The organism is Psychrobacter communis, from assembly GCF_014836505.1.
GTDB classification, from domain to species: Bacteria; Pseudomonadota; Gammaproteobacteria; order Pseudomonadales; family Moraxellaceae; genus Psychrobacter; species Psychrobacter faecalis.
The window spans coordinates 173,014-230,684 of record NZ_JACSQR010000002.1; the positions used below are offsets into that span (position 1 = coordinate 173,014).

Consider the following 57,671-nt stretch of genomic DNA (forward strand, 5'->3'; position numbering starts at 1 on the left):
CAGCGGCAATCGCCTCTACGATATCTGATGGTTCTGGTAAGAAATCGCATCAGTTAAATAAGTTATCAGAATTGGTAGTCGATATCTTACGAACACAGTTCGTTGCCATCATGGGTAATGTTATGGTGGCCATACCCGTTGCCCTAACTATCTCTTTCGTTTGGCTGCATAATACGGGCGAAGCAATGGTGAACACTGATAAAGCCGCACATTTGCTGCATAATCTTGACCCCTTTCACTCCTTGGCGCTTCCCCATGCAGCTATCGCTGGTGTGTATTTATTTTTGTCTGGTCTTATCGCGGGTTACTATGATAATTTGGCGGTTTACAACCAAATCGGCGCCCGTATTCAGCGTCATAAGCTTTTGCAATACTTATTACCCAAAGCTTGGCTTCAGCGTTTGGGCGGCTTTATCGAAGCCAATCTCGGCGCCATTATGGGCAACTTTATATTTGGCGTATTTCTAGGCAGTACCGCTACCATAGGTTTTATATTTGGCCTACCTATCGATATCCGCCACATTGCTTTTGCCTCTGCGGATTTAGCTCATGGCTTATTTAATCTATCGTCGAGCCAACTAGATTGGACCATTGTACTTACCTCTATTTTAGGCGTTGCCCTTATCGGTATGACGAACCTTGTAGTCAGCTTCTCGCTAGCATTGTTTGTCGCACTGCGCTCCAAAGAAGTCAAATTTATGGAGTGGAGCCGTTTAACCAAGCAACTTTCTAGTCACCTGCTCACCCATCCTTCTGACTTTATCTGGCCGCGTGATAAGCCTATGAAGTACGCTCGAATTGACAGTCAAGGACATATGATTTTTGATGATACCAGCCCCCATAAAGGCGGACAGACCATACCGCATAACTATGTGGTACGCCGTTTATCTGACGTCAAAATCCTGCCCAAATCTAAGCAAAAAAGCATGCAAAATGAGCAAGCTATTACTGATATATATTATAATAATAATATATCGGATAGCTATGCCGACGCGGCGCTGAAAAGTCGAGAAACGCACAGTACTACTAAGCCAGTAAGCGCCAAAAAAACGATCGACCTCGATGATGGGCTAATAGATGAGGAGCTAAATAGCGTCCCTTATAGTAATGACATTCAATACGATAAGTCGTATAAAGACGACGACAGCAATCCTGATAGTAAAGCTGCTGGCGATGCCAAAACGCCCTTGCCTAAACCGAAAAAACCACCAAACCTACCCAGTTAAGGGAACGGCGTTGGTGGCTTAAATAGCAGCTTGACTAACGGTTTTTTTAACTTACGAATTAGATGATAAATTATTTTTTTACAGATTTTATCTCAGAAAATATAGTCAAAATAACCTAAAAAACGCTACGGTATCGCTGATATCAATTTTTTGTACCCTCTGTCTGAGCAGGCACAGCAAGCAAGAAAAGTTGATATCAGCAGTGCGTGATGTATCGATATTACTTTTCACTCACTATAGCATATAATGTGGTATGACTATTGTTCTGTTGGCTCTTCTGTTGGTGGTAGGCAGTGAGAACTTGAGGTGATGGCTTTGCCGTCGCCCAAGCGATAAGCAAATAAATAGTTACCCCAAACACAGCCACCATCAAGCGCACGCGCATGCGGCAAATCAACATCAGCGTTAAGCGCCGCCCAATGACCAAATAAAATCTTGCGTGCACGTGGTACTTGCCATTCAAACCAAGGCAAAAAATCCTTTGGCATGGGCTCATCTAATCCTGCTGAAAAATCAAATTCAAGCGAGCCGTCTTGTTTGCACAAACGCATTCGAGTGAAGTAATTGGCTATCGCGCGCATCTTTGTGTAGCCATGAATGTCTGCATGCCACTCATCGGCAGTTTTGCTATATAGATTCGGCAATAAGCGATCAAGCTGTTCTAAGCTGCCTTTTAGTTGGACCTCTAACTGCTGTGCATATTTCGCCGCCGCCTTAATCGTCCAATGCGGTGGGATACCCGCGTGTACCAATACCGTCTGCTCATCAGGATAAGCCAGTAGTGGCTGATGGCGTAGCCATTCTAACAATTCATCGCAATCATCGGCAGCAAAGATAGGTGCGGTCTTATCTTTTTTCTTGAGCGCTGTTGCCCCGCGCCAAACCGCAATTAAATTGATATCGTGATTACCCAATACCGTTGCCGCAGCTCCTTGTTCACATAGTGCTTTGACATGACGTAAGGTACTTAACGAATCTTCACCGCGTGCCACCAAGTCGCCGGCAAACCATAACTTATCTTGCGCTGGGTCAAAATCTAAAGTTTCAAGTAATTGCAGGTAGGCCGCATAGCAACCCTGCAAATCACCGATGACATATTGATGGCGAAAACTCATAAACCCTCTATCATTTTTGTTTGATAAATTAAGCGTCTAATAAATTAAGAGGCTAAGTGACGCGCTTGATTGCTTAAATTGACAAAATCTTTCACACTTAACACTTCCGGACGCGCTTGTGGATCGATGTCGCAAGCGGCGAAATCGGCTTCGCTCAGCGTCGGCAATAACGTAGAATTTTTAAAAATAGCGCGTAGTGTCTTACGGCGATGGTTAAAGGTCTCACGTACCACAAGTGCGAAATATTCCTCATCTTCTGCTACAATTGGCTTATTGATATGCGGTGTCAAGCGAAAAACCGCACTGGTGACTTTTGGCGGCGGATTAAAGGCGCCGCGCGGTACGGTCAATAAATAATCGGTATCGCAATGGTATTGCATGATGACCGATAGACGACCATAGGTTTTGCTGCCAACGTCAGCGGTGATACGCTCAACCACTTCTTTTTGCAGCATAAAATGCATGTCTTGAATGACATCGGCATAACTGAGCAAATGAAAGAGTATCGGCGTAGAAATATTATACGGTAGATTGCCCACCACGCGCAGCTTACCGCGCTCAGGACTATATAGCTGACGATAATCAACATGCATGGCATTGTCTTTGATAATCGTAAAGTTTGGATGGCTATTAGCCCCAATACGAATGCGCAAACTATCTGCCAAATCACGATCCAGCTCGACCACGGTCATCGCATCGACTTCTGCTAATAGCGGCTCTGTTAGCGCGCCCATACCGGGTCCAATCTCGACCAAATTATCGTCACGCTCTAAACGAATGCTCTCAACAATCTCACGTATAACACTACGGTCATGTAAGAAGTTTTGACCAAAGCGTTTACGCGGTTGGTGTTTGGCAGCGCGTAGGCTGTTAGAAATAGATTGAGCATCAAACGTAGTTTTGGACATAAAAAGGTCTTAATCGATAAAAGATAAATGGACTATAGCGCTATGGCAGCAATGTGCTGGATTTATATGCGCTTTTATTTGCTGGCTTTGTGATACGAAATTATAGCACAGCTCATAATTACACTGTATTTTTGAGACATTATTATTAATAAACTACCCATACCTTAGCACAACCGACACAGTGCCTTATTTTTGTTCTAAAATCCTTTATTATAACGACGATCATGAGAATAAGCATGGTACCCTAGTGAGGACTTGAATATTAAGCTGTCGGCTAATGGTATCAACGTTTTAACTCGCTAAAACAGTCACAGTGTACTTCGTGGTGTACTTACCATACATATTCTATCTGTGATCGATGCGCTATACAGGCATCAATGTGGTAGGTATATGAGACACCTCGGAATTTTAATACTCTCTAAGATTGTTGGATATCAAACAATCCCAGCGTGGTTCAGCATATGTATCAAAAAAACATTTTTTATTAGGAAAGGCCATGCTGCTTAGTTTTATTGCGCGCCATAGCACATTAATTATGCCAGTTTGTGCAATTATGGGCTTTGTTTTTCCAAACTTATCCAATGCAGTATTGGTATATTTACCCCAAATATTGTTCTTCTTGATGTTTTTTACTTTACTAGGCATTGACCAATATGCACTTTTAAAGCGTATAGCGACAAGCTATGTATGGGTTTTTGCCTTGTTACAAAGCGGGGGCATGAGTCTAGCTTTAATAGTAATTGCTTATGCACTCGGTGTACGTGGCGATTGGCTATTGGCGATTGCAGGTCTTGGTGCCACTGCCCCATTATTCGGTAGTGGTGCGTTGGTCAATGCGGTGGGATTTGATGCACAACTGGCGACGGCAAAAACTATCGCTGCTACGCTCGTTATGCCCTGTACATTATTAGGCGTATTATGGCTATTAGGCAATGAAAGTTCGAATTTAGACGTTGGTCTTTATGTCAAACGCTTGTTAGTTTATATTTTCATGCCAATGGTGCTAGCTGTGGGAGTGCGTCGGTTTGTTCCACCTGCTATTTTGTCACGTTATTATCCCAAAATTGGGCAGTTTAATATTTTACTGCTGATGTTGTTTCCACTGGGACTGATGGCAGGATTTCGTACTACGTTTGACCATAATCCCTGGCAAGCGTTGTTATTACTAGTGCTAAGTTCGGTATTGGCATTGGTGTTTTATTTTACCGCTTATATAATATATCGGCGTTTTGGCTATGAGAATGCTATTGTCGCGGCGCTGGTATGTGGCGGACGCAATGTATTACTTTCTTACACCATAACTGTACCCTTTATGGGTGCGGTGTTTCTACCGTTACTGGGTGCTTTTCAATTACCAATGTTTTGCTTACCCTTACTGGGCAAATATATGGCAAAACGCCATACAACTAGGCCTATGGATTTAAAATCAAGTTTTTGAACAGCCAGACTGTTAATAGATGATTTATCGTTTAAAGGATTTATTTTTTGAGTATACCCCAAGGGAACCACTTATTTCACCCTTCAAACCTATTAACAGACCACTTATAACAGACTGGTATAATAGAACCACTTATATTAGACCGTGTTTGATGATTCATAAATAGCCGTTATTCACAACAAAGTTACCCAGTACTGCGTGACAAATGCCACTAGGGCACTAACTTATGCAAGAGGTCCATTAACAAGCGATTTATCTGCCATCTCATTGGCCATCAGGAGTGCTTGGTATAAGCTGGTCGCACTTGCGCCGCCGCGCCCTGCTAAATCAAGCGCCGTACCGTGATCAACTGAGGTACGAATATACGGCAACCCCAAGGTAAGATTGACTGTATCGCCAAAGCCGTGCGATTTGAGCACTGGTAAACCTTGATCATGATACATCGCAATGACCGCGTCGCAGTTCGCCAAATGTCTTGGGGTAAATAAGGTATCCGCTGGCATTGCTTCTGATATATCGACGCCTACGTCGATAAACTCACGCAATACGGGATTGATAATCTCAATCTCTTCAACGCCCAAATGCCCGCCCTCGCCCGCATGCGGATTAAGACCGCAAACCAAAATACGTGGCTGCGTTAAGCCAAACTTCTCGCGCATATCGTCAATGACAATTTGCACCGTTTGGCGTACATTATCAGCGGTGATAGCAGCAGGTATGTCTTTTAATGCTAAATGCGTGGTAACAAGCGCCACTTTCATGGCTTGATTGGCGAGCATCATCACGACTTTCTCACAGCCACTTTGCTGCATAAAAAACTCGGTATGACCGCTAAACATGGTGCCATCGAGCAGTTTAATATCAGCATCTATTAAGGCAGATTTTTGCAATGGCCCTGTGACGATGGCAGCGACTGTTTTGTTGGTCGCTAACTGATGGGCGATATCCAACTGCTTGGCAACCATGGCCGAATTGCGAGTATTAATTTTTCCGCAGACAACGGGTTCAGCACAAGACGTATTTAACAAAATAAACGCATTATCATCATTGTCATCAATAATTTGCTGTGACATTTGATTTAAAAATTCATCGGCCTCTATTTCCAAATCGACAATTTGCCAAAATGGACAGCTCTCGAGCACGCCTGCTGTTACCAGCATATCAGAGCGCTTTTGCATTGCGGTGCTATCGGCAGTAACCCAGATTGGACGCTTAAAATCGTGCAATTTACCCTCAGCTGCTAATAGCAGCACGATATCCATACCAATGCCAGCAGGCTCACCGGTTGTGATTAATAATGGTAGTCTTTTTTGCATAGTAAAATATCCTATTTCGACATTAAGAATATGATTTTATTGTATTTATTATTACGAAAACGAGCGTTTAAGAGGGTCTAAGCCGGCGTAAATTTTATATCATAGCAGATGGCATTTTTATAGATAATTACTGATAGCAGCCGAAAAAACGCTAGAATGTGTTAAACTTTCGCCTTTCATTGTAGCATTTACCAGCAAGCGCTGAGACCACCTTTTGGTACTTCTCTCGTAGAGCTATGCCGCGCTTGCGTGACGGTATCACTCCTAAAATAAATACTGATAGCACATAGCTATTTATACTCTTATATAATTAATTTTATACCGACTTTTGAAACTGACTTTTAAGACACTGGGCACCCATGGCAGACAACGAAAAAACCGACGACTTACTCAATCAGACACCGCCGCACAATATTGATATTGAAAAGGCCTTACTGGCGTCTTTGATGAGTATCGAAGAGGCATACGATAAGATTGCAGATATCGTCACCAAAGACGATTTTTATGCGGGGCGTCACCAGTATATTTTTGATGCAATTGCGCATTTGGCAGCGGTCAACGAGCCTTACGATACGGTAATGGTGCATGATTGGTTGGAAGCACAAAAATTGCTTAAAGGTGCCGGCGGTGACAGCTATTTGGCCGATATTTTGAGCCAAAGTCCTGCCACTTTGTTTAACCTCACTGCTTATGCACAGCGCGTGCGTGAGCTGTCGACCTTACGTCAGCTCATTACCACGGGCAATGACATGCTGACCCTTGCCTATAATCCTAAAGACCAAACGGTAAGCGATATCTTGGACAATGTTGAGGCAAAAATATTTAGTATCAATGAGCAGCATAATAAACGCGCAGAGCAACGCGGTCCCGTTGGTATTACCTCAGTATTGACCAATGTCATTGATAAGATTCAAGAGCTAAAGTCTAATCCTGACGGCATGATAGGTTTACAAACGCCATTCGTCGAGCTAAATAACAAAACCCAAGGCTTACAAGCCGGCGATTTAATCATTGTAGCGGCGCGTCCGTCTATGGGTAAAACCACCTTTGCTATGAACTTAGCAGAAGGCGTTTTGTTTAATGAAGATTTGCCCGTGGTGGTATTTTCGATGGAAATGCCAGCGGAGTCCATCGTCATGCGTTTGCTGTCGTCTTGGGGTGCGATTAATCAGACGCACTTGCGCTCTGGGCAAATGAATGAAGATGAATGGGCAAAAATGATGAATGCCATTCAGCATTTGCAATCTAAGCATTTATATATCGATGACAGTACCGCCCTGCCGCCCTCTGAGCTGCGTTCGCGCTGTCGCCGTATTGCCAAAAATCATGATGGTAAACTTGGCGCTATCGTCGTCGATTACCTACAGCTAATGAAAGTACCTAGTCTTGACGGTAACCGTGTGGGCGAAATCTCGGAAATTTCTCGTAGTTTAAAAGCCTTGGCTCGTGAGCTTGAATGTCCGGTTATTGCGCTGTCCCAGCTTAACCGCAGTCTAGAAAACCGTCCAAATAAGCGCCCTATCATGTCGGATTTGCGTGAATCGGGGGCGATTGAGCAGGATGCCGATTTGATTATGTTTATTTATCGCGATGAGGTTTATAATGAAAACTCAGACCACAAAGGTGTGGCTGAAATCATCATCGGTAAACAGCGTAACGGCCCTATCGGCACCGTCCGCTTAGGCTTTGAAGGGCAATTTACCCGCTTTATTAACCTGACACCAGAATACTATCAAAACGTCAGCTTTGAGAATGATGAATAATCGGCTGACTAAACAATACATATAATAAGCTTTAACTTTAAAACGACTATGAATAAAACTAGCCAGTGCGTCATCAGCCAAATTGATGACGCACTGGCTTTATTGCTTTACCCCATTATTAATAACATCATTTGTTTAATGAAATCGTTTTACTAATAAAAATAACTTTGTCAATAAAGAAGGCAATTATGCGCACTATCACAATCAAACCAGCCGCCATTACTCATAATGTGGCACAAGTTAAAAAACTGGCACCGACGGCTAAAGTTCTTGCTATGGTCAAGGCCAATGCTTATGGTCATGGCGTCGCTGCTGTCTTACCAGCATTGCAACAAGGCGAGCAACAGGCTGATGGTATCGGCGTTGCAACCTTGATAGAAGCCTTGGAAGCGCGACAACTTGGCTGGGATAAAACCATTGGTCTCATCGAAGGCGCATTTACCGCCAAGGAATGGCAGCTAGCGATAGAGCATGATATCAGCTGCGTGATTCATCATGAGCCGCAATTAATGTGGGCATTAGAAAAAACCCCACCGACTACCAGCGCCACTCGAGTGGTTTGGCTAAAATATAATACTGGCATGAACCGCTTAGGCTTTAATGACCAAACGCTGATTCCAGCAGCCAAACGTTTGCATAAAGCCGGTTATCAGCTGATTTTAACCACTCACTTTGCCAATGCCGACGACCGCGCTCATCCTCTAAATGCCATTCAAATCCAGCGCTTTAACGACATGCTACAGACGTTACGAGAAACGGTGAGCAGCGATGTAAAAGGCTCATTGTGCAACTCAGCAGGTATCGTCAATTTCCCCGAGCATCATCACGATTGGGTACGTCCGGGCATCATGCTTTACGGTAGTACGCCTGTCACTGATAAAAGTGCGCGTGATTTGGACTTACAGCCAGCAATGGAATTTAGCGCCCAAATCATCGCGCTACAAACAGTCAACGCAGGTGACGGCATTGGTTATGGCAGCCGCTGGACTGCGATGCAAGATACCAAAACAGCGTTAGTCAGCATCGGTTATGGTGACGGCTATCCACGCGTGGTGAGTGCTGATGCCTATGTTTCTGTTATTGACGATACCAACAACCAAAGCTACCCATGTGCGGTCATCGGACGCGTAGCCATGGATATGATTGTCATTGACGTCAGCGCTGTGCCAAACAGCGTGGCGTTAAATAGTAAAGTATTACTGTGGGGTGACGCGCCGCACGTCGATGAAGTCGCCGCCCATGCTGAAACCATTAGCTATGAGCTGCTATGCCGCCTAAGCGCGCGCCCAACTCGAAACATAACAGAATCCTAATCGTTAGATATGAACATCATGACAGTTTGCCAGATAAAAGAGACAGCGCCAAATCATGGCAAATTGAACATTTACATTAAGCCCAATTGCGCTATACTAAAAGTTTGTTGTCACCACAGTATATGCACTGACGCGATATGATTACTGACTGACAACGTAACATTTTTATCGATTTTTCATCGATTGTGATCGACTGCTAGGATTACTATGAGTTTGCGCCATTTTTTGACCCTATCTGATTTAACCAAACAAGAACTAGAAAACCTCATCAAACGCGCTTGTGAATTACGCAAAATGCAACATGCCGGCGAGATATATCAGCCCTTCGTTGGGCGGACGCTTGGCATGATATTTGAGAAATCATCCACTCGCACACGTATCTCATTTGAGACGGGTATGGGACAGTTTGGCGGCAGCGCTATCTTTTTGTCGCCAAACGACACGCAGCTTGGGCGCGGTGAGCCGCTAGAAGATTCGGCGCGCGTTATCTCAAGCATGGTCGATATCATTATGATTCGTACCTTTGGCCACGAAAAAGTTGAAACCTTTGCCGAATACTCAAGTGTGCCGATTATTAATGCCCTGACTGACGAATTTCATCCGTGCCAGCTGCTTGCTGATATGCAAACGTATTATGAGCATCGCGGCAGTATCGAAAACAAAATCGTCACTTGGGTTGGCGATGGCAACAATATGTGCGCCTCTTACATGCAAGCGGCCAATCAGTTTGGCTTTGAGCTGCGTGTTGCTGCCCCTTATGGATTTGAGCCTGACCCTGAGCTGATGGAGCGCTTCTCACATTGCGTGAGCTTGGTCGAAGATGTGCAAGATGCGGCAAAAGATTCAAACTTAATCGTCACCGATGTCTGGGCAAGCATGGGGCAAGAGTCTGAACAAAACACTCGCGCACGCCGTTTTGCGCCCTATCAAGTCACGCCATCACTGCTTGATAAAGCTGACCCCGAAGTGGTATTTATGCACTGCTTACCTGCGCATCGCGGCGAAGAAATCTCTCACGATATGCTCGATGATCCACGCTCAGTGGTTTGGGACGAAGCGGAAAACCGCTTGCATGCGCAAAAAGCCTTGATGGAGTTTTTATTAAAAGACAAAATTAAGCTACCTGCCTAAAAATAGGTTGTTAAAAACATATCGTGATATTTTGCTAAACCAGCAAGCTGCAGATGAACAGATACGAAAAAGGCAGCGCATATTTTAATGCGCTGCCTTTTTATTGTTTATGACTTTATTTAGCGATAAGTTAATGCATTAACGCGTCAAAGTGGTCACCCCATCACTGCCCGCTCTAAGCAGCACATCAGCTTGATTGGCAGCAAAGATACCATTACAGACCACGCCAACGATATTATTTAACTCTTGTTCAAACGCCAATGGATTACTGACATCCAAATCATAGGTGTCTAAAATCACATTACCATAATCGGTGACAAAATCTTCACGATAAACCGGCTCACCGCCCAAACGGACTAATTGCCTTGCTACATACGAGCGCGCTTGTGGCAGTACTTCTATCGGTACGGGAAATTCGCGCCCCAAGCATTGCACACTTTTGCTTTCATCAACCATACAGACAAACTTGTTGGAAGCCGCAGCGACGATTTTTTCACGTGTGAGCGCACCGCCACCCCCTTTAATCAATTGCAAATGTTCATTTACCTCGTCAGCGCCATCGATATAGACATCAAGCTGACCGGCAAAGTTTAAATCGACGATGTCGATACCCAAGGCGCGTAGTTTATCTTCGGTGACCTGTGAGCTTGCGACCGCGCCAGCAAGCCTTAACGTCGGCAATAACTCAATCAAACAATTTACCGTACTGCCTGTCCCTACGCCAAGTATCATGTCATCTTCGATATAGCGGAGGGCAGCTTTGGCTGCGGCTTGCTTTTGTGCTTGCTGATCACTCATCATAAATCCTTGGAAAAATAAACGTCTTACTCTAAAAGAGCTAAAATGATAAAAGAGGTAAAATGATAAAAGAAATAAAAGGCGCGCTTATTATAACCGATGGCTTTAAGCGATGTTAGCGTAAAACCTATTCTAAATACTCATTGAACCCTCTCATTACGCATACTTACTTTAATGTATTCATAAATGAGCATCTAAACTTTAATAAACTCTCGACGAAATTTGCAATTGTGTCTTGCAAGATAGTGAAAATCAGCATAGGCTAATCTATTTCGTTTTTGTGCTTATCTTTACTGGTTTATTGCTGTTTATTATTAAATACCAATTTATAACCATTTGCACTTCTTTTATTCATCTTCACTTTGTTTAGGAAACATTATGCTGTCACATTGGGTACGAGCCATCTTGCAAGCCACCGTCTATGACGTCGCCATTCAAACACCACTTGAAGCTGCACCGAAGCTGACCCAACGTTTTGCTAATGATATTCGATTTAAGCGCGAAGATTTGCAACCGGTTAAATCCTTTAAGTTGCGCGGTGCTTATAACCGTATTAGCCAATTGAGCGATGCGCAAAAAGCACGCGGCGTTATTTGTGCTTCGGCAGGTAATCATGCGCAAGGTGTTGCCTACTCTGCCCGTAAGCTTGACTTGAATAACATCATTGTGATGCCAACCACCACACCGGATATCAAAGTCGATGCGGTACGCGCGCTTGGCGGTAATGTCGATTTGCATGGCGACAGCTTTGATGAAGCCAACCGTTATGCGATTAATCGTGCTGAGACCGAGGGTTTAACCTTTATTCCGCCATATGATGATGAATTGGTGATTGCAGGGCAAGGCACTATTGGTCTGGAATTGACCCAGCAATGGCGCAACATGGATTATGTCTTCGTTGCCGTAGGCGGTGGCGGTTTGATTTCTGGTGTGGCAGCATTTTTAGGTGAAGTGGCGCCGCATGTCAAAGTTATTGCGGTCGAAGCGGAACAATCAGCTTCACTAAAAGCGGCGCTTGAAGCGAATGAACGCGTTAAACTCAAACAAGTTGGACTGTTTGTTGATGGTGTCGCCGTTGCTCAAATTGGCGAGCTGCCTTTTGATATCGTGCGTATGCAAAAGGGCGATGCATCAGGTCCTTTAGTCGAGACTGACGTGGTCACTTGTACCAATGATGAAGTCTGCGCGGCGGTGAAAGATATCTTTGAAGAAAACCGTAGTATCGTTGAGCCTGCTGGTGCTTTGTCCGTTGCAGGCATGAAAAAATATATTGAAGCCAACAATTTACAGGGCAAAAACTGCGTTGGTATCATCTGCGGTGCCAACATGAACTTCGACCGCCTACGTTATATCGCCGAGCGTACGGAGATTGGTGAGAAAAAAGAAGCCATCTTTGGCGTAACGATTCCTGAGCAAACCGGCGCGTTTTTAAACTTTTGCCGCAGCCTACATGGCCGTAATATCACCGAGTTTAACTATCGTGCCGATAGCAAAAAATCACCCGACTCTATGGAACCTGCGTCTATTTTTGTCGGTATCGCCTTAAAAGAAGGTGAGAAAGAGCGTCAAACGATTAGCAACCAATTGGCAGCCGATGGCTATGAAGCGCATGATTTAACCGATGATGACATCGCCAAATCTCATATTCGTCATTTGATTGGCGGTCATGCCCATGTCGAAAATGAGCAATTATTAAGCGTAGTATTCCCAGAACGTCCGGGCGCTTTATTGACCTTTTTAGAAAAATTGGGCGATGACTTTAATATTACCTTATTCCATTATCGCAACCACGGTGCCGCTGAAGGTCGCGTATTGGTTGGCTTACAAGCTTCTGAGGGCAACTCTCGCCAGCTACAAGATGCGCTTCTTGATATTGGTTATGACTGCACCATGCTCAATGACAATATTGGCTATCAATTGTTTTTAAAGTAATCACCATATAGTACAGCATAGGTAATCTTTCATTTATCAGGTCGGTCTTTTAGCGATTAAAAAGCTGGCTCTGATAAATGAATAATGATCACTTACTGACAGTATTTACTCATTTGCAGCGACTATTATTAGGTGATAAGCCGTGACTCAAAAGATACTGATGTTTATATTATTGCTAGTTTTAGGTCTCGTGGGTTATAAGATGCTGCAACCTAAAACCACAACTAGCAATCATGTTACGGCTGATACTTCAGTTGCTGCTTTTACCGCGGCTGATTTGGATGATATCCCGCCAACGTATGTGGATTTAGAGGCAAGTTCAACCTCAAGCTCAGTAGCAAATCCAGCTGTAACGTCACAGCTAGTACTAACAGCGCAATCAGCGGTAGCGCCAAGCTTTGCGTGTGATGGCAGGCGACATTGTTCTCAGATGACCTCATGCGCAGAAGCGACTTACTTTATACAGCACTGTCCTAATACAAAAATGGATGGTAATAATGACGGCATTCCTTGTGAAAAACAGTGGTGTCATTGATTTTTAAGTTCTAGACTTCCTATTCATGCAATACAAGACCGTCATAACAATGGTTAATTTATTTTACTTATTCACCATAAAAACCCATTTTTAAAAACTTTAATCACTCACCACTCTTTTAATTCCCAAAAAAACCACCATTATTATCTTAGTTTATTGATATCTATGAGGTTTTGATGAGTAAACATAACAAAAACCACAATCAGCCAAGCCATAGCCAACCAGATACGGTACGTATGCGTCTTGATAAATGGTTATGGGCTGCGCGTTTTTATCGCACCCGCACTCTTGCCAAAGAAGCCATCGAAAGCGGTCGCGTCCATTATGCAGGGAGCCGTGTCAAAACCAGTAAAGAGATTGCAATCGGAGATGAGCTCAGTATTCGCCAAGGCTCAGCCACCGCCATGACTGAAAAAACCGTGATTGTCGAAGCGCTAAGTGCCCAACGTGGTAATGCAACTGCCGCCCAAGCGCTGTATTCTGAGACTGAAGAAAGCGAAGAGCGCCGCGCCTACTATGCCGAACAGCGCAAACTGGCCAATCTTGCCCGCCCTGATAATAAACCCAATAAAAAAGAGCGTCGTGATTTACAACGCTTTAAAAACAAGCAAGAATAAAGGCTGCCAGTAACAGCAGTATTCTATTATTTATTGCCTAGCGTGACCCTATTGTTTACCTCTGCTCTTGCCATTCAAGGTATTAACCGTTACGCTAACCACCAATTCATTTATTCGATAACATGCTAAGCAACCGCATAATCATGCTGGTCTTGATGGCATGTTTTTTTGTTGTGATAAAAGGTCATTATATGCCAATCAAAGCGTCTACTCCTTCCTCTGTTCTAGTGGTTTGTTTGGGGAATATTTGCCGTTCACCGACCGCCGAAGAGATTTTTCGTCAGCAAGCAGCGATTGCAGGGCTGGCGATGAAAGTGGATTCAGCAGGTACGGGAGACTGGCATATTGGTCATGCGCCAGATGAGCGGGCACAGCGCCACGCCAAAGCCCATGGTTACAACATCAATAAGCTGGTCGCGCGTCAAGTGAGCGCTGATGATTTTCGTAAGTTTGATTTGATTTTGGCGATGGATGCGCAAAACTTAGCTGACCTACAAGCCATAAAAGACAGTATCAGCGATACAGATGGCAAGCTTGCCAAACTGGCATTATTTAGTGAAGAAGACCCAACTTACGGCGGCGACGATGTACCAGACCCTTATCAAGGGGACGCCGATGCTTTCGAAGAAGTGATTGAACGTATTGAATCCAGTTCACAAGCTTGGATTGAAAGTTGGAAAACTGCTTAGTTTAATAGTTCTTAGCGCTAAATGTTTAACCACACTCAATAATAGTTAGCGATAAAGTGCTATATTTCTGCTACTTTTATGCCGCTCATCCTTTATAATAAACACCGCATGATTTTTTGTTTATTTGCCCTATAGGCTATGTTATGACCTCAGCTTTACGCCATGATTTCAGCGCTCAACCTGCGACACCAACCAATCTTGCAGTGAATATATCGCAGGATAATTTAGTCGATTTGTCGCATAGCAATACCATGGCATTAGCATCTATGGCGGATGTGGTCGTCACACTAACCGATGAGGCACAGCTTGATGACTTTATGGCAGATTACGGAAAAGAGGGAGCATCTACTAAGCCATTGTTCGTGCTCTCGGGCGGCAGTAACGTTTTATTGCCTGCAAACCTAAATGCGATTGTCTTACAGCCACAGATGGGCGGTATTAGCGTGACAGCGCGGACAGACGGTTATGTCGATATCGAAGTAATGGCTGGTGAAAACTGGCACGACTTGGTCATGCATACGGTTGCTCAAGGTTGGTATGGCCTTGAAAATCTGGCACTGATACCAGGTTTGACTGGCGCGGCGCCGGTACAAAATATCGGCGCTTACGGTGTGCAATTAGAAGACAGCCTAGAATACGTGCGTGCTTATCATCTGCCAACCCAAACTTGGCATCAGCTAACAGCAGCAGACTGTGAGTTTGGCTATCGTGATAGTGTTTTTAAGCGTGCGCCCAATACTTGGCTGATTACGCGCGTTGGTTTTCGTCTGCATACCGATCCCAGAAAAATCCTTGCCAGCTACGGTGATGTGCAGACGGTTTCGCAGCGCTATGCCGAGCAGCGAGGACGCAGCCAGCCCAATCCTGCTGATGTCATGCAAGCGATTATAGATATTCGCCAGCAGAAGCTACCCGACCCCAAACAGCTACCCAATTGCGGCAGCTTTTTTCAAAATCCTATTATTCCTCAAGCGCAATTTATAGCGCTACAAGCCATCCATCCTACCATCGTTGGCTATCCAATGCCCGATGCCATGGTTAAGGTGGCAGCTGGCTGGTTAATTGAACAGGCTGGTCTAAAGGGGCATGGGTTAGCGCCAATACTCACCCATCAGCAGCAAGCGTTAGTGTTGACTAATCATAACCCTTATCAAGCAACGCAAGCGGATGTGGCAAAAGCGCAGCAGCATATCGCTGACATTGTCTATGAGAAGTTTGCGATTGAATTGGCGCGCGAGCCGGTTTGGGTAAATGCTGACGGCTCTATTGGATTTGATGAGCATGTGGTCTAAGCGATCATGGTCCAAGCGCTTATGGCGCTCTTATTTACGTTCAGCTGAGCGTATGATAAAGCTGTTTCGTATTATTAATGCCACTTTTTTGCTTGGCTCAACGGCCGTTATTCTCGTTCTTATCAGTTTGTTTACCCCGCTATTTTCGCAAGCGGTGGTTTATCTCTTAGCACATTTACCCTTACCAAAGATGCCACCTGCCGCCATGAGTTCTCCGCCGACCGCTTATGTGGTGTTGGGAGGCGGCTTGACTAATGACAATAACAATCAAACTATTCTCAATAGTTATAGCCTTAATCGCGCCCGTACAGCAGCTACCGCCTATCATGACTTGCCGCTACCTATTGTCCTGAGCGGCGCCGAAGCGCCTTGGCTTGGTCAGTGGCTTATTGACCATGGAATTGACGGGCTTATCAGCGAAAACGCCAGTATGAATACCTGTGAAAATGCGCGTTTTACTGCCAAGCGCATTCCTCTGTATCATGTGTACCTTATCACCGATAGCTATCACATGGCGCGCGCGCGCAGACAGTTTGCTTTAAATGGCATTAATAGTACGCCAATTAATGCGCCCTTACCGGTACGGCGTGATTGGATGGAACCAGCGCAAAACTTAAGCCATTCGCGGCGGGCAGTTTATGAAGTTGCCGCTTACTTACGTGATGTCATTCGTCCGCAAACAAACTGTCGTGATGCCAACGATGTGACCTCGCAGCAACTATTAACCCCAAGGGGTAATGTCGCTAAAAACCCTACTGAGCAATAGCCAGCTGGCATTTACTGTTTTAGTTTTAATATCATTAGATACCTATTATTGCCCCATTATCCACTGTCTTATTTTTGAACTTTATAGAACATTTATAACACTTGCAATAAGTGTATAATATAAGAAACTGCTATGAAAGAGGTTTGCCATGCTCAGTATATTTTTATTAATTCCTTTAAGTTTAATGCTGTTCGTGGTCGCTATCTGGGCAATACGCTATGCGGTTCGATCAAACCAATTTGAAGATTTAGATAATGCATCGCAGCGCATTATCTTGGATGATCGCCAAGAGCGTCGCCAAACCATTCAAGCCCATGAGCCTAACGAGAATACCCCTCAAGCACCGCAAACCAATGATCCAGCAGACTCCAACAGAATCGACGATTGAGTGCTACCGATTCACCTTTTACCGATATCGTCTTAATAAAGCAAATATCTATCAATAAAACTCAATCCTTTAGCCTTTTATATCTCATTTATACCTGACTGTTTTTATCATTTCTTTAGGGCAAGGATAAAAGCAGGCTCACCCTTTACCGTTTTTAGGAGAAACCCCCATGACCACAGCTTTACTCGTTGCGGCATTACTAATGGGATTTTTAGGTTCACCGCATTGCTTAGGCATGTGTGGCGGTTTGGTCGCGGCATTTAGTTTATCGATGAAAGATGTCAGCCCTGCTAAGCGCCGTGCTTTGATAGCGACCTATCATTTCGGACGTTTAAGCAGTTACGCATTTTTGGGCTTGGTTGCTGGACTTGTTGGCACCACTGTTTTAGAGCCGTTGATGACGGGAAACAGTATGCCTCGTATCTTATTGGGTTTGGTATTGGTCTTTGTGGGCGTCACCATGCTTGGCGCGCCATTTTTAGCCAAACTTGAGCGCGTCGGCATGCGTTTTTGGCAATTCCTTAGTCCGCTTCGCCAAAAAGTATTTCCACTTAATACCTTTCCGCGTGCTTTAGCGGCAGGGTTATTATGGGGTTTTTTACCTTGCGGCTTGGTGTATGGTGCGCTACTTATCGCTGTCGTTGCTCATAACCCACTGGGTGGTGCGGCATTGATGTTTGTCTTTGGTTTAGGAACTGTACCGATGTTAGTGGCTACCCACGAAACGGTCGGTTGGCTACGTGAAAAAATTGGCCGTATGCGTTTAAGACAAATTAATGGCGCTATCATGGTGTTATCTGGCTTAGCGGTTGCTTTTGTTCCTATGATAATGGCTAGCATGCATGGTGGCCACGGCGGCGGTAATGGACATGGCGAGCATGCTCAAATGAATCATGGCAGCCACGCCGCTATGATGGCCGATAGCAATACTTCCTCTGAAGCGACAACAGCGACCACCGCCCATCATAATATGAACAACATGCAGCACGAGATGACGCCCGCTATGAATGGCTCAATGCATGATATGCCACATGATGCAGATAACGCTATGAATCACAATATACATAATATGACAGATGAGCAGCAAATGAATAGCCATCCTCATGAAGCTATGCCAGAAACTGCTCAATAGCAGCATAAAAAATATCATGACCCTATAAAAAAGCCCTTAACATCATGATGACGTTAAGGGCTTTTTTATGCAGCAATATTTATCAAAATAAAAGTTGTTTTAATAAAATCATTCCTGCCACTGCTGAAGACGAAAGTTGGTATCCAAATGCTTTTCTAATGCAGGGATATTAAAGGCATCATCTTCGCTGACGAAGCTAATACTGATACCGGTTTGGCCCGCGCGTCCAGTACGTCCAATACGGTGTACGTAATCATCTGGCTGATCTGGCAGGGTGTAATTAATCACATGACTGACATCATCAACATGAATACCGCGTCCTGCCACATCGGTCGCGACCAACACAGAAGCATGACCATCTTTAAAGCGTTGCAGATATTTTTCGCGCTTTTGCTGAATCACATCGCCTGATAACATGACGATTCTATGTCCCTGACGCAGCTTATGATACAAGCGCTTAACCTGATCTTTACGGTTGGCAAAAATAATCACCTTCTCGACTGTGCTATCAGTGATGATACGCTCGACCGCTGCTAATTTTTGGTCTTCGGTTAATAAGTAAAAATGCTGATCGACCAATTCACTGGTCTTATGCTCAGGCTCAATCTCTACAAACTCTGGCTCATGCAACCAGCGATAAGCGAGATTCATCACATCTTGGTTAAAGGTGGCAGAAAACAACAAGCTTTGACGATCAGTATTTGGCGGCATACGACCAACCAAACGCTTGATATCCGGGATAAAACCCATATCGAGCATACGATCGGCTTCATCTAACACCAACACTTCGACGCGATCTAGATAGACCATACCTTTGTGCATTAGGTCAATCAAACGACCTGGAGTGGCAATTAAGATATCCACATATTGGCGCTCAAGCTCATGCTGCTGAGTTTCATAATTGGTGCCACCCATGATACACACGCTGTGTAGCGAGGTATATTTGGTCAGAGCAATACAGTCGTCAAATATCTGCTGGGCAAGCTCACGGGTTGGTGCCATAACAACGGCACGTGGCTCACCTAAATAACGTTCTTCATCGGTAGCAAAAGGACGTTTTAATAACGCTTCCATAATGGTCAGTAAAAACGTTGCCGTCTTGCCAGTACCGGTTTGCGCCTGTCCGATAGCGTCTTGATTTGCCAATGTATGCGGTAATATCTGTGCTTGAATGGGTGTCAATTCAGTAAAGCCTAAATCATTTACAGCTCGCAAAGTGGCATTTGATAACGGCAAATCGGTAAACGTCTTAAAAGTACTCAAAAAAAATATCCTTTTGTATAATTTGCCTGCCATTAATAGCATATCTGCGCTAAGCAGACAAACAATAAAACAAGCATGCATAAAAAAGCCAAGCCTAACATCTAAACTTACCAAATATGCTGCGTTTTATTCAACATAGGCAAGACAGACGGGCTTGACTTAGTAGTATATCAGTAGTTTGTAACGACATTATAGCCAAACGACATTAATGTCGGTAGCGATTACTCTTCTACTTTTCTGACTTCTTCAGCTTGCAGGCCTTTTTCGCCTTCAACCACACTGAACTCGACTTTTTCGCCATCTTTTAAAGAGCGATAACCATCACCTTGGATCGCGCGGAAATGGACAAAAATATCTTCGCCGCTATCACGTTGAATGAAACCAAAGCCTTTTGAGTCATTAAACCACTTAACGATACCTTGCTCACGAGCTGACATAATATTACTTCCTAAAAAGTCACTTAACCCCAAATTCCTTTGCGACATTGCATATAAACGGGGTTGAAGATTATGAAATCAAAATGTAAGAGTACTACTTTACATACCATCATCGCCTCATAAAGCCTGTTATTACTCTCTTTATGAATCAGCGTATAGTAAATTCATCCTCACCAACATAAGCAACTATCAAAATACTCTAAGCATTATATTATTTGCTTATATCAGCGCTAGCAACAAACAAGTAATATTTGTTGCGTAAAAAATATCATAGCATGGGTTTTTGGCAACATAAAGACTTTTCATATGATTTTTAGCCCTTATGGCAGTTTTTGCGGTTATTTTTATAACCATGCTGACAAACTGTTATGATAAAGGTCTAAAACATCGTATATTTAATGTATTTTCTTTCTTAAAATTTCAAAAAAGCACCGTCATAAAAGTACGGCGCCGCTTATTTTTAATAATAGCAACCCACTTACCTTAATAATTGTAGAGCCAACTATAACTATGACAACCACTTCTCAGCCAATAAAAGCAAATAGCAATCTACAACAAAATGATAAGACGTTGACGCACAAATTATTGCTGATCAATGGCGTTAATCTTAACCTACTTGGTAAACGTGAGCCAGAAATCTATGGCCATACGACCCTTGCTGATATTGAGAAAAACTTGATCGAGCGTGCCGCCAAATACGGTATCGAGCTGATTTGTATCCAATCAAACCATGAGGGCAAACTGGTCGATGAGATTCAATATTATGGTCTTTTAGCAGAAACCGCTGTACAAGTAGATGCAATTATTATCAATCCTGCTGCTTTTACCCATACCTCAGTGGCGATACGCGACGCGCTATTGGCAACACAAAAACCCTTTATAGAGGTGCATTTATCCAATGTTCATGCTCGTGAGCCGTTTCGGCAGCATTCGTATTTAAGCGATATAGCCGTCGGCGTGATTTGCGGTCTCGGGCATTTGGGTTATCAGATGGCATTGGATTATTGGCTAACCCATACTTATGCTTTAAAATTAGACGGTTAACGTAGAGATTATGACTTTATCTATATAAAGAAAACGTCAAATAAGCACAAGACTATTAGCATTGAAGTTGCGATCAAGTTGCTTTTGGCACATTAGTCAAACAGCAATGATATGATGAAAGTAATAATATGAGCGCATGAAAAACAACCCACGATATGGTGATATGAATGGCAAAATCGTCCGGAAAACGCTTTATGAAACTCGCTGGCATGACCGCAAGTATTGCCGGTAAAGCTGCTAAAAACTCATTAAAGCACCTCTCAAGTGACGAAGAAAAACGTCTAGAAGCGCGCTCAGCGCTGATGCAAGACGTCGGTGTGCAAATCGCTGAAACGCTTGGTGAAATGAAAGGCGCGGTGATGAAAGTGGGACAAATCGCCTCCCAATATAAAGACGTGTTTCCGCCTGAAGTCGCGACCGCTTTAGAGAAACTCCAAAAAGACGCGCCGCCGATGCCTTATGGACAAATACGCGCGCAAGTTGAGCGTGAATTAAAAGCGCCTATTGCTGAGTTATTTACCCAATTTGAAGAAGCGCCATTTGCCGCGGCATCAATCGGCCAAGTGCACAGAGCGATTTTGCCCTCTGGACAAAGGGTGGTGGTAAAGGTGCAGTATCCTGATGTTGATGAAAACTGCGATAGCGATCTAAAACAAGTACGTATGGCGCTAAAAATAGCTGGCGTCCTCAATATGAGTAAGCAGTTACAAGAACAATTGTTTAATGAGATTCGCCAAAGTTTGCATGACGAGCTCGATTACGTTAAAGAGGCGCACAATCTACAGGTATTTGGCGCCTTTCATGCCGATGATGAAGGGCTAATTATCCCCAAAGTGATTAGTAGCCACTCATCCAAGCGCATTTTGACCTTGACCGAAGAGATGGGTGAGCCGCTTGCTATTGCTGCAACTTGGGATAACGACATTAAGCAAAAAATCGCTAAGCGCCTGTTTCATTTTAGCGCCGGACAGCTATTTGGTTTATACCGTATGCACTGCGACCCCCACCCTGGCAACTTTGCTTTTCGCACCGATGGTAGCGTTGTGGCTTATGATTTTGGTGGTATCCGCAGTTATAGTGACAGCGAAGTACAATTATTTCGCCGCTTTGCTAAGCATGCCTTAAAAGGTGATGTGACCGCGCTTGAGCAAGACTTGATTGCCCTTGATATCCGCCGCGATGATGATAAAGTTGTGCCGGGTGAATTTTATAAAGAGTGGTTAGAGATTGGACTTAAACCCTTATCCATAGAACCTTATCAGCAAGGCCCTTTTGATTTTGGCAGCAGCCAAACCCATCATGAAGCTATCGCCCAAATGCGCACCTCGTTAAAGTATTTTGGTCAGTTTCAGCCATCAGCAACGACGATGATGCTTGACCGTACCATTTCAGGTCAGTATTGGAATTTGGTTAATCTAGGCGTGGTTATCGATTTATCGCCGCTGGTTGCAGAATATATAGACTACTAAACATGTAGCGCATGACCGCAGCGATCGCAGAAATCCGCTCCTACGGCGTGACCGAATTTGCCGCAGTTTGGACAGGCAATCGGGTTTAGCTGCGGGCGCATGTTACGTGCCAGCTCGGCGGTAAAAATACCTGTCGGCACGGCAATAATCGCATAACCGGTGATCATCACCATCGATGCAATCGCTTGCCCGATTGGCGTTTTTGGTGACATATCACCATAGCCCGTGGTCGTAACCGTCACCACTGCCCAATAAATAGAGATAGGAATACTGGTAAAACCATTTTCTGGCCCTTCTACCACGTAAACAACCGAACCAAAAATGGTGACGAGCAAAACGAGTGATAAGAAAAATACCGTGATTTTCTGTTGGCTGGTTTTAAGTGCTGAGGCAAGAAAGCCCGCTTGCTGCATGTAGGTATTGAGCTTGAGTACCCGAAATACCCGTAAGATACGCAGGATGCGAATGACGAGCAGATACTGGACGCCGCCAAATACAAGGCTTAAATAGCTGGGTAATACCGACAATAAATCTACGATGCCAAAGAAACTAAACGCATAACGAAAGCGATTGGGCGCCGAAAACCACCTTAAAATATACTCAATGGTAAATAAAATGGTAAAAAACCATTCTGCATAACGAAATAGCGTACCATATTGCAAACGCATATATAGCACACTATCGAGCATTACCACGGCAACACTGGCCAAAATCGTAATCAACAATACGATATCAAACAGCTTACCCAAACGGGTATCCGTGCCTTCGATAATGATATGAATGCGGTTACGCAAATGGGTAATGGCTTCGGCGGTTGGTTGTTTCATAAAGTCGGTATAGTCACAAAATCAATGGTTATAAAAAACCGAACGCTTTAAGCTGATATGGGCAAGCTAAGGTTGGTCAAAATGCGCTAAAGTGGTTTATAATACTGCCAATATTTTACTAGCGGTTTTCATAGTCTCAGACAGTAGCCGCTCAAAACAAAGAAGATAGCAGTGTAGCAAAAAAGTGCGCCAAACGACATACATATCGCTAACTTGCCGATAGGTCTATTACACTCTATTAACCGCACAATCATATAATAACAATACCTTATCAAGTATAAAAAGTTGTTAACAAGGCATAGCCTACTAACTTTTTATACGCACTATAAACAACCCGTAAAACGTAAGGACGTCATATGGCAGGCCATTCAAAATGGGCAAATATCAAACACCGTAAAGCCCGTCAGGATGCGGTAAAAGGTAAAATATTTACCAAGATTATTCGTGAAATTGTTTCTGCTGCCAAGCAAGGTGACCCCGACCCTGATAAAAACCCACGCTTGCGTGCGGTAATCGAAAAAGCCTTATCAGTTAATATGACACGAGATACCATTAACCGTGCGGTTGCTCGTGGTACAGGCGGCGATGATAATGACAATATGGATGAAGTCAGCTACGAAGGCTATGGCGTCGGCGGCGTTGCGGTCCTGGTAGAAACCATGACTGACAATCTGAACCGTACGGTCAGTGAAGTGCGCCATGCCTTTACCAAAAATGAAGGCAATCTTGGTACCTCAGGCTCGGTCGCTTATCTGTTTACCAAACGCGGTGAAATCGTTTTTAACGATGTCAGCTTAGAAGAAGAAGTCATGCTCGCGGCTTTGGACGCTGGCGCGCTGGATATCGAAAACGATGGTGAAAGCTTGCTGGTTATTACTGAATGGGAAAATTTCGGTCGAGTAAAAGATGCGCTCAATGCAGCAGGGCTTGTCTCTGATAATGCCGAAGTCACTATGGCACCTGCCACCAGCGCTGAGATTGATAATATCGACGACGCGCTAAAAGTGATGAAAATGATCGATATGCTAGAAGATATTGACGATGTGCAAGAAGTTTATAGTAACGTAAGCTTTACCGATGCGGTCATGGCGCAGCTTGAACAGTAGTCTAATATGTCTGAGCTTAGTCTAAGATTTACCAGCAAAAAACCTTGGCAAATTTAATTAGCTTACTTCAAAAACCATATTATTCGTAGCAGAAAATAAAAACCAGACAGTATCATACTCTCTGGTTTTTTTCGTTATTTGCATCATCCTTTATGGGTATTGTATCGTCAATAAGCGAGGCATATAATTCGATTTTAACAGTAACAATTATCATTAACATATAAGAATGGATAAGGATTCTTTATGCGTACGTCCCTTCTGCCCTCTTATCCAACCGCCACTGTCGTCAATATTCATACGCTTAACCCTAAAGCGACTCATCTGTGCTCGTTACTCGATTTGGCTAAGCATTAGCCTGCCATTATTAATGACATCGTCGCTAATGAGCACTTTGGTGATATCGGCGGCGTTATCAGTCAACGACTCAAAGATTTAGGCTTTCTGCCCAATACCACTATTTAAATCGTTGCCAAAGGTCTGTTTGGCAAGCCGCCTTATGCGGTGCAACTGAGTACCGGTGCGCAGTTTAGCTTACACGCCGATGAGCTCATTAAAATCAGCTGTATCGCTATAGATTCAAGGTAAGTGTTCAGTCTAATTTACTGACTTGCTCCTGACTTACTGTATTACGTCGTGGTGTTCGTACCACAAATCACCCTGCTATTTTTATTCTTATTAATACTAGAGGACTCAGGTTATTTACCGCGCGCCGCTTTTTTACTGGACAATTTATTGTCTAAAGTAGGCTTATCTGGACGCTCATTTATCCCTTTGTTGTCAGGTTTCGCTTGTACGGTGCCAGCGGTTATGTCGACCCGTACTATTCCCGATCATAAAGAACGTTTTGTGGCGATTGCGGTATTGCCCATGCTGACGTGTTCGGCGCGTTTGCCGATTTATGCGCTGATTATTGCAGCGGTGATTTCCAATCAAACCGTCCTAGGTGTTTTCAACTTACAAGGTATGACCTTATTTGTATTGTATATCGCCGGTATTTTTTCAGCGGCGTTTGTATCGTGGCTATTCAAACGCTTTCATAGCACGACGGCAAAAGCGGCAGCATTTCCCTTATTGATGGAGCTCCCTACTTATCGTCTGCCAAATATCAAACATATTGCCAGTGAGCTTTGGGACAAGGTAAGTGCTTTTTTAATGCGAGCCGGTACAGTCATTTTTGCGCTGACGGTAATATTGTGGGTATTGGTGACTTTTCCCGCAGCCCCGATTGGCGCGACAAACCCAGCGATTGATTATAGTTTTGCGGGCATGCTTGGGCATATGATTGAGCCAATTTTTGCGCCCATTGGTTTTACTTGGCAGATGTGTATTGCTTTAATCCTAGGGCTTGCCGCGCGCGAGGTCGTCATTGCCGCGCTTGGCACGGTATATGCGGTCGGTAGCATCGGCGATGAAGCGGTCAATCAGATGCTTATTCCTATTATTCATACGCAGTGGGGATTGGCTACTGCGTTTTCATTTTTGGCATTTTATGTTTACGCGCCGATGTGCTTGGCCACGCTAGCCGTTATTCGCCGCGAAACCAATTCTTTGAAACAAACCATCGCCATCGCCAGCTATTTATTTATATTGGCTTATGCGATGGCGTGGCTAACCTATCGGGTGACAGGACAAATTTTCGGATTTTAGAGAGCTAATGATGAGTACATGGGTCGAGTATTTATTGGTGTTTATGATGGTGGTTTTATCTATTTATTACGTATGGACCAAGGTGATATTTAAAAAGTCGAAGGATTGCAATGGCTGCGGCAAATGTTTTAAATAGCCAAAAAACTTATAGTCAGAATTTTTGGCTTAGTAAAGAAAAACCTTAGCGTTTAACCTCAACCCCTTCGAGCGTCAGCAAGTATGTTTTTTTATCTAAGCCGCCGGTATAACCGCCCAATTTACCATCGCTCGCAATAACGCGGTGACAAGGAATGATGATGCTAAAGGGGTTTTTGCCATTGGCATTGGCGACGGCGCGAAAGCCTTTAGGATTACCGACTCGCTGCGCCAGTGTGGCATAACTAATCGTTTCACCATACGGTATCTGTTGCAGCTGTTGCCAGACGCATTGCTGAAAATCAGTGCCTAAGCTTATGTCTAATGGCAAGTCGAATGCTTGACGCTTACCTTTAAAATACGCTGCTAATTGCTCAAGCGCTTCTAGAAGTAACGCCTCAGCAGGCTCGCTTTTGCTCAGGTTATTTTGAGCGATAAAGGTGAAATCCTCATCGACAAGCCCATAATGCTTTTTAAGCTTGGGAAGAGATTTTGAGCTGTGCCAAGAATCACCCACCTGCAGCCAATTGACTTCGACCAGCTTGGGGCTGCTATGCTCATGCGTACTGGCAATCAACGCCAACTGGTGCGACTCAACCGCTGCGATGGTGACTATCATTATTCCTTCCTCTAAACACTCATAATTTTGACACTTACTTATTGTAAAAAACCTATAGAGCGCTACTCTTTATCGTCAGTCTCAAATAAAGCGGCAACAAACTGTTTTGGACTAAAGGCGCGCAAATCATCAATCGACTCACCGACCCCGATATAACGAATCGGCACATCCGTGGTCTCAGCGATATTGAACACCACACCACCTTTCGCCGTACCGTCTAGTTTGGTAATGGTAATACCGGTTAATGGCACGACTTCATTAAATAACTCGACCTGATTGATGGCGTTTTGACCCGTGCCAGCGTCGAGGACAATCATGCCTTCATGCGGCGCGCTTGGATCAGCTTTACGCATCACGCGCACGACTTTTTCAAGCTCGGCCATCAAGTGGGTTTTATTTTGCAAGCGCCCTGCCGTATCAGCGATTAACACGTCGATATTTTTTGCTTTGGCAGATTGCATCGCATCAAAGATAACAGAGGCGCTATCAGAACCATGACCTTGAGCAACGACAGGAATGTGATTGCGCTCACCCCAAATTTGTAGCTGTTCAGTCGCCGCGGCACGGAACGTATCGCCAGCCGCTAACATGACGGATTTTCCTTCACCTTGCAGGCGCTTAGCAAGTTTACCAATAGTCGTCGTTTTACCAACACCATTGACGCCCACTACCAAGATAACAAAGGGCTTTTTACTGGTATCGATGACTAATGGCGCAACTTTTGGCGTTAAGATATCGACCAGCTCAGTTTGCAGTGCTTTATATAATGAATGGGCATAAATCAAATCGCCACGGGCAGTTTGTTCAGTCAGGCTCTTAATAATACGATTGGTTGCATTGACACCGATATCAGCCACCAACAGCTGGTCTTCCACTTCTTCTAAGAGCTCATCGTCAATCTCTTTACCACCGATAAGGATACTAACCATCCCTTCGGCAAGATTTTTACGTGACTTACTCAGCCCCGTCTTCATGCGATTAAACCAGCTGCCTTTTTTCTTATTTTCCTCAGTCTGTTCTGACTGTTGCGACTCTTCTGGCGCTGTTGTCGGCTGCTGTAACTCAGTTTTTGCTTTATCAATAGCGCTGCTATCATTATTTTTAGAGGTGACGCTCGCACTATCGCCCAGATGATCTTGCAGAGGCATCGTAGGAATTGAAGTTATAGACTGCGACGCAACAGTATTTGTAGCACTTTTTGCCGTTGTTTCTACAGTACCCTCTATAGTATTTGCAGCAGGGCTTTGTTTTTCTTTCTCAATAATCGGCGTCGCTAGTGGTAGCTCTGCCGCTGTATCGGTAAGTGAAGTATCTTCAGACTCCTCGATGATAGGCACCGATTGCGCTGGCAGACTGGGTAAGGTAATATCATCGTCATCCAAATCATCAAGACCGCCGTCGAGGTTAATGACCACACGATTGCTATTATTGGGATTATTCATAAGCTTGCCCTAAAAGTTATCATTATCAGTAGTTTTTAAAATGATGTGCCGCCCGCCTTTGGTGTTTAACGGACGATTATTTTTAGCCTAGTTTAGCATAATTCAAGCGACGCTTAGCCTTTAGCATCGCAGAGCATGGTTAAATTATAAAAACTCATAAATTCATAGTAAAAACGTTTAGTAATTAAGAATAACCTTCCTAATGAGAGATTTATAAATCTTATAAATAGCTAAGCAAGTTTCGCTTAAGGTTTGGACACAAAAATCTGACCCTTGATAGGGCAAACTTCGCCTACCCTTAGCATGATTATACCACCCTATTTCATTTGCTTTTTTTGTCCACTTATATTGGAAATGACCTATGTTATCACTATCGAACGATTATAAAAAAATGACCCAAATGGGCGCCGCCTTGCTTGTTGCTACTATCGCGTTGTCTTCAACTGGCTGTAGCACTACACAAGAATTCAAACCGACTGCTACCGTCATGGTGGGAGCACACAAGTCTTTATAATAGCGTTATGTTTGTCATAAATAGGCATATTCATCTAAGCATAAACATGCACCATTCTCATTTTATCACTCAGTCACTTATCAGCTACCTTTTATATAAGTAGAACCTATCATGCCCTCATCTTTACCTACTATCTCTTTACGCTTTGCCTGCGCTTTAGCGATGGCGACCACCCTTGCGGCTTGCCAAACCAGCGCAATTTCTTCGACAAATGAAGTTGCTACGACTAAAAATGCCGCAACAACACAGGTAGTGAATAAAAATCAAACGCTAGAAAATACCGAACAATCTTCAGCATTGACCATGGATATGTCTGGTCGCCATGAATACCAGCTTGAAAATGGCTTAAAGATAGTGGTCAAAGAAGACCACCGCGCGCCTGTGGTCATGACCCAAATTTGGTATCGCGTCGGCTCAGCAGATGAACCTCTCGATAAAGGCGGCATCTCACATGTGCTTGAGCATATGATGTTCAAAGGTACCGCTGATGTATCAAGCGACGATTATGAGCGTTTGATTGCCAAATTTGGCGGCGTCAATAATGCCTTTACCAGTTACGATTTTACCGGTTATTACGAGCTATTCCCTGCCAATCGCTTACCGTTAGCCTTAGAGCTAGAAGCAGATCGCATGAAAAACTTAATATTTGATGACAAAGCGTTTGCCAAAGAGCATCAAGTGGTCATGGAAGAGCGTCGTCAGCGTACGGATGACAATCCGATAGCCAAAGCTTATGAGTCATTTCGCTTGCTGGCAATGCCAAACAGTCCAAAAGGCGAATCGGTCATTGGCCCTATGAATGAGCTTGAATCGATTACCCTTAACGATTTAAAAGACTGGTACAAAACATGGTACGCACCTAATAATGCCACGTTGGTTATTGTCGGCGATGTCGAGCCAACCGACGTATTAGCGCAGGTCAAACGCTATTTTGGGGAGCTAAAACCAAGCGCGTTACCTAAGCGTCCTATGGTCACGCAAAAGGGCTTCCGCGGTTATCAGCAAGTAGAATCCGAGCAAGCGGTACAAGTGCCTGTTTTGCTGATGGGTTATAACGTGCCCAGTCTGGTAACAGCGGGCGCTAACAATGAGAAGCAAGCCTATGCGCTGTCGCTTGCGCAAGATGTATTAGATGGTGGTCTATCCGCGCGGCTAGAGAGCAGGCTGGTACGCGAGCAAGGACTGCTGACCACAGTTGGTACCTCTTACGATTTGCTCGATCGCGGCGATGGGCTGTTTTTGATACAAGCAACCCCGCGCGAAGGCGTCAGTTTAGCGCAGGCACAACAAGCCATTATCAATGAGATTAATAAGCTATCAACCGACCCAATTGCTGCCGATGAAATCGAGCGCGCCAAAACCAATACTGTCACTGGTTTGGTATATGCTCAGGATAGTATGGAAGGTCAGGCGCGTATGATTGGCTCGCTGCAATCTATCGGTCTTGATGACAGGCTACTGGCTAAATTGCCAACCAAGCTTGATAGCGTAACCATTGCGGATATCCAAGCGGCAAGTAAAAAGTATTTGGTTAAAGATAATTTAACGGTCATGCATATCATCCCGCCTAAAGAGACTGCTGCTAAAGATAACTTTAGCCAAAATAAGATGAGCAAAGATACCGTTAGTAAAAACGATGCTACTAATACCGCTACTAAAGAAGCGGCAAGTAAAGCTAAATAACATCAATGTGCTATCCAATTACCTTAGCAAAAACCCAATACTGATGACCTTATGAATAAGAAGAAAGACATGACGCAAACACCTTTTCTCAAAAAAAATAAATTATCATCACATTTTAAGCAGCTGCCTTATGTAAGTGCTTGCGCCTTCTTTGGCATAATGAGCTTGACCACTGTAGCGCAGGCAGATATGGTAGGTGGCGAAGATGCTCGTACGCCAGCTGCTGCAGTCGATACCAGTGCGCCAATTGCCGCTCTGTCTAAGCTGAGTAGTCTTGAAAATGCCAAACCTTTAGAAGTCACGGTTCCAGACATACAGGCCTTCAAGACCAAAGCCGGTATTCCTGTGCTTTTCGTGCCGACCACCACCTTACCCATTGTCGATATTGATTTGCGCTTTAATGCCGGTAGCGCGCGTGATGGTAGTATCAGTGAATCAGGCTTTGGTATCGCCAATATGACCGCGACGATGCTTGAACAAGGCTCCAAACGCTTAGATGAAAACGCGTTCACGCGGGCGGTCGAAACCTTGGGTATCAGCTTAGGTAGTAGCGCCTATAAAGACATGTTTATTGTTTCGTTGCGCAGCTTATCTGATGACAAGCATTTGCTGCCTGCGGTTGATTTAATGACGCAAATGCTTACTGAACCGAGCTTTGATGAGCAAATCTTAGCCCGTAATAAAGCACGCTTATTGGTCGGTTTACAACAGCAAAAGCAAGACCCTGGCAGTCTTGCCAGTATCGCCTTTAGTAAGGCATTGTATGACGACCACCCTTATGCGCATCCATCGGTTGGCACGCTTGAAAGCGTTCCTAATATTGATAGACAACAGCTAATTGATTTTAAAAATCGCTATCTAGTCGCTGCCAATGCGTCGCTTGCCATGACGGGTAATTTGACTTTGGCACAAGCGAAAAATTTGGCGGAAGAAATAACGGCAGACTTGCCAGCGGGTCAAGCGGCGGCGGCCCTGCCCGAACCAAAGCCACTAACCCAGCCTCAACATATTCATATTCCGTTTCCTAGCACCCAAACTACGGTATTGATGGGACAACTGGGCGAAAAGCGTGCCACCGACCCGCAAGCGCAGCAAAAGCAAACCAACTTTGCCGTCGGTAATGAAGTGCTAGCAGGGGGCGATTTTAACGCGCGTCTGATGACCGAAGTCAGGCAAAACCTCGGCTATACTTATGGCATATCAGGTTCTATGAACCCGATGTTGGCGCGCGGTCCTTATCAAATTGGATTTTCAACCCGTAATGACAAAGCACGCGCAGCAATTGATGCTAGCTTAGCCGTGATTAATGAGACATTAGATAAAGGTATTACCAGCGATGAGATGAAATTGACCACGGATAATTTAAAAAACAGCTTTCCGATGGGATTTGCCAGTAATGCTGGAATCAACAGCTTAATTGGTATGATGAATTTTTATCAGCTACCTAACAGCTATCTGACCAATTATGTCAATCGCATCGAACAGGTTAAACTCTCAGAAGTCAACCAAACCCTGCGCGACACTCTAAAGCCTGATAACTTTTTGATCGTGACTGTTGGTGAGGTCAATCCATGGGATGAGAAGAAAGCTAAGAAAAAGTCGTAGAGCCAATATTATTTTTACAGACGCTTAAAAAATAGCTCAATAAAAAAGCTCAATCAGTAATCACTGGCTGAGCTTTTTAAATTGAAGAGTCTGCTTTTAATAGCGGCAAGCGGAGCTGCTACTGGCATGATTAAAGCCCCATTTGCGATAACCATCGGTATCAAGATGAATAGCACCGGTAGAATACAGTCCTAAACCAAAGTTATGCGACTGCCCTTGATATTGCCAAAACTCGCAGAGACTATCTTGCATGCGACTTAGCTGCCATAAATTGCCTTCATATTCAGGCACCCAGATATCCATCGCGCCTGCGGTCATGTGCTTACTCGCACTCGCCCCGCCCGCGCAATTATTTAACCCCGGACTGCGATATACTGAACGTATCTCGGTACTGGCAGGTAAAATACCTTGGCGTTTTAGCTGACTATAAAGCTGCAAGGTCGGTACAATATTTGCCCATAACTCCTGCGGTGGTAGCTGATAAGGCTCATAACCACATTTATCCCAACTACGAGCGGTCGTCAACAGCTGAGACAAGGGCGGTACATTTCTTGCGCCGACGCGTGAGCTTAAATATTGTTGATAATTGGCCACTTGGCTTGCGCGGTAACTATTACTATTTAACCATACATTAAAATCCATACTGGTAAAATCGTTATAATTACTATTTCCAAAGTTATTATTACCGCTGCTATAACGTGGCGTCCCTCTATTGGTAATGACGCGTTTGTTTTCTTCTATCGATACTGCGCTATCGAAGTTAAACTCGCGCTGTTTTTGTTGAATCAGCCCTTGCATACTGTCGCCGCTAATACCATTTGACCGACGAGCGCCTTCACTCAAGATGGTTGCGCCGCCGCTATAACTATTGCTTTGACTGCCATAACTGCTAGCGGGCGTGATATAAGCATTGCCACTATTATTGGTCGTACCACTGCCATGACGGATTTGGATGCGGCGCTCACTATTATCACTTATAATAGCGGCGTGCACAGAAATACTGCTGGCACAAATACCTAGGACGATAATAGGCTTATAAATGTGCCTATAAATAAATTTTTTTGTCTTTATCATTACCAGAAACTACCGCTAAAAACGTTTTATCGATACTATCAAATTTTAAGCAAGCAAGCTAAACTATCGCAGCGAATTGATGGTCACTGATTCGTTATTAACACTTATCCTTATAATGTTCATATTGTCGTTACTTTATTACGGATAAATTAGGGTTTTGCTACCAAATTCTTAATTAAGCTGCCCGATAAATATTTTGCCCTCGCTGATTGCTTACTTATCGTTTGTCAAAGCAGACTTTTCTTTCACGCCAATTATCAGTCACATATCACCTATGCCTTCTAACCTCCAGTACCGTTTTTCTCGTCAAAGCCATCACTTTGGTCGAGGTCGTGCGCCGACGCTTTGGCAACGTATCCATATTGATCCGTGGCTGACCTTATTGCTATTGACCGTTTGTTGCATTGGCTTGACGATTTTATATAGCGCAGCAAGCCAAGACACTGATATGGTCATCCGCCAAGTCATTAGTTATGGCGTGGCATTTACGGTGATGTTTACTATGGCGCAGATACCGCCTAGCCTTTATCGTACCTTTACGCCCATATTTTATGTATTGGGGCTGATATTGTTGGTGTTGGTCGATATCATTGGCGAGGTGCGTATGGGTGCGCAGCGCTGGATTAACTTACCTGGTTTTGGTAGCGTTCAACCTTCAGAGTTTATGAAGCTTGGTATGCCAATGATGTGTGCGTGGTTTTTATCCAAACGTGACTTACCGCCTTCATTATCAAGTATTGCCATCACCTTAGCGTTAATTGTCGTGCCGGTATTATTAATCGCCAAAGAGCCTGACCTTGGTACTTCCTTGCTGGTCGCAGCCAGTGGCATTTTTGTATTGTTTTTAGCGGGTCTATCATGGCGCTTGATTGCTAGTGCGGCAGCATTAGCCGTGCCATTGGTGGCATTTGCTTGGAACTTTTTATTACACGACTACCAACGTACGCGCGTTTTAACGCTATTCAATCCTGAAGCTGACGTCCAAGGTGCTGGATGGAATATCATTCAGTCCAAAACCGCCATTGGCGCGGGCGGTTTGACCGGTAAAGGCTATTTAGAAGGCACGCAGTCGCATCTACATTTTTTACCAGAAGGTCATACTGACTTTATTATTGCTGCCTTTTCCGAAGAGTTCGGTCTGCTTGGCGTGATATTGTTGATGTTTATATATGCTTGCCTGCTTATGCGTGCTTTATATATCGCATTTTCGCACCCTGATGTTTATAGTCGATTGCTGGCAGGTGCACTTGCGATGTCTTTTTTCGTATATATTTTTGTCAATGTCGGCATGGTTGGCGGCATCTTACCCGTTGTTGGGGTACCTTTACCTTTTATCAGTTATGGCGGTACTGCTATCGTGACGTTAATGGCAGGTTTTGGCCTACTAATGTCAATTCATACTCACAAATCCAGCTAAGCCATAGCAGGTATTATTTACAATCTATTCACCTGTAAAGTTCATCTTTAATAACCAATATTACATTCGATAATCACGATAAACTTGGGTTTAAATGTCTATATAACTCCCTTATATAGACAGGGTTAAAATGGTACGTTAACAAATTTGCCTAGAAACTGAAGCAAAATGTGCTTGGCTAAGTAATCTAATGTAATAGCGAAATTACTCAAATTAAATGAATATCTACTTTTTTAAGCCTTTCTTATTTGTCATTAATTCTCCATAAATTACTATTAAAACCTTAACTTTCTTGCTTTATAAATAACCCATAAGTTGTTGTTATTTATAGCTATTATTCTTCTTATGTTTTGGCAAAACCCAGATGAAGCCCTATTAGTGACCGATTAGTACTGTTAGGTTTTATTCCTTGTTTTTTACAAATAATTGCGTTACCCTCCTTTTATTGTAGTTTGATACACAACGCGTACATAGCTACTAAGAAAGATATCATTTAATTATATTGCAGTTGTAGCTCGTCCGTATAGTTAGCAAATTGTAGATTTTGGGCTTGCAAAGTCAGTACTTAATTAACGGTTTAATAACAAAGTAATACGCAACATACTTTAAACCCTTTATTAACTTAGCAATGCAAAAAAGTCCTTTATCGATTGGTGCAACCTTACTTTGGTTGTTTGATTACTATTGTTAACTATCATTTGAGCGTGTCATAAGTGGGTTTTGCGAGTCGTATATAACGATAATTCCCGAGCCACTTATGATGATATAAATGAAAATTACCATATGTTAGAGCTTATAAAAGCCCATATTTACTATCATCGTGATAAAACAGATAGATGATAGAGCGGCTTTCGAGTTTGCGGCACTGTTAGAGTGGTCTAATATTGTCTCGCTCCCTCTAAGAGGTTTTAGAGTTAGGTTCTAATGTATACGCTATAGAGGTATTTATGAATAAGCGTTTATCTGGTTTACTTACAATGTCAGCCGTTTTATTTGCTGGCTCTGCAATCGCTACTAATGCAAATGCTGTAGAATCAAAAACCTCCCTTGCAACGATTTCGCAAGATAACGCCTCCCGTATTGACCGTGTGCTCGGTGAACTTAGTCGTCAACATGACGGCGCATCAAGCTTAGTTAAGTCTGCTCGTCAGCCTACTTCATTAGCGCTTAGCAGCCCATTGCTCGCCAGCGACACTGCCCAAGTATCCAATGATGAAGATGTTTTAGAGCGCTTAACGGCAGTCGCTTCTAATTCTGTAAGCAAATTTAAACAAACTGGTTTGGCTTCTTGGTACGGTCGTCAGTTTCATGGCCGCAAAACTGCCAGTGGCGAAACCTTTGACATGAATGGTTTAACCGCTGCTCACCGCTCGTTACCCTTGAACTGCTACGTTAAAGTTACCAATAAAACTAATGGCAAAAGCGTCGTCGTTAAAGTAAACGATCGTGGTCCATTCCATGGTAACCGTGTGTTGGATTTATCTTACGGTGCTGCCAAGCAACTTGGTATTACCAATAAAGGTGTGGGTAACGTCTCTATTGAGCGTGTTTCAGGCCCCTCTTCTTAAACCATTAACGTTTTAGACCATTCGCGGTTTAAACCTTTAACGGTTTTTTATCGAAAAAACTGCTTAACGTTAGTTGTAAAAAAAGCGCCTAACTCATTTAAAGTTAGGCGCTTTTTCGTTTTTAACGTTTGACGCTAAATAGTTAACATGGTATAGCTTTTAAAACTATAACTCAAATGCGCTTTCAATCGCATCATCGAGACGCTCAACCGCGATGACATTGATACCCTTAAACTGCGGCGCATCTTTGGCAGGCGCATTGGCTTTAGGAATAATTGCGTGTTTAAAGCCGTGTTTCATCGCCTCCTTTAGGCGCTCTTGTCCGTTAGGAACCGGTCGAATCTCTCCTGATAAGCCGACTTCACCAAAAACGGCAAGTGATGAGGGTAAAGGCTTTTCTTTGATACTAGAAGCACAAGCCAATAGTACGGCCAAATCAGACCCGGTTTCAATCACCTTAACGCCGCCAACGACGTTTACATACACATCTTGTCCACTGGTATGGATACCGCCGTGACGATGCATGACCGCAAGCAGCATTGATAGGCGCTGAAAATCGAGCCCTAAAGCCATACGTCTTGGTGAACCTTGTGAGTCATCAACCAAGGCTTGCACTTCAACCAGCAGGGGTCTAGTACCTTCACGGCTTACCATCACCACAGAACCCGCTACGGGCTTATCATAACGGCTTAAGAATATCGCTGAGGGATTGGCGACTTCTTTGAGTCCCATATCGGTCATGCCAAAAATGCCCAGCTCATTAACCGCACCAAAACGGTTTTTTACCGCGCGAATCATACGAAAGCGTGAATCGGACTGACCTTCAAAATATAAAACCGTATCAACCATGTGTTCGAGGACACGTGGCCCTGCCAGCGTTCCTTCTTTGGTCACATGCCCGACTAAAAATAGTGCCGTGCCAGTTTGCTTCGCATAACGGGTCAAAATAGCTGCCGACTCACGAATTTGACTAACGCCGCCTGGAGCAGAATTAATGGCATCGGTATAAATAGTCTGAATCGAGTCAATAATAGCAATCGCCGGCTGCTCTTGGGTTAAAGCCGCACAAATGGTTTCAACATTGGTCTCCGCGAGCACACGTAATCTATCCGCTGGCAAATCTAAACGCTTGGCGCGCATCGCTACTTGGGCGAGCGACTCTTCACCCGTCACATACAGCGCGCTACCTGCCAATGAATCAGCCTTTGCCATATTGGTCGCAGTTTGCAGCAAAATCGTAGATTTACCGATTCCTGGGTCACCGCCGATCAAAACGACCGAACCGGCCACCAGTCCGCCGCCCAACACTCGATCAAACTCACTAATGCCAGTGGGCAAGCGTGTATCTAGTGTCACGCTTACCGCATTGAGTGGCATGACCGCACTGTGCGTACCCGAATAATTGCCAGCAGGTGCACCCGCACTACGAGAAACCGCTCGGCTAGCATTCGCTTTTGCGCTACTCTTATTATGGTGCGGCATACTGACATTTGGTGCTTCTACCAAACTGTTCCATTCACCGCAGTCTGTACACTGCCCCGCCCATTTGCCAAAATGCGCCCCGCACTGTTGACAGACATAACTGCTTTTATTTTTTGCCATAACGTATGAACCTTATTGAACTGGTCAATAGAAAGTAATAAATCGCGAATAATAAATAGAATTCTAGAATGCTCTATACGAGCTTAAGTGTAAGACTAAGAGAAAAAATGAACGCGCCTTTTTTAATAACCAGGCATTAGATTATGAGAGGTAGATAGCAATTTATAGGGGGCATGGACGTTAAGAGAAAATAGACAAATATTCGTTACACCCTACAATGATAAGATATTTGGCTAATGATTCAAACAAGGCTTTATACAGGCTCACCTCTACTAAATAGCGAAGTGCTTATACGCGAAAGTCTTTACCAAGATAGACAGATTTTACCAAATCATTCTCTAACACTTCACATGACGTCCCTTCCGCAATGATGGCGCCTTCTGAAACGATATAGGCTTTTTCGCAAATGGCGAGGGTATCGCGCACGTTATGGTCGGTGATGAGTACACCAATACCGCGATTTTTTAGGGTTAAAATAACATCTTTAATATCACTAACAGAGATAGGGTCAACACCAGCAAACGGCTCATCTAATAGGATAAATTTTGGATTGGCCGCCAAAGCACGCGCAATCTCGCAGCGGCGGCGCTCACCGCCTGAGATACTCATACCCAATGATTTGCGTACATGTTCTAAATGGAACTCGCCGATCAACTTTTCAAGCTCTTGACGCTGCTCAGCGGCACTTAACTCTTTACGAGTTTGCAGAATGGCTAAGATATTATCTTCAATGGATAATTTACGAAAAATAGAAGCTTCTTGCGGCAAATAGCCAATACCAGCACGCGCGCGCTCATGCATGGCATATTTTGATAAATCCATTTTTCCTAAGGTAACGCGGCCCTTATCCATATTGACCAGTCCGACCACCATATAAAAGCTAGTAGTTTTGCCCGCGCCATTTGGTCCTAATAATCCAACAACTTGCCCTTGCTCAACAGAAAATGATACATCCTTTACCACCCAGCGTTTGCCGTAGCGTTTGCCCAAATTTTGCATTGTTAAACGGGCGACAGGCTCGGAGCTATTGGTTGCCGCTACAGAACCATTATTAAGCTCGTTGCTATGAATTTCATTAGTCTTAACAACATTGTTTTTAATATCGCTCATCACTTACCTGTCAATTACTGTTAAAGTTGCAAAGTTTTTAGTATTACTATCGCTTACTTTTATATTAAAAATACTGTGCTTAGCGTATGCTGCTTCGGTTACTACCGCTATTAGGCGGGAAGACCAATTCTACGCGCTGACTGCCACCAGCAGTTGCTTCTACATCGCCAGCTTTTAAGCTATAACGAATGACATTACCGGCAAAACTGGCGCCATTTTGTACCAATTTTGCATTACCCGTGAGCGTCACGATACCCGTGACCGCATTATAATCAATCTTATTGGCCTGCCCTTTTGCCAAGCCCTTTTCTTGCGTCACTACCTGCTGCATAGTGGCTGGACGGCCGGTGGCGACTGCCGAGTTGATACTACGGCCTTGCGAGAGGTTGACCGTAATATCATCGGCGGTCATTTTGAACGTACCCTGCGTAATCACGACAGTGCCTGAATAGCTGGTGATACCTGTACGTTCACTATAAGTAGCCTTATCCGCCAACAGCTTAATAGGCTGATTGGCATCTGATGGCAAGGCATGGCTGTATAACGGCAATGCTAACAACATTAGCATCGGTAGCGTTCGTAAACCGTGTGTTACTTGGATAGAGCGTGTCGATAGCAAGCGTAAAGTAGGCAAAAAAGTAGATTTCATAAAAGTTACTCGTATCATTATGGGTAGTGGCGTTTGCAAACTTCCTGCTAGGTGCTGCTGTTAAAATAAAGCTTTATCTTGGCGTTTCGCGGGCGTAAATGCAACCGCGACTTGACCAAATTCATAGTCCCCAGTTTCAAGGTTGGCTTTCATGCTTGACGCCTCGAAGCGGTTCATCCCTTGTTCGACTTTTACTGGCGCATCACTATAGACTTGACCTGTTTTGGTATTGCCTTTTAAGGTAGTGCCCATGACTTTAATCGGCTCAATATCAGACTCGCCCGCTTTGCCTTCGCTAACTAAAGTAAAACCACCTGATAAGCTCATCTCACCTGTCTGTTGACTGATGGCAGCGCTGCCCGCTTCAACGCGGTAACGCTGCTCGTCTGATGGCTCCCAATTCATGGTGATACCTTTCATCTCATCTTTATTGGTCACAGGATTATGGGTCAAGGATTCTGCACTTAGTTCGTACTCGGTCTCACCTTTTTCATTGGTCTGTACCGCCTTAATGTCAGTGGCTTCATAATCCACATCCGTCGGTTCCATACTAACGGGCGGCGTGATCTCCCCTTGCTGTTTGAAGAACCAGCCAGCAATTACAGCAATAATTAATGCCAGAACGATTAAAACACGAGTATTCACGATAAGTTATCCTCAGGTTTCGCTGCATCAAGCGTATAGTGCGCGATAAAATCTTGATAGTGACCATGACCTTTTAAAATAAGATCACATATTTCCCGTACTGCGCCGGTACCACCTGTGCGGGTGGTCACCATATCACTGCGCTTTATCACCTCTTGATGGGCATTTGGGACAGTGGCCGCAAAGCCTACCGTTTGCATCGCTTTAATATCTGGTAAGTCATCGCCCATATAAGCACAATCAGCAGCGGTGATATTAAGCTCAGCATTAAGCGTCGCTAATAGCTCATTCAACGCAATCAGCTTATCATCACGACCTTGGACGATATAATTGACACCCATTTCAGCAGCACGCTTGTCCACCATAGGACTGCTACGACCAGTAATAATAGCGGTCAAAATACCATAGCGCGCCAACGATTTGACACCGACACCGTCCTGTACCGAAAAGGCTTTGGTTTCAGTACCGTTGGCATCATAAATAATTTGACCGTTTGACAAGATACCATCAACATCCATGACCAATAACTTTACTTGTCCGGCTTTTTTTATTAAGTCTTGCATCAATTTTCTCTTATTAATAATTTTATTATGAGACGTATTCTTATTAAACACTCTTTTATTAAGGCTTTTTTAATATGTTACTTCTTAATTGCGCCAATTATTAATACATTGTTTATTAAAATAGGGCTACTTAACACCGGCTTGTAATAAGTCATGTACCGTAATAATGGCCTCCAAACGCTGTTCCTCATCGATGATCAGCAGCTGGCTAATACCATTTTCATTCATCACACTTAAAGCATCGGACGCGCGCATATCCTTACTGACGCGGCGTGGATTACTGACCATCAGCTCACGCATCGTGGTTTGCAAATCAATGCCTTTTTCTAAGCCGCGGCGCAAATCACCATCGGTAAATACGCCGACGACTTTTTGTTCGTCATCAGTCACTACTGTCATACCTAGACGCCCAGAAGACATGGTCAATAAAGCGTCTTGTAGCGGTGCTTGTTGATTAATAAGCGGTAAATTTTCTGAATTGGTATGCATTAAATCTTCGACCCGCGTCAGCAACTGGCGTCCTAAGGCGCCTGCAGGATGCGATAAGGCAAAGTCTTCTGAAGTAAAATTACGTGCATGTACCAAAGCCACAGCCAACGCATCGCCCAATGCCAAGGTCGCTGTGGTACTAGAAGTCGGGGCAAGGTTGAGCGGGCAAGCTTCTTGTGATTTACCAAGCGTCAAAATGATATCCGCCGCTCGTGGTAGCATACCGCGTTTGTCTCGACTAATACTAATCAGGGGAATATTTAGACGCTTAACCACGGGCAGCAGCATTCTAATTTCATCTGACTCGCCCGAGTTTGAGATAGCCAGTAGGACATCGCCCTGCACCAACATCCCCAAATCGCCATGCCCCGCTTCCCCAGGATGCATAAAAAACGCTGGCGTGCCCGTAGAAGCAAAAGTCGCGGCTATCTTACGACCAATCAGACCCGATTTGCCCATGCCCGTCACCACCACACGCCCTTTGCAGGCTAGGATAATATCGCAGGCTTGAGCAAATCTATCATCGATTTGTTCCGTTAACAATTCTAGCGCTGCTATCTCCGTATGAATTGCTTCGATAGCAGTGCTAATAAATTGTTGATGGGTCAGGTGGCGGTGCGAATTACTCATACGTTAGCTCTATATTTTCGGTGAATCAATGAAACATTTTACTATACTATGGCTGATATTAATAATATAGGGCAAGACGTCGCTTTCATCATTGCCTACTTACTAAGCAGTGTAAATAGTCGCTTGCGCAGCCATGATTATACGTCTATTTATACAAAAAAAACCCACTATAATTAATAGTAGGTCTTAATCAGCTATACAACATTTTAATAACATACTTTCAATCAAATAGACATCAGATAGCGTTATTTATTGATTGCTATCGTCTATATCATCGTTTGATTTGTTTTCAAACATAGCATTGTCTGAAGAATTGTCGAAGCCACGATCTTGACCAAAGCCGCCGCGCTCAAAGCCGCGCTCTTGACTTTGTCCAAAGCTGCCTCGCTCAAAACCACGATCTTGGCCTTGACCAAAACCGCCACGATTAAAACCACTACGATTGGCAAAGCCGCGCTCTTCAAAACCGCCACCACCAGCAAGGTTACTACCACGCTCAAAACCACTACTCATACCACCTTGGTAACCAGTAGGTGCACCCGTTGAGGTTTGCGCACCCGTACCAGTCGTCGTGCTGCTTCTAGGATTACGGGCGGGCACGACTGTTGAAATGGCATGCTTATAAACCATTTGACTCACTGTGTTTTTTAACAGCACCACGTATTGATCAAATGATTCAATTTGACCTTGCAGCTTAATACCATTAACTAAAAAAATAGAAACCGGAATGCGATCTTTGCGCAACGAGTTCAAAAACGGGTCTTGTAAAGTTTGTCCTTTTGACATGACATCTCTCCTAAATATTATATAATTATTTTTAGTGCCAATTATTATAAGTATTGCTTTAATTATAATGGCTAAGGGCAGATACAATAATAAGTTTTATTTATAAAACGTATCTAAATAAGCACTAATTCTTGTTAAATAATTTCACTTTACCGTGAATACGTTATTATTGTAAATAATTAAGTAACCGCTTATTTTTTAAGACTTCCTACCAACAAAAGTTAATTAACGACCGTTCAAAAAGCAATGATACCGATATAATTCACACTATTTTACTATGATTTAAATTATAGCAGTTATCCAACCTTTATTTTGAAACTAATTGTCATTATTTTTTACGGGGCTAATTAATGCGCTTTATATGATTTGGTTTTAGTATAAATACTCTCTTACTTGGGTCATAGTAGCAAACGTTTTTATTTTGATATCACCGCGCATAAGCTTGTCATCGTTTTCATTTAGCTTTGTTGCAGTATTTGACGCATTATCAGGCAAATTGGGCAACTGAGTAAGTTTGCGCAGCCAAGTATATTGACGCTTCGCCAGCTGTCTGGTCGCATATAATGCCTTATTTTGCATTTTCTGACAAGCAAGTGCCTCGGTTTGAGCGCTGAGCGTCAATGGCTGATCGAGCGCTTGAGTAGTGGTGTCTTGTGGTCGTTTACTTGCACTCGCCGCTTCTACTTCTAAAAAGGCGTCATAAAATTGCGCTTTATCCAAGTGCGGCTGTTTAAATATTGGATGCTTAATATGGACTAGGTATTCTAATACTTGCCGATAACCGACGCAGCGCATAGAGGGTAAGTTTGGTGTCAAAGGGTACTGCTCAAGCAATCCGATCACTTCCGCCACTAGCCCATCATGCCACATTATATCCAAACGTTGCTCGATACGCTGATGTAGCCATGAACGTTCTGGCATCACCGCCAGCGCATGCCATTGCTGATTGGGATTATGCGCCAAGGCATGTTTGGGCTTTTGCTGCCAGTCACTGATGGGTATATTGGTTTGCAGATAAACTTCAACCGCGCGCGTGATACGCTGAGTATCGGTCGCATTAAGACGCTCGTGGCTTATCGGATCTATTTTCCCTAGATAATCATATAGTGCACCAATACCTTCGTCTTGCCGCCACTGCTCCACACGCGCGCGCACGTCATCATCACTGTCAGGCACGGGCGATAACCCATCAATAAGCGCCATGTAATACATCATAGTACCGCCAACGAGCAAAGGTATTTTGCCCCTCTCATGACAGCTATCAATTAAACGAGCAACATCATTAACGAATTCAGCGACGCTATAGCTTTGCATCGGGTCAATGATATCAACCAAATGATGCGGATAGCGTGCCAACTCCGCAGCGGTTGGTTTGGCTGTACCGATATTCATATCACGATATATCAATGCTGAATCGACCGAAATCAGCTCATAACGCCCAGTATCGTATAGCTCATACGCTAGAGCTGTCTTGCCACTCGCAGTCGGTGCCATCAAACACACCACGCTATTATCCGCCAAATTGGGATTGAGGCGATAAGATGAGCTAGCAGACGAGATTTGCATAGGATTACCTTTATTTTTTATAAGACTACTAAAACGTGTCCTCACTCTAATCAATGGACATCTAAATGGCTGTAGCTGATAGCATCAATGCGATTAAACGCTGGTTATTTATAGACTTAAAAGCATGTTTAGCAAGTAAGTCTTCGATATCTGCGTTAAATGCCCATAAATCTTCTGTAGACATTTTTGTGGCTAAGTCAGTAAGCTGCTGATTGACAGCATTCGCATCATTAAATGAAACCTGCTCTCTAAATATATCCGTCTCAAACAATAAGCTTAATTGCGCCTGCCATATTTCAGCGCCAATCAGAAAAAATTGGCTGCAACTATAAAACAGCAACCATGGTAGCGTTTTCTCACTGACACTTTTAATTGCATCTAAATCATGACCCGTATTTAAAATAACCTCCAAACAATATGGTAAAGGAGCATTTTTTACCGATAGATTTTGTGACGTATTGGCCGTACTTATTAATGTGCTGCCTGGATTTATATTTTCAGTAAAAGTTGCCTGTTCTGATTGAGCATTATCGGTATTTTCTGACAACTGATATGGCTGTTTGGGCGCTTGTACTTGCTGACTTTTCGCTGAATAAATGGCTGATGACGTCTGTTGCCTTACAGTAGCAAAGGCGTTATTGATAGATAGATGATTATCTAATACCTGACTACTTTCATCAGCGGAATTGATGTTCTGTTTGGTAGCAACCGTTTTAAGCTTTGCTTGAATCGCATGACTAAGATGCGCCATGATGTTATTTAGCGGGCTGATTTTGATACGCTGTTTGGACGGATGGACATTGATATTGAGCCAATCAGTTGGCAGATCAAAATAAAGCGCGTAGCCAATACCTGATAACTGCGCACTTTGGGCAAGTTGACGCAGCTGATTGCTAATCAACGCTTCTTTTACCAACCGTCCATTCACATAAATTAATTTTGGAAAAGTACTTTGAGAGTCATTGCTAAGCCATAACCAACCGTTGATGTTCGCTTGACCAGCAAAATTACTATTCACATAGTCTTTAGGCAGCTGCATCAAACTGGTAAGGTCGATGGATATTTCTAAAGCGTTGTCCGTTAATGGTAAACCAGTCGCTTGCTCAAGACGTGATAAAGGCAGACGATGAGCGTTATTGTTGCTGCTATTGGTATTCTCGTTATCATTTGCAGACATTGCTCTTGAAGACAGCGATAACCGCTTTTTATTGTCATGAAACAAGGTTAGCGCCACATCTGCACGCGCCAAAGCCACTTCGCGGACAATGGTTTCGATATGACCGAACTCGGTCGCAATAGATTTTAAGTTGCCGCGGCGTGCGGGCACATTAAAGTATAAATCCTTGACGGTAATGGTCGTGCCGCGTTGATGCACGACTGGCAGCAATTTTGGCACCTCGTCCAATACACCGGCAACTTGCAACTGGCGACCAATCCCACTGTCGTCATGACTACTGGTTAAAGTCAAACGAGAAACTGCCGCAGTCGCTGCTAACGCTTCACCGCGAAATCCCAGTGTGGTAATACCATGCAAATTAGCCACATCGGCCACTTTACTGGTTGCATGGCGAGTAATGGCCATGACCATATCATCAGGATGAATACCCGTGCCGTTATCCAGCACTTCAATCATACCCATGCCGCCTTGGGTAATACGTATCTCAATATTGCTCGCGCCAGCGTCTATCGCGTTTTCAAGCAGCTCTTTGACCACAGCGGCAGGACGCGTCACCACCTCGCCCGCTGCCAATTGATTGATAAGCAGCGGCGATAGTTTTTTGATGCGGCTATTGGAGGGATTATCTGGCATTAGTGAGCGTCATACTTTTATAAAACCTCAGAGGCTGTGATGCGGTTTAACCTAAAGGTTAAGAGAAGACAAATCTAAGCCTTGCGCTTGACCCGCCTTCGATAGTCTCAGCTCAACCTGACGCGCTTCTTTATCATTATCATCGCGATCGGCTTGCGTCATATCAATAAACAAACTCGGCGGTGGTAAATAGCTGTCCGCACGGCTGGCCCATTCAATAATAACTAAGGCATTTGCTTCATCCAAATATTCATCGAAACCAATAAAGGATAGCTCTTCTGGGTCTTGCAGACGGTATAAATCTGCATGATAAACAGGTTTAATTGAACCATCTTTTTGCTCAATACTATAAGGCTCGACCAAGGTATAAGTTGGGCTTTTGACCGCACCTGTATGGCCTAGCGCCTGCAACCAATAACGCGTCAAGGTGGTTTTACCAGCGCCTAGATCACCCGACAGCCAAACACTACCCGATAAGGGCAACGCTGCCAATTGCACCGCCAAGCGCTGGGTATCTGCTTCAGAATGCAGCGTCAAGGTTTTCACATGTTGGTCTTGTTTTATATTATTAGGCATCAAACTTACCTTCCCTTACTTGCGGCTGTACTTGCATAGTCACGGCTGGATTGATAAAGCTTTCACCGCGAATCAATTTGGCATATAGCTCGGGGTCATGCCATTCTGCCTTCACTTGCTCACTAAATTCAAAGTCTTCTAGATGAAGCTCACCCATTTGCGTGTTTGCCACATCGTCCGCAAAGCACTGTGCGTAACCGGTTGCGGTTTCGTGGGCAATCACCGAGTAAACGCTGACATCAGATTCACCGTTTTGCATTTGGGTTTGTTTGAGAATTTCTTGTGCCCAAAAGAAGATGACGCGTGAGAATTGCTCTGCTGACGGCGATACCGGCAAACTGATCCAACGCGCGCTGAATTTTTTACAGGCGGCGATATATTCAGAGTCGTCTTTATTCCAAAAGCAAATCGCATGATCAAAGCTGTCGATAATGTCTTTAATAGACGATTTTAATAGACCAAAATCATACACCATTTGCCCATGGTCTAACCGCTTAGCTTCAAGAATCAGCTCAATCTGATAGCTATGACCATGAATAGAATGTTTGCAGCGCTCAGAGCTACAATTACGCACGATATGCGCATTTTCAAATTTGAACAGTTTACGAATACGCATAATAATTGACCAAAACAGTAAGCTTTACTGTGTTAAACATGAATATTATAAGGGTTTACCGCAACGACACATCGGCGTGCGGCTCATTATAGCAAATCGTAATGACTGCGTAAGTAGTCACTTACTAATAGCCATATTGGCAAAATCCATTCACTAATGACGTGGTGCAAACATAATAATTGCCATGCCTAAGAGCGCGACGATAGAACCCAAAATATCCCACGTGGTTGGCCTGATGCCGTTCACCGTCCACAGCCAAATAATAGCCATCGAGATATAGATACCGCCGTAAGCAGCATAAACGCGACCAGCGGCGGTGGGATGTAAGGACAGCAGCCAAACAAAAGCGACCAAGCTTAGTGCACCAGGAACCAGCAGCCAAATCGACTTACCTTCTCGCAACCATAAATAAGGCAAATAGCAGCCTGTGATTTCTGCCAATGCAGTCAGCGCAAACAGTCCAACGGTTTTTAATTCAGTCAAACCAACCACTCCTAAACCGTGATAAATCCTGTCATATATTGCACGGCATTACCAGAAATTAGCACCCTATCGCCTGCAACGACGCAGTTTAAAATACCGCCTCGTTTTGATGCTTGATAAGCTATTAATTCATCTTTACCCAAACGCTCTGCCCACAGTGGTGCGAGCCCCGTATGAACCGAACCGGTCACTGGGTCTTCATCGCCACCATTGGCAGGCCAAAAATAACGTGAAATAAAATCGTAATCCTTATAGTCAGCGGAGGTGGCCTGACAGGTGACCACCACATTTAACGGCGCAAGTTGTTTTAATTGCTCGTTATCGCGCGCTACGTTTAAGACATCGGCTTCAGCATTATAAATCACAAAATAGGCTTGAGTGTTTTTATAAACTTCGACTGGTGCAACAGACAATCCTGCCAGCAAGCTACCAGGAATATCTTTAACCTTTTCAGGCTTAGTATTAGGAAAGTCCATTTGTATTTTGCCAGCGTCTGTTTGCACGATGGTCAATATACCAACCGCTTTTGCGTAAAATTTAATGGTTTCTACATCAGGGCTTTTGTTAAATAACACAAAGGCTGACGCCAAGGTTGCGTGCCCGCAAAACGCAATCTCAGTCAAAGGAGAAAACCAGCGAATATGATAAATACCGTCATCATCACACACAATAAAAGCTGTCTCCGATAAATTATTTTCAAAAGCAATAGACTGCATTAACTTATCAGAAAGCCAATTATCTGTGATAATAACGGCTGCTGAATTGCCTTTAAAAACGGTATCCGTAAAAGCGTCGACGACATTAATTTCTAGTTGCATAGCATGCTCTTCTTTTTTATTAACATTAATTTTGGCTATTTTTTATCCCGCTGTTTATACCCAACGTCTGACTTTTGCCTTATAAACCTGATAAGCCTTGCCAAATTTCTGTGCCAACATCCGCTCTTCTGGTTGGATTTGAAAGCGGGTCATATAAAGTATAAATAGAGGCAATAACACGAAGGCAAGAAAGTGCGACAGATACAATGCCCAGCTAAATAATACAAGCACCAAGCCTACATACATAGGGTTGCGGCTATATTGATACACACCGCTGGTCACCAAACTTGAAACCTTCTCAAGCGCTTGCGGATTGGGCGTGGTCTGCGCTTTTTTAAATTGTGTGACACCCAAAATGGCGCTACCCACTCCTATGGCACCCAAACCCATTGCCAATGCCGCAGAACCTTTCAAAGAAAATTTCAAAGCAGGTGTGACTTTAGAGACGCCAGCCATGGCCGCTGCGGTGACGATAACTTGCGCGACTGGCGGTACTTTTAGCTCTAGAGAATTCATCTTGACTCCTTATAAATGCAATTTTATAAATAAGACCTTATATAGAATTAAATAATAAATGAGCGCTTAATTACTTATTATAGTATTCAGTGTTTATTTAGCTTTTCGCCTTTTATTCTTCATTAGTTAAACACTTTACGCCGCTGTTGTCCCTACTCTACAAGTTTTAAGTGACGATTGATATTAGAATGAGCGGCTTTATTATCCATAGAAGGTTATAATTGCCATTTGTTTCATTTTTACCCTTTACTCTAGTGAAGGTCTTGTTTCTAAGATGTAGTTGAACTTAAATGAGGAAGTTAGCGTCATGATGCGTATTGGATTGTTCTTATTAACCAACTTAGCGGTGATTGTGGTTTTTAGCATCGTGTTTGGTATTTTATCCAGATTTTTTGGGATTGGCGGCGTCCATGGCGCAGGCGGGCTAAATTATACTAGCCTTGCCATTATGTGCGGTATATATGGCATGGTTGGTTCGATGGTCTCGCTATTTATCTCAAAATGGATGGCAAAAAAATCAACGGGCACAGTAGTCATCGAAACGCCAAGAAATGCTACGGAAAAATGGCTGGTTGATACTGTCGCCAAACACGCACAGGCGGTAAATATTGGCATACCGGAAGTGGGAGTTTTTAATAATTCGCAGCCAAACGCCTTTGCAACCGGTTGGAACAAAAACCAAGCATTGGTCGCGGTCTCCTCAGGGCTACTACAAAGCATGACACCCGATGAAATAGAAGCCGTGCTCGCGCATGAGATTGGTCATGTGGCCAACGGCGATATGGTGACCCTTGCGCTCATTCAAGGGGTGGTAAACGCCTTTGTCATGTTCTTTGCGCGTATTATTGGTAGCTTCGTCGACCGTACTGTCTTTAAAAATGAAGGGGATGGCCCAGGTATCGGTTATTTCATCACCAGTATCGTGATGGATATTTTACTGGGGTTTTTGGCGTCTGCTATCGTCATGTGGTTCTCGCGCCTACGTGAATTCCGTGCTGATGAGATGGGCGCAAAGCTTGCCAGCCGTGACAAAATGATTAGCGCACTGGATGCCTTGCGTCCTTCTGAGCAGCGTCCAGACCAGATGCCTGAGAGCATGAAAGCGTTTGCAATATCGTCAGGGCAGTCTACGGGCTTTAGTATCGCCAACCTTTTCCGCTCACATCCAACGCTTGATGAACGTATTGCGGCGTTGAGAAAGTATAATCCTAGCAAGGCTTAAGCCGCAGCCCTAACATACATGACAGATGATAGCGGATAGCAGGATTGACGCTGCTATTATCTGCATCGTTTTACCGTTATAAAAAATCAACTTTTACCTGTTACTCCTACTGCCGCGGTGGTTGTGCTCACATCTGTCTCTGGCGGACTGGTAATAAAAGTCAGGTACGCTTCGTATTGTTCAAGCACATCATCAATCACTTACTGCTTGGTCAAGCCCATCAAATCATAACCGCCAGAGCCGGTTTGCGTCGTTACCTCTAAACGATAATAAACATCGCTAACTGGTGACATCTTGCCACTAAAGGTCGGTGACGGCGTCTCGACCATAGACACTTGATAATAAAAGTCGTTTTGGGCGTCAGTAGATACCTTTAATAATGGCCCACCAACATCAATATCGCCCGCTATATGAGGAATATTATCACGATCAATCTTATAACCTTGGCGCTCAAACTCATTGGCGACATCGTTTAGCGCCGGACGGACGACACGCTCAAGAAATTGCTCCGTTTCTCGTTTGCTCGGATAAGCCAGCATTTGTCCCAAGCGCTGCTTCCAAGAACGCTCCGGTATATGCCCGCCACTTGGCGTAACAGATGGGCGACGCAGCACCGTACCTTCGCGCTCAGCCCGTTCTATTTTTAACGCTTTAGAAAAAGAGAACATCACCAGATAAACAATAATCGTCACAGGAAGAGCAAAGATAAGCGTGGCATATTCCATGGTAATGACGCCGCCTGCAATCAACATAGAGATGGTCAATACTGCCGTCAACACCGCCCAAAAAATGCGTAGCCACTTTGGGCCATCTTCGCTTGGGTCAGGGATAGAGGTTGAAAAGTTCGACATCACCATCGCCCCTGAGTTAGCACTGGTGATATAAAACAGCAATCCTGAAAGCGTCGCTAACGCTATCAAAATAGTCGCTCCCGGAAACAGCTCAAGTAGCGCGTACCAACCGCGCTCTGGGCTTTGAACCGCAAGCTCGGCAAAGGCGGTATTGCCTTGTAATACCTCATAAAGGGCGGAGTTACCAAAGAAAGAAACGATGATAAAGTCACATAATACCGGCACTGTAATCGCGGCAATGACAAACTCACGTAATGTGCGTCCACGCGAAATACGCGCCAAAAACACCCCAACGAACGGTCCCCATGCGAGCCAAAACGCCAAAAAGAACAGCGTCCAGCTACCCATCCAGTCGCTACTACCAGGTACATAGGCAAAGGTTTTAAACATCCTAGCAGGGAGTGTGACAAAGAACTGACCCAAATTTTCGACTAAGGCATTTAACAAATAATATGAGCCACACTGTTTTCTGACAGCTCCTGTGCTCCTTTTTTCAGATCGCTGCGGGAGATTGGCACATCTTCATCAAACGGTTTTGATTGGCGTTCTGTACCGCCAAACTGCCTGCGCTCAAACGGCGGGCGCGAGCTTTCGCTAGGCTCATTTACTGATGGATTATTTGACTCGTCAGCCTCCCTTAAGCCATCGTCATTCGGTTTGTCGCTCATTTATATTCTTATTTTTATATGACTGTCCGTATTAGGTTCACTCTATTCTACCCCTAGTTTAATGTCATTATGCTGAATGTGTTTATCCAATGATGATACAGGCTTAGCGTCAGTAGTAAAGCATCGTGAGAGAAAATCATACGTATGAAACTATTTAAAGCTAAAGTAATGAAAAAGGTTAAAGCCAAAGTAATGAAAAAGGGCACTGTCATTCACTATAAAGTTTCTTGCATAAAAAAGCCCACCTAACGCTCTTATCGAGAAATTAGACGGGCTTTTTTATGGCTTAAGATATATTACATATCAAACTCAAGCGTTCTATCACCGTTGGCGTCTTGGATACGCGTTGGCAAACCAATCTCATTTAGCAAGTTGATAAATGGCTTGGCATCAAGTTCTTCAACGTTGACCATTTTGCCTGCATCCCACTCGCCAGTCGCCACCAACATTGCAGCAGCAACAGGTGGCACGCCAGCAGTATAAGAGATGCCTTGGCTACCAACTTCGTTATAAGCGTCTTTATGATCAGAGATATTATAAATAAACACCTCGCTATCAACGCCATTAATCTTGCCTTTAACCTTATCACCGATACAAGTTTTACCCGTATAATTGGGCGCTAATGAGCTTGGATCCGGCAGTACGGCTTTGACCACCTTAAGCGGAATCACTTCTTGCCCTTCAGCAGTCATCACCGGCTGCTCGGACAATAGACCTAGGTTTTGGAGCACAGTAAACACATTGATATAATGCTCACCAAAGCCCATCCAAAAGCGGATATTTGGCACATCTAGGTTAGCCGATAAAGAATGAATCTCGTCATGACCACTTAGGTAACTGTTTTGCTCGCCAACGACTGGCAAATCATCGGTACGTTTGACTTCAAACATCTTATTCGACTGCCACTTACTGTCTTGCCAAGAATAAACCGTACCAGTGAACTCACGGAAATTAATCTCAGGGTCAAAGTTGGTGGCAAAATACTTACCGTGGCTGCCAGCGTTGATATCGATAATATCGATATCCGTCACCGAGCCTGCATCCATCATGTCATAGCCAAGACGCGCATAGGCATTGACCACACCAGGATCAAATCCAGCACCCAAAATTGCCGTGATGTTCTTGTCGGCACAGCGCTGTTTACGCTGCCATTCATAGTTGTCATACCATGGCGGCGTCTCACAAATCTTGCGCGGATCCTCATGAATGGCGGTATCAATATAAGCCGCGCCCGTTTCAATACAAGCCTCTAAAACGGTCATATTGACAAATGCCGAACCGACATTGATAACGATTTGAATACCCGTCTCTTCAATCAGCTGTATCAGCGCTTGCGTATCCATCGCATCGACTTGATGGGTATGTAATACCGCAGGCAGCTTAAAGCTATTCTTTTCTTTGACACTTTGGGCGATGGCATCACATTTATCTTGCGTGCGTGAGGCAATATGAATCTCGCCGAGCACATCGTTATGCATCGCACATTTATGCGCGACCACTTGCGCCACACCGCCTGCACCGATGATGAGCACGTCTTTTTTGTTAGGGTTGGTTTGATTTGTGTTCAATGAACAATCCTCCTTTGTGTCCCTGTCGATACCATCGATGGTGGCGAGTCAAAACAGAAACGAGTGAATGATATGCGTGAATTAAAAAGGAAGACCGAGGAAAACCCACGCACCCGTCGGGCAAAGCAGTATTTGGCTACTTGCTTTTGCCCGCGGCGATTATAACAATTTTTACCCACCTTTCGGCAATAATTAATCGATAAGATGACATCTAACTCTATTACTCAAATACCATCACCGTCATCTTAATAGCAAAATTAAGACAAGCTGGCCTTATAATCTTGATAATCAAACTCACGCTGCACATGTATCGACCCATCTAAACGGCGGATAACGATTGCAGGCATACCCACACCATTAAACCAGTTTTTCTTGACCATGGTATAACCGGCAGCATTTCCAAACGCAATGGTATCGCCAATTTTCAAATTACTCGGTAAGGCGTACTCACCAAAAATATCGCCTGCCAAACAAGAACGACCGTAAATAATAGTGTTGTCTGCAGCGCCCTCTTTTTGATCTTTATTTACCGGCATCATATCTATTGTTTCTTCATTAATGGACACAATGGGAGCAGATTCGCGATAAATGAGCAAATCAAGCATATGCGCTTCGATAGAGGCATCGACGACGGCAAGATTTTTTTCATTGTGCATAGTGTCTAAGACGGTTGTCACTAATGAGCCAGCGCCGTGAATGCTCGCTTCACCCGGCTCAAGATAGACTTGCACGCCATATTTTTCGCTAAAGCCTTTTAATCTATCAGCCAGTTTTTCGAGTGGATAATCAGGCGCGATAAAGTGAATACCACCGCCCAAGCTCACCCATTCAAGCTGCGCCAGCACCTCACCAAACCTGTTTTCGATATCGGCTAAGCTTGCGCTAAATGCCTCAAAACTATCGTTTTCACAGTTGTTATGAATCATGACGCCAGTGATATCAGCAAGTACGGCGGTAATCTTATCTTTATCATGCTCACCCAAACGGCTAAAGGGACGCGCTGGATCAGCAATAATAAAGGACGAGTTGCTGGTTTTTGGATTTAAGCGTAGCCCTACTGGAATATTCTGAGCAGCAGCTTTACCTTTAAATGCATTCAATTGCGAGATAGAATTAAAAATAATTTTATCGGCATAGCTTAATACTTCGTCAATTTCATCTGCGCTATAAGCAACGCTATAAGCATGGGTTTCTTTTTTATTATCACTGCCTTTACCTTTACCTTTACCTTTACCAAAGGTCTCATAGCCCAACCGCACTTCATTCAATGAAGACGAGGTTGTACCATGCAAATAAGGCTGCATGACATCAAACACGCCCCAAGTGGCAAAACATTTGAGCGCGAGCAAGGCTTTGGCGCCAGATAGCTCGCACAGACGCGCGATAATCTGCATATTGGCAACGATTGCCGCTTCATCAAGCAGATAATAGGGCGTTGCAGGCAAGGATGAGTGACTGGTTTGTAACGGTAAATTTGTATTCATAAGAGGTTACCTAATAGCTGCGGTCGGTATCATGACAGACCTAAATAATTGCGCTATAGTAGACTAAATCCATCATAAATAGAATATCTTATGGCACTCTCGACCGATTATTCTACGGCTAAAAACCCAGCCAATCTATCCCAGCTAGATCCACAAAACATCAGCTTAGAACATCTTGCTGCGGATACGCGTGCGGTATTGGATTTTTGGTTTGATAAAGACAATGAGCAGTACTGGTTTGCGCAAAATGATGCTTTTGATAAACAGATAAAAGACAAATTTTATAATATTTGGCAGGCAGCAAAACAGGGTGAATGCGTGTCGTGGCGTATCGCAGATGCAGCGACTGATAGCAATAGCTCAGTCACGGCGCTAGCAGGACGCTTGGCAGAAATTATTGTGTTAGATCAGTTTTCGCGTAATTTATGCCGTGAGCAAGCGTGCGCTTTTGCCCAAGATGGCATGGCACTAGCATTGGCACAAGAAGCCATTGGACAACCATATTTTGATACGCTGCCAGCGCAGTGGCGGAAATTTATTATCATGCCATTTATGCATTCTGAATCGGCCATGATTCATGAGCGCTATCTGCCGCTGTTTAAGCAATTAAATGATGCAACAACCTTAGAGTTTGAAGAGCGTCATAAAGAGATTATCGATAAATTTGGACGCTATCCACATCGTAACGACACGTTGGATCGTGAAACGACTGACGAAGAAGAAGCGTTTTTAAAGCAGCCGAACTCATCGTTCTAAGTATTTTTGGGACTTTGAAGATTTCTGTTGTTAAAGGTTTAAATAAAAAAACCCTCTGTTCTTAATAAACAGAGGGTTTTTTTATGACTAAAAGCATTTTCTTATTTAAATTTATTTGCTTAGGCTATTTTATTAAGCAGTCTCATTCTGCTAGCTAATGATCATTTTTAGGTCAGGCAATATTAACTTTCAAGCACTTTTCTTACCGGTGCAAAGCTACGTCTATGCGCGGCTAATACGCCATGAGCTGCAATCGCTTCCATATGGGCGCGCGTTGGATAGCCTTTATGCTTGGCGATGCCATATTCAGGATGTTCGGCATCAAGCGCATACATAGTCTTATCACGGCTGACTTTTGCTAAAATACTGGCCGCCGCGATACTGGTATGTCGGCCATCGCCTTTTACCCACGCTTGACAGTCAATCGCTGGCTCTTGAATACCATATTTAGCAATGCTTACATAATCTAAATCCGGGCAACGATTGCCATCAATTAATATCTCAAACAGTGTTTTGTCACCCGTATTCAGATGTTTAGCAACTACCGCCAATAAAACCTCAGTACATAAGCGCATCCCTAGCATGGTCGCTTGCAAGATATTGACTTGGTCGATGACCGCTGGCGGTATATCAGCGACGATGTGCGCGACTGCATGCTGCTGAACCAACGGATAAAGAATATCGCGCTTTTTTTCACTCAGCTGTTTCGAGTCCGTCAGTATAGACAATGGCGTATTTTTTAGTGGCTCATTTTCAATTAAACCTGACCACGCCGCAGGTAATATTGCCGCAGCGACAGTAACGCTACCTAGCAGCGGGCCACGCCCTGCTTCATCCACGCCAATTTGTATGGCTGTTGGTTGCAAGTTTTCTAAACTTAATGAGTATTGCGCAATCAGTTCTGCGATATTGATTTGCCCTGATAACTGTATGGGAGCCGCCAGTTGTATGTATTGTCCTTTAATATCAACTTGCTCAATAACTCTTTCAGTCTGAACGGTATGCTTAGGCATAGCTGGGCTTTTTATATGATTATTTTCTGTAGAAGACATAGTACTCATAACTTTATTATTTCTTAACTTTACGGTTTAAAGAGTTTTTTGCGTGCCTAACATAATTAGCGCTTGATTACTGAGCTTAGTTATTAATCTTGATTACTGAGCTTGATAATTGTCTTGGCTGTCGTAATTTTCTTGACTGACATGAACGTCTTGTCCATTAAAATCCTGACTTTGATAACTGTCGCGGTTTTGAACAAACCACTGTTCGATGACGCTATGCGCAGGGTCATGATTGCTTTGTTGTTGCAATGCATACTTGGTATCAATCAGCGCTTTTAATTGTTCAGCGTACGCGCGCGGCTGCAACAAACGCATCACGGTACGACAGATATTATCGCCACTTGCCTGCTCTTGGATAAGCTCGGGCACGATTGCGCTATCTGCCAAAATATTAGGCAAACCGACATAAGGGACTTTGACCAAACGTTTTGCTATCTGATAAGTCAGCTGATTTAATTGATAAATCACCACCATTGGACGCTCAAGCAGCATGGCTTCCAAGGTTGCAGTACCCGATGCCAGCATCACCATATCTGATGCCGCCATCGCCAGCTGACTAAAGGCTGGCTGACTTTCATCATAGACCACCGCAATCGCGGCCCGCAGCTGCTCTGAGCGCTTATCGATCACATCTTGCACAATATATTGATGGTTTTGATCCACCGTTGGAATGATAAAGCACAGCTTAGGATCTAGCAGTAGCAGCCTTTGGATACCATCGAGCATAAGCGGCAAAATAGCCGTTATCTCGCCCCGTCTTGACCCTGGCATGACGCAAATAAGCTGACTGACCTCATCGAAACGATCGATGAAAAACTGCTGCAAGCCATCATTATGCCAGACCAATTCGCTACGGCGCTGATTGATGGGCGTCTCAAGTAAGGTCTGATCAATGGTTCGTAGTAGCGGATGACCAACGCAAATCGCGGGATGATTATAACGCTCGTAGACGGGTAGCTCAAATGGAAATAGGCACAGAACCAAATTGGTCGC

General features: G+C 44.0%; 53 protein-coding genes and 1 pseudogene (2 of these 54 only partly in view). 24 read left to right on the plus strand and 30 right to left on the minus strand.

Features of this window, described 5'->3' with window-relative positions:
- Positions 1 to 1,226 carry the 3' portion of a site-specific recombinase gene (locus H9653_RS01665; protein WP_191689960.1) on the plus strand. 1,216 nt of this gene lie to the left of the window's left edge, so 1,226 of the gene's 2,442 nt are visible here — the last part of the coding sequence; its start codon lies beyond the left edge, outside the window; it ends in the stop codon at positions 1,224 to 1,226.
- A gap of 257 nt (positions 1,227 to 1,483) precedes the next feature.
- Here the strand turns inward: H9653_RS01665 and H9653_RS01670 are convergent, their stop codons facing one another.
- Both H9653_RS01670 and rsmA read right to left on the minus strand, forming a co-directional pair.
- Positions 1,484 to 2,341, minus strand: a complete 858-nt coding sequence (locus H9653_RS01670) for a symmetrical bis(5'-nucleosyl)-tetraphosphatase (protein WP_191689962.1) — start codon at positions 2,339 to 2,341, stop codon at positions 1,484 to 1,486.
- Between the two features lie 44 nt (positions 2,342 to 2,385).
- Complete coding sequence (rsmA, locus tag H9653_RS01675) at positions 2,386 to 3,249, minus strand: 16S rRNA (adenine(1518)-N(6)/adenine(1519)-N(6))-dimethyltransferase RsmA (protein WP_191689964.1); 864 nt, start codon at positions 3,247 to 3,249, stop codon at positions 2,386 to 2,388.
- Positions 3,250 to 3,748: 499 nt separating this feature from the next.
- Between rsmA and H9653_RS01680 the strand changes: the two genes are divergently transcribed.
- A complete protein-coding gene (locus H9653_RS01680) occupies positions 3,749 to 4,687 on the plus strand; it encodes a lantibiotic ABC transporter permease (RefSeq protein WP_191690055.1) in 939 nt (312 codons plus the stop codon).
- Between the two features lie 224 nt (positions 4,688 to 4,911).
- Here the strand turns inward: H9653_RS01680 and pdxA are convergent, their stop codons facing one another.
- Positions 4,912 to 6,003 (minus strand): 4-hydroxythreonine-4-phosphate dehydrogenase PdxA, encoded by a 1,092-nt coding sequence (gene pdxA, locus H9653_RS01685; protein WP_191689966.1) that lies wholly within the window; start codon positions 6,001 to 6,003, stop codon positions 4,912 to 4,914.
- Positions 6,004 to 6,362: 359 nt separating this feature from the next.
- Between pdxA and dnaB the strand changes: the two genes are divergently transcribed.
- The 3 genes from dnaB (at position 6,363) to argF (ending at position 10,210) form a co-directional block, all read left to right on the plus strand.
- Entirely contained in the window at positions 6,363 to 7,766 is a 1,404-nt protein-coding gene (gene dnaB / locus H9653_RS01690; protein WP_068405205.1) for a replicative DNA helicase, read from the plus strand.
- 188 nt (positions 7,767 to 7,954) lie between these two features.
- Positions 7,955 to 9,079 (plus strand): alanine racemase, encoded by a 1,125-nt coding sequence (gene alr, locus H9653_RS01695; protein WP_191689968.1) that lies wholly within the window; start codon positions 7,955 to 7,957, stop codon positions 9,077 to 9,079.
- A gap of 207 nt (positions 9,080 to 9,286) precedes the next feature.
- On the plus strand, positions 9,287 to 10,210 hold the full coding sequence (gene argF, locus H9653_RS01700; protein WP_144296248.1) for an ornithine carbamoyltransferase: 924 nt from the start codon (positions 9,287 to 9,289) through the stop codon (positions 10,208 to 10,210).
- Positions 10,211 to 10,348: 138 nt separating this feature from the next.
- Here the strand turns inward: argF and rpiA are convergent, their stop codons facing one another.
- A complete protein-coding gene (gene rpiA, locus H9653_RS01705; protein WP_191689970.1) occupies positions 10,349 to 11,008 on the minus strand; it encodes a ribose-5-phosphate isomerase RpiA in 660 nt (219 codons plus the stop codon).
- Between the two features lie 378 nt (positions 11,009 to 11,386).
- On the opposite strand from rpiA, the gene ilvA reads away from it, so the two are divergent.
- The 8 genes from ilvA to H9653_RS01745 all read left to right on the plus strand — a co-directional run bounded on the left by ilvA (position 11,387) and on the right by H9653_RS01745 (position 18,359).
- Positions 11,387 to 12,940, plus strand: coding sequence for a threonine ammonia-lyase, biosynthetic (ilvA, locus tag H9653_RS01710; protein WP_068405198.1), 1,554 nt, complete (start codon positions 11,387 to 11,389; stop codon positions 12,938 to 12,940).
- 202 nt (positions 12,941 to 13,142) lie between these two features.
- On the plus strand, positions 13,143 to 13,475 hold the full coding sequence (locus H9653_RS01715; protein WP_191689972.1) for an excalibur calcium-binding domain-containing protein: 333 nt from the start codon (positions 13,143 to 13,145) through the stop codon (positions 13,473 to 13,475).
- 176 nt (positions 13,476 to 13,651) lie between these two features.
- A complete protein-coding gene (locus H9653_RS01720) occupies positions 13,652 to 14,092 on the plus strand; it encodes an RNA-binding S4 domain-containing protein (RefSeq protein WP_102077557.1) in 441 nt (146 codons plus the stop codon).
- 191 nt (positions 14,093 to 14,283) lie between these two features.
- The gene (locus tag H9653_RS01725; protein WP_102077558.1) at positions 14,284 to 14,781 is read left to right on the plus strand and encodes a low molecular weight protein-tyrosine-phosphatase; all 498 of its coding nucleotides are present in this window, start codon (positions 14,284 to 14,286) and stop codon (positions 14,779 to 14,781) included.
- A 143-nt stretch (positions 14,782 to 14,924) separates the two neighbouring features.
- Positions 14,925 to 16,073, plus strand: coding sequence for a UDP-N-acetylmuramate dehydrogenase (murB, locus tag H9653_RS01730; protein ID WP_191689975.1), 1,149 nt, complete (start codon positions 14,925 to 14,927; stop codon positions 16,071 to 16,073).
- On the plus strand, positions 16,063 to 16,839 hold the full coding sequence (locus H9653_RS01735) for a YdcF family protein (RefSeq protein WP_191689976.1): 777 nt from the start codon (positions 16,063 to 16,065) through the stop codon (positions 16,837 to 16,839). Before murB ends, H9653_RS01735 begins: the two co-directional genes overlap by 11 nt.
- 148 nt (positions 16,840 to 16,987) lie before the next feature.
- A complete protein-coding gene (gene ccoS, locus H9653_RS01740) occupies positions 16,988 to 17,227 on the plus strand; it encodes a cbb3-type cytochrome oxidase assembly protein CcoS (protein WP_068405191.1) in 240 nt (79 codons plus the stop codon).
- Positions 17,228 to 17,396: 169 nt separating this feature from the next.
- Positions 17,397 to 18,359 (plus strand): sulfite exporter TauE/SafE family protein, encoded by a 963-nt coding sequence (locus tag H9653_RS01745; RefSeq protein ID WP_191689978.1) that lies wholly within the window; start codon positions 17,397 to 17,399, stop codon positions 18,357 to 18,359.
- A gap of 108 nt (positions 18,360 to 18,467) precedes the next feature.
- Here the strand turns inward: H9653_RS01745 and H9653_RS01750 are convergent, their stop codons facing one another.
- Both H9653_RS01750 and H9653_RS01755 read right to left on the minus strand, forming a co-directional pair.
- Positions 18,468 to 19,622 carry a DEAD/DEAH box helicase gene (locus H9653_RS01750; RefSeq protein ID WP_404814798.1) on the minus strand — a complete coding sequence of 385 codons (1,155 nt, stop codon included), beginning with the start codon at positions 19,620 to 19,622 and terminating at the stop codon, positions 18,468 to 18,470.
- A gap of 221 nt (positions 19,623 to 19,843) precedes the next feature.
- On the minus strand, positions 19,844 to 20,059 hold the full coding sequence (locus H9653_RS01755; RefSeq protein WP_068405185.1) for a cold-shock protein: 216 nt from the start codon (positions 20,057 to 20,059) through the stop codon (positions 19,844 to 19,846).
- A gap of 510 nt (positions 20,060 to 20,569) precedes the next feature.
- On the opposite strand from H9653_RS01755, the gene aroQ reads away from it, so the two are divergent.
- On the plus strand, positions 20,570 to 21,103 hold the full coding sequence (gene aroQ, locus H9653_RS01760; RefSeq protein ID WP_068405182.1) for a type II 3-dehydroquinate dehydratase: 534 nt from the start codon (positions 20,570 to 20,572) through the stop codon (positions 21,101 to 21,103).
- 167 nt (positions 21,104 to 21,270) lie between these two features.
- A complete protein-coding gene (locus H9653_RS01765) occupies positions 21,271 to 22,572 on the plus strand; it encodes an ABC1 kinase family protein (protein WP_191689980.1) in 1,302 nt (433 codons plus the stop codon).
- Here H9653_RS01765 and H9653_RS01770 read toward each other — a convergent pair.
- Positions 22,569 to 23,399 carry an ion transporter gene (locus tag H9653_RS01770; RefSeq protein ID WP_191689982.1) on the minus strand — a complete coding sequence of 277 codons (831 nt, stop codon included), beginning with the start codon at positions 23,397 to 23,399 and terminating at the stop codon, positions 22,569 to 22,571. The two genes, H9653_RS01765 and H9653_RS01770, sit on opposite strands and share 4 nt — an antisense overlap.
- 356 nt (positions 23,400 to 23,755) lie before the next feature.
- Between H9653_RS01770 and H9653_RS01775 the strand changes: the two genes are divergently transcribed.
- Positions 23,756 to 24,505 (plus strand): YebC/PmpR family DNA-binding transcriptional regulator, encoded by a 750-nt coding sequence (locus H9653_RS01775; protein ID WP_102077564.1) that lies wholly within the window; start codon positions 23,756 to 23,758, stop codon positions 24,503 to 24,505.
- 636 nt (positions 24,506 to 25,141) lie between these two features.
- Positions 25,142 to 26,152, plus strand: coding sequence for a ferrous iron transporter B (locus tag H9653_RS01780; protein ID WP_318242139.1), 1,011 nt, complete (start codon positions 25,142 to 25,144; stop codon positions 26,150 to 26,152).
- A gap of 181 nt (positions 26,153 to 26,333) precedes the next feature.
- On the opposite strand, the gene H9653_RS01785 is transcribed toward H9653_RS01780, so the two are convergent.
- On the minus strand, positions 26,334 to 26,906 hold the full coding sequence (locus tag H9653_RS01785; RefSeq protein WP_191689984.1) for a methylated-DNA--[protein]-cysteine S-methyltransferase: 573 nt from the start codon (positions 26,904 to 26,906) through the stop codon (positions 26,334 to 26,336).
- A gap of 62 nt (positions 26,907 to 26,968) precedes the next feature.
- Positions 26,969 to 27,880, minus strand: coding sequence for a signal recognition particle-docking protein FtsY (gene ftsY, locus H9653_RS01790; protein ID WP_223808455.1), 912 nt, complete (start codon positions 27,878 to 27,880; stop codon positions 26,969 to 26,971).
- An 829-nt stretch (positions 27,881 to 28,709) separates the two neighbouring features.
- Here ftsY and H9653_RS01795 point away from each other — a divergent pair.
- From H9653_RS01795 to H9653_RS01805, 3 genes are all read left to right on the plus strand, one after another.
- The gene (locus H9653_RS01795; protein WP_190295458.1) at positions 28,710 to 28,862 is read left to right on the plus strand and encodes a hypothetical protein; all 153 of its coding nucleotides are present in this window, start codon (positions 28,710 to 28,712) and stop codon (positions 28,860 to 28,862) included.
- A gap of 111 nt (positions 28,863 to 28,973) precedes the next feature.
- Positions 28,974 to 30,545 (plus strand): M16 family metallopeptidase, encoded by a 1,572-nt coding sequence (locus H9653_RS01800; protein ID WP_191689986.1) that lies wholly within the window; start codon positions 28,974 to 28,976, stop codon positions 30,543 to 30,545.
- A gap of 51 nt (positions 30,546 to 30,596) precedes the next feature.
- Entirely contained in the window at positions 30,597 to 32,150 is a 1,554-nt protein-coding gene (locus H9653_RS01805) for a M16 family metallopeptidase (RefSeq protein WP_191689988.1), read from the plus strand.
- A gap of 96 nt (positions 32,151 to 32,246) precedes the next feature.
- Here the strand turns inward: H9653_RS01805 and H9653_RS01810 are convergent, their stop codons facing one another.
- On the minus strand, positions 32,247 to 33,224 hold the full coding sequence (locus tag H9653_RS01810; protein WP_191689989.1) for a D-Ala-D-Ala carboxypeptidase family metallohydrolase: 978 nt from the start codon (positions 33,222 to 33,224) through the stop codon (positions 32,247 to 32,249).
- Positions 33,225 to 33,498: 274 nt separating this feature from the next.
- Here H9653_RS01810 and rodA point away from each other — a divergent pair, with 274 nt between their 5' ends.
- Both rodA and H9653_RS12680 read left to right on the plus strand, forming a co-directional pair.
- Positions 33,499 to 34,641, plus strand: a complete 1,143-nt coding sequence (rodA, locus tag H9653_RS01815) for a rod shape-determining protein RodA (protein WP_191689991.1) — start codon at positions 33,499 to 33,501, stop codon at positions 34,639 to 34,641.
- A 1,220-nt stretch (positions 34,642 to 35,861) separates the two neighbouring features.
- Positions 35,862 to 36,209: pseudogene (locus tag H9653_RS12680) on the plus strand (septal ring lytic transglycosylase RlpA family protein); the annotation flags it as partial.
- 165 nt (positions 36,210 to 36,374) lie between these two features.
- On the opposite strand, the gene radA reads toward H9653_RS12680, so the two are convergent.
- From radA to H9653_RS01890, 14 genes are all read right to left on the minus strand, one after another.
- Positions 36,375 to 37,811, minus strand: a complete 1,437-nt coding sequence (radA, locus tag H9653_RS01825; RefSeq protein ID WP_068404223.1) for a DNA repair protein RadA — start codon at positions 37,809 to 37,811, stop codon at positions 36,375 to 36,377.
- A 288-nt stretch (positions 37,812 to 38,099) separates the two neighbouring features.
- Positions 38,100 to 38,810 carry an LPS export ABC transporter ATP-binding protein gene (gene lptB, locus H9653_RS01830; RefSeq protein ID WP_191690059.1) on the minus strand — a complete coding sequence of 237 codons (711 nt, stop codon included), beginning with the start codon at positions 38,808 to 38,810 and terminating at the stop codon, positions 38,100 to 38,102.
- Between the two features lie 190 nt (positions 38,811 to 39,000).
- Positions 39,001 to 39,489 (minus strand): lipopolysaccharide transport periplasmic protein LptA, encoded by a 489-nt coding sequence (lptA, locus tag H9653_RS01835; protein WP_180952567.1) that lies wholly within the window; start codon positions 39,487 to 39,489, stop codon positions 39,001 to 39,003.
- A gap of 141 nt (positions 39,490 to 39,630) precedes the next feature.
- Positions 39,631 to 40,215: an LPS export ABC transporter periplasmic protein LptC gene (gene lptC, locus H9653_RS01840; RefSeq protein ID WP_068404219.1), complete on the minus strand. Its 585-nt coding sequence runs from the start codon at positions 40,213 to 40,215 to the stop codon at positions 39,631 to 39,633.
- Positions 40,212 to 40,778: a KdsC family phosphatase gene (locus H9653_RS01845; RefSeq protein WP_191689995.1), complete on the minus strand. Its 567-nt coding sequence runs from the start codon at positions 40,776 to 40,778 to the stop codon at positions 40,212 to 40,214. Before H9653_RS01845 ends, lptC begins: the two co-directional genes overlap by 4 nt.
- Before the next feature lie 126 nt (positions 40,779 to 40,904).
- On the minus strand, positions 40,905 to 41,897 hold the full coding sequence (locus tag H9653_RS01850; protein WP_191689996.1) for a KpsF/GutQ family sugar-phosphate isomerase: 993 nt from the start codon (positions 41,895 to 41,897) through the stop codon (positions 40,905 to 40,907).
- A 249-nt stretch (positions 41,898 to 42,146) separates the two neighbouring features.
- Complete coding sequence (gene hfq, locus H9653_RS01855) at positions 42,147 to 42,683, minus strand: RNA chaperone Hfq (RefSeq protein WP_191689997.1); 537 nt, start codon at positions 42,681 to 42,683, stop codon at positions 42,147 to 42,149.
- A gap of 372 nt (positions 42,684 to 43,055) precedes the next feature.
- A complete protein-coding gene (gene miaA / locus H9653_RS01860) occupies positions 43,056 to 44,249 on the minus strand; it encodes a tRNA (adenosine(37)-N6)-dimethylallyltransferase MiaA (RefSeq protein ID WP_191689998.1) in 1,194 nt (397 codons plus the stop codon).
- A gap of 61 nt (positions 44,250 to 44,310) precedes the next feature.
- Positions 44,311 to 46,059 carry a DNA mismatch repair endonuclease MutL gene (gene mutL, locus H9653_RS01865; protein WP_191689999.1) on the minus strand — a complete coding sequence of 583 codons (1,749 nt, stop codon included), beginning with the start codon at positions 46,057 to 46,059 and terminating at the stop codon, positions 44,311 to 44,313.
- Between the two features lie 51 nt (positions 46,060 to 46,110).
- Complete coding sequence (gene tsaE / locus H9653_RS01870) at positions 46,111 to 46,635, minus strand: tRNA (adenosine(37)-N6)-threonylcarbamoyltransferase complex ATPase subunit type 1 TsaE (RefSeq protein WP_068404209.1); 525 nt, start codon at positions 46,633 to 46,635, stop codon at positions 46,111 to 46,113.
- Positions 46,628 to 47,251, minus strand: a complete 624-nt coding sequence (locus tag H9653_RS01875) for a 6-pyruvoyl trahydropterin synthase family protein (protein ID WP_191690003.1) — start codon at positions 47,249 to 47,251, stop codon at positions 46,628 to 46,630. Before H9653_RS01875 ends, tsaE begins: the two co-directional genes overlap by 8 nt.
- A gap of 153 nt (positions 47,252 to 47,404) precedes the next feature.
- Positions 47,405 to 47,734: a YnfA family protein gene (locus H9653_RS01880; RefSeq protein WP_191690005.1), complete on the minus strand. Its 330-nt coding sequence runs from the start codon at positions 47,732 to 47,734 to the stop codon at positions 47,405 to 47,407.
- Between the two features lie 11 nt (positions 47,735 to 47,745).
- Entirely contained in the window at positions 47,746 to 48,552 is an 807-nt protein-coding gene (locus H9653_RS01885; RefSeq protein ID WP_191690007.1) for a PhzF family phenazine biosynthesis protein, read from the minus strand.
- 54 nt (positions 48,553 to 48,606) lie between these two features.
- Positions 48,607 to 49,068: a methyltransferase family protein gene (locus H9653_RS01890; RefSeq protein WP_191690009.1), complete on the minus strand. Its 462-nt coding sequence runs from the start codon at positions 49,066 to 49,068 to the stop codon at positions 48,607 to 48,609.
- A gap of 307 nt (positions 49,069 to 49,375) precedes the next feature.
- Between H9653_RS01890 and htpX the strand changes: the two genes are divergently transcribed.
- Positions 49,376 to 50,290 carry a protease HtpX gene (htpX, locus tag H9653_RS01895; RefSeq protein WP_191690011.1) on the plus strand — a complete coding sequence of 305 codons (915 nt, stop codon included), beginning with the start codon at positions 49,376 to 49,378 and terminating at the stop codon, positions 50,288 to 50,290.
- Between the two features lie 200 nt (positions 50,291 to 50,490).
- Here htpX and H9653_RS01900 read toward each other — a convergent pair whose 3' ends face one another.
- From H9653_RS01900 to H9653_RS01915, 4 genes are all read right to left on the minus strand, one after another.
- Positions 50,491 to 51,588: a BCCT family transporter gene (locus H9653_RS01900; RefSeq protein ID WP_225211555.1), complete on the minus strand. Its 1,098-nt coding sequence runs from the start codon at positions 51,586 to 51,588 to the stop codon at positions 50,491 to 50,493.
- Positions 51,582 to 51,809 (minus strand): hypothetical protein, encoded by a 228-nt coding sequence (locus H9653_RS01905; RefSeq protein WP_144296278.1) that lies wholly within the window; start codon positions 51,807 to 51,809, stop codon positions 51,582 to 51,584. The genes H9653_RS01900 and H9653_RS01905 overlap by 7 nt, the downstream gene beginning before the upstream one ends.
- Before the next feature lie 296 nt (positions 51,810 to 52,105).
- Entirely contained in the window at positions 52,106 to 53,377 is a 1,272-nt protein-coding gene (locus H9653_RS01910) for a saccharopine dehydrogenase family protein (protein ID WP_191690013.1), read from the minus strand.
- A gap of 257 nt (positions 53,378 to 53,634) precedes the next feature.
- Positions 53,635 to 54,861 (minus strand): carboxynorspermidine decarboxylase, encoded by a 1,227-nt coding sequence (locus tag H9653_RS01915; RefSeq protein ID WP_191690015.1) that lies wholly within the window; start codon positions 54,859 to 54,861, stop codon positions 53,635 to 53,637.
- 90 nt (positions 54,862 to 54,951) lie between these two features.
- Between H9653_RS01915 and H9653_RS01920 the strand changes: the two genes are divergently transcribed.
- A complete protein-coding gene (locus H9653_RS01920; protein WP_191690017.1) occupies positions 54,952 to 55,617 on the plus strand; it encodes a DUF924 family protein in 666 nt (221 codons plus the stop codon).
- A gap of 182 nt (positions 55,618 to 55,799) precedes the next feature.
- Here H9653_RS01920 and H9653_RS01925 read toward each other — a convergent pair whose 3' ends face one another.
- Together H9653_RS01925 and lpxB are read right to left on the minus strand one after the other, a co-directional pair.
- On the minus strand, positions 55,800 to 56,630 hold the full coding sequence (locus H9653_RS01925; protein WP_191690019.1) for a ribonuclease HII: 831 nt from the start codon (positions 56,628 to 56,630) through the stop codon (positions 55,800 to 55,802).
- A gap of 141 nt (positions 56,631 to 56,771) precedes the next feature.
- A protein-coding gene (gene lpxB, locus H9653_RS01930; protein WP_225211556.1) for a lipid-A-disaccharide synthase crosses the window boundary here: on the minus strand, positions 56,772 to 57,671 show its 3' portion. Its footprint extends 495 nt past the window's final position; the window shows 900 of its 1,395 coding nt (coding positions 496-1,395); the start codon falls outside the window, past its right edge — the gene reads right to left on this strand; the stop codon is at positions 56,772 to 56,774.

Excerpts from the sequence above, each read along its gene's own strand:
- H9653_RS01670 (WP_191689962.1), bottom strand. The coding sequence starts at position 2,341 with ATGAGTTTTCGCCATCAATATGTCATCGGTGATTTGCAGGGTTGCTAT.
- rsmA (WP_191689964.1), bottom strand. The coding sequence starts at position 3,249 with ATGTCCAAAACTACGTTTGATGCTCAATCTATTTCTAACAGCCTACGC.
- pdxA (WP_191689966.1), bottom strand. The coding sequence starts at position 6,003 with ATGCAAAAAAGACTACCATTATTAATCACAACCGGTGAGCCTGCTGGC.
- dnaB (WP_068405205.1), top strand. The coding sequence starts at position 6,363 with ATGGCAGACAACGAAAAAACCGACGACTTACTCAATCAGACACCGCCG.
- alr (WP_191689968.1), top strand. The coding sequence starts at position 7,955 with ATGCGCACTATCACAATCAAACCAGCCGCCATTACTCATAATGTGGCA.
- argF (WP_144296248.1), top strand. The coding sequence starts at position 9,287 with ATGAGTTTGCGCCATTTTTTGACCCTATCTGATTTAACCAAACAAGAA.
- rpiA (WP_191689970.1), bottom strand. The coding sequence starts at position 11,008 with ATGAGTGATCAGCAAGCACAAAAGCAAGCCGCAGCCAAAGCTGCCCTC.
- ilvA (WP_068405198.1), top strand. The coding sequence starts at position 11,387 with ATGCTGTCACATTGGGTACGAGCCATCTTGCAAGCCACCGTCTATGAC.
- H9653_RS01715 (WP_191689972.1), top strand. The coding sequence starts at position 13,143 with ATGCTGCAACCTAAAACCACAACTAGCAATCATGTTACGGCTGATACT.
- H9653_RS01720 (WP_102077557.1), top strand. The coding sequence starts at position 13,652 with ATGAGTAAACATAACAAAAACCACAATCAGCCAAGCCATAGCCAACCA.
- H9653_RS01725 (WP_102077558.1), top strand. The coding sequence starts at position 14,284 with ATGCCAATCAAAGCGTCTACTCCTTCCTCTGTTCTAGTGGTTTGTTTG.
- murB (WP_191689975.1), top strand. The coding sequence starts at position 14,925 with ATGACCTCAGCTTTACGCCATGATTTCAGCGCTCAACCTGCGACACCA.
- H9653_RS01735 (WP_191689976.1), top strand. The coding sequence starts at position 16,063 with ATGTGGTCTAAGCGATCATGGTCCAAGCGCTTATGGCGCTCTTATTTA.
- ccoS (WP_068405191.1), top strand. The coding sequence starts at position 16,988 with ATGCTCAGTATATTTTTATTAATTCCTTTAAGTTTAATGCTGTTCGTG.
- H9653_RS01745 (WP_191689978.1), top strand. The coding sequence starts at position 17,397 with ATGACCACAGCTTTACTCGTTGCGGCATTACTAATGGGATTTTTAGGT.
- H9653_RS01755 (WP_068405185.1), bottom strand. The coding sequence starts at position 20,059 with ATGTCAGCTCGTGAGCAAGGTATCGTTAAGTGGTTTAATGACTCAAAA.
- aroQ (WP_068405182.1), top strand. The coding sequence starts at position 20,570 with ATGACAACCACTTCTCAGCCAATAAAAGCAAATAGCAATCTACAACAA.
- H9653_RS01765 (WP_191689980.1), top strand. The coding sequence starts at position 21,271 with ATGGCAAAATCGTCCGGAAAACGCTTTATGAAACTCGCTGGCATGACC.
- H9653_RS01770 (WP_191689982.1), bottom strand. The coding sequence starts at position 23,399 with ATGAAACAACCAACCGCCGAAGCCATTACCCATTTGCGTAACCGCATT.
- H9653_RS01775 (WP_102077564.1), top strand. The coding sequence starts at position 23,756 with ATGGCAGGCCATTCAAAATGGGCAAATATCAAACACCGTAAAGCCCGT.
- H9653_RS01785 (WP_191689984.1), bottom strand. The coding sequence starts at position 26,906 with ATGATAGTCACCATCGCAGCGGTTGAGTCGCACCAGTTGGCGTTGATT.
- ftsY (WP_223808455.1), bottom strand. The coding sequence starts at position 27,880 with ATGAAGACGGGGCTGAGTAAGTCACGTAAAAATCTTGCCGAAGGGATG.
- H9653_RS01795 (WP_190295458.1), top strand. The coding sequence starts at position 28,710 with ATGTTATCACTATCGAACGATTATAAAAAAATGACCCAAATGGGCGCC.
- H9653_RS01800 (WP_191689986.1), top strand. The coding sequence starts at position 28,974 with ATGCCCTCATCTTTACCTACTATCTCTTTACGCTTTGCCTGCGCTTTA.
- H9653_RS01805 (WP_191689988.1), top strand. The coding sequence starts at position 30,597 with ATGAATAAGAAGAAAGACATGACGCAAACACCTTTTCTCAAAAAAAAT.
- H9653_RS01810 (WP_191689989.1), bottom strand. The coding sequence starts at position 33,224 with ATGATAAAGACAAAAAAATTTATTTATAGGCACATTTATAAGCCTATT.
- rodA (WP_191689991.1), top strand. The coding sequence starts at position 33,499 with ATGCCTTCTAACCTCCAGTACCGTTTTTCTCGTCAAAGCCATCACTTT.
- radA (WP_068404223.1), bottom strand. The coding sequence starts at position 37,811 with ATGGCAAAAAATAAAAGCAGTTATGTCTGTCAACAGTGCGGGGCGCAT.
- lptB (WP_191690059.1), bottom strand. The coding sequence starts at position 38,810 with ATGCAAAATTTGGGCAAACGCTACGGCAAACGCTGGGTGGTAAAGGAT.
- lptA (WP_180952567.1), bottom strand. The coding sequence starts at position 39,489 with ATGCTAATGTTGTTAGCATTGCCGTTATACAGCCATGCCTTGCCATCA.
- H9653_RS01845 (WP_191689995.1), bottom strand. The coding sequence starts at position 40,778 with ATGCAAGACTTAATAAAAAAAGCCGGACAAGTAAAGTTATTGGTCATG.
- H9653_RS01850 (WP_191689996.1), bottom strand. The coding sequence starts at position 41,897 with ATGAGTAATTCGCACCGCCACCTGACCCATCAACAATTTATTAGCACT.
- hfq (WP_191689997.1), bottom strand. The coding sequence starts at position 42,683 with ATGTCAAAAGGACAAACTTTACAAGACCCGTTTTTGAACTCGTTGCGC.
- miaA (WP_191689998.1), bottom strand. The coding sequence starts at position 44,249 with ATGCAAATCTCGTCTGCTAGCTCATCTTATCGCCTCAATCCCAATTTG.
- mutL (WP_191689999.1), bottom strand. The coding sequence starts at position 46,059 with ATGCCAGATAATCCCTCCAATAGCCGCATCAAAAAACTATCGCCGCTG.
- tsaE (WP_068404209.1), bottom strand. The coding sequence starts at position 46,635 with ATGCCTAATAATATAAAACAAGACCAACATGTGAAAACCTTGACGCTG.
- H9653_RS01875 (WP_191690003.1), bottom strand. The coding sequence starts at position 47,251 with ATGCGTATTCGTAAACTGTTCAAATTTGAAAATGCGCATATCGTGCGT.
- H9653_RS01885 (WP_191690007.1), bottom strand. The coding sequence starts at position 48,552 with ATGCAACTAGAAATTAATGTCGTCGACGCTTTTACGGATACCGTTTTT.
- H9653_RS01890 (WP_191690009.1), bottom strand. The coding sequence starts at position 49,068 with ATGAATTCTCTAGAGCTAAAAGTACCGCCAGTCGCGCAAGTTATCGTC.
- htpX (WP_191690011.1), top strand. The coding sequence starts at position 49,376 with ATGATGCGTATTGGATTGTTCTTATTAACCAACTTAGCGGTGATTGTG.
- H9653_RS01905 (WP_144296278.1), bottom strand. The coding sequence starts at position 51,809 with ATGAGCGACAAACCGAATGACGATGGCTTAAGGGAGGCTGACGAGTCA.
- H9653_RS01915 (WP_191690015.1), bottom strand. The coding sequence starts at position 54,861 with ATGAATACAAATTTACCGTTACAAACCAGTCACTCATCCTTGCCTGCA.
- H9653_RS01920 (WP_191690017.1), top strand. The coding sequence starts at position 54,952 with ATGGCACTCTCGACCGATTATTCTACGGCTAAAAACCCAGCCAATCTA.
- H9653_RS01925 (WP_191690019.1), bottom strand. The coding sequence starts at position 56,630 with ATGCCTAAGCATACCGTTCAGACTGAAAGAGTTATTGAGCAAGTTGAT.